The organism is Nitrosopumilus sp. b1 (assembly GCF_014078545.1).
GTDB lineage: Archaea > Thermoproteota > Nitrososphaeria > Nitrososphaerales > Nitrosopumilaceae > PXYB01.
In genome coordinates this window covers 1-57671 of sequence record NZ_MU078716.1, presented here as the reverse complement: position 1 = coordinate 57671, position 57671 = coordinate 1, and the positions used below count along the sequence as shown (strand labels likewise).

63 protein-coding genes (1 of these 63 running past the window's edge) are annotated in these 57671 nt (G+C 35.9%); 38 read left to right on the top strand and 25 right to left on the bottom strand.

From position 1 onward, the window contains the following. Both C6988_RS03895 and C6988_RS03890 read left to right on the top strand, forming a co-directional pair. Positions 1-482, top strand: the 3' portion of a protein-coding gene (locus C6988_RS03895) for a lipase family alpha/beta hydrolase (protein WP_182133752.1). It extends 262 nt beyond the left edge of the window; the window shows 482 of its 744 coding nt (coding positions 263-744); its start codon lies off the left edge, out of view; the stop codon is at positions 480-482. A 38-nt stretch (positions 483-520) separates the two neighbouring features. Next, complete coding sequence (locus C6988_RS03890) at positions 521-1009, top strand: RDD family protein (protein WP_182133751.1); 489 nt, start codon at positions 521-523, stop codon at positions 1007-1009. 1 nt (position 1010) lies between these two features. Here the strand turns inward: C6988_RS03890 and C6988_RS03885 are convergent, their stop codons facing one another. Next, positions 1011-1538 carry a 3D domain-containing protein gene (locus C6988_RS03885; RefSeq protein ID WP_182133750.1) on the bottom strand — a complete coding sequence of 176 codons (528 nt, stop codon included), beginning with the start codon at positions 1536-1538 and terminating at the stop codon, positions 1011-1013. 110 nt (positions 1539-1648) lie between these two features. Between C6988_RS03885 and C6988_RS03880 the strand changes: the two genes are divergently transcribed. From C6988_RS03880 to C6988_RS03870, 3 genes are read left to right on the top strand one after another with little or no spacing between them, the layout of a single operon-like run. Next, a complete protein-coding gene (locus C6988_RS03880) occupies positions 1649-3727 on the top strand; it encodes a glycosyltransferase family 2 protein (protein WP_182133749.1) in 2079 nt (692 codons plus the stop codon). After that, positions 3724-6387 (top strand): polysaccharide deacetylase family protein, encoded by a 2664-nt coding sequence (locus C6988_RS03875; RefSeq protein ID WP_182133748.1) that lies wholly within the window; start codon positions 3724-3726, stop codon positions 6385-6387. Before C6988_RS03880 ends, C6988_RS03875 begins: the two co-directional genes overlap by 4 nt. A 45-nt stretch (positions 6388-6432) precedes the next feature. Then, complete coding sequence (locus tag C6988_RS03870) at positions 6433-7353, top strand: TackOD1 domain-containing metal-binding protein (protein ID WP_182133747.1); 921 nt, start codon at positions 6433-6435, stop codon at positions 7351-7353. Positions 7354-7363: 10 nt separating this feature from the next. On the opposite strand, the gene C6988_RS03865 is transcribed toward C6988_RS03870, so the two are convergent. Then, a complete protein-coding gene (locus tag C6988_RS03865; protein WP_182133746.1) occupies positions 7364-7762 on the bottom strand; it encodes a response regulator in 399 nt (132 codons plus the stop codon). An 89-nt stretch (positions 7763-7851) separates the two neighbouring features. Between C6988_RS03865 and C6988_RS03860 the strand changes: the two genes are divergently transcribed. The 4 genes from C6988_RS03860 to C6988_RS03845 all read left to right on the top strand — a co-directional run bounded on the left by C6988_RS03860 (position 7852) and on the right by C6988_RS03845 (position 11329). Continuing rightward, positions 7852-8010: a hypothetical protein gene (locus C6988_RS03860; RefSeq protein WP_182133745.1), complete on the top strand. Its 159-nt coding sequence runs from the start codon at positions 7852-7854 to the stop codon at positions 8008-8010. A gap of 60 nt (positions 8011-8070) precedes the next feature. Continuing rightward, on the top strand, positions 8071-8991 hold the full coding sequence (locus tag C6988_RS03855; protein ID WP_182133744.1) for an EF-Tu/IF-2/RF-3 family GTPase: 921 nt from the start codon (positions 8071-8073) through the stop codon (positions 8989-8991). Between the two features lie 32 nt (positions 8992-9023). After that, positions 9024-9554 carry a nicotinamide-nucleotide adenylyltransferase gene (locus tag C6988_RS03850; protein WP_182133743.1) on the top strand — a complete coding sequence of 177 codons (531 nt, stop codon included), beginning with the start codon at positions 9024-9026 and terminating at the stop codon, positions 9552-9554. Positions 9555-9781: 227 nt separating this feature from the next. Continuing rightward, the gene (locus tag C6988_RS03845) at positions 9782-11329 is read left to right on the top strand and encodes a tetratricopeptide repeat protein (RefSeq protein ID WP_182133742.1); all 1548 of its coding nucleotides are present in this window, start codon (positions 9782-9784) and stop codon (positions 11327-11329) included. Between the two features lie 318 nt (positions 11330-11647). On the opposite strand, the gene C6988_RS03840 is transcribed toward C6988_RS03845, so the two are convergent. Together C6988_RS03840 and C6988_RS03835 are read right to left on the bottom strand one after the other, a co-directional pair. Beyond that, the gene (locus tag C6988_RS03840; protein WP_182133741.1) at positions 11648-12913 is read right to left on the bottom strand and encodes a redoxin domain-containing protein; all 1266 of its coding nucleotides are present in this window, start codon (positions 12911-12913) and stop codon (positions 11648-11650) included. 102 nt (positions 12914-13015) lie between these two features. Further along, positions 13016-13489: a winged helix-turn-helix transcriptional regulator gene (locus tag C6988_RS03835; protein WP_182133740.1), complete on the bottom strand. Its 474-nt coding sequence runs from the start codon at positions 13487-13489 to the stop codon at positions 13016-13018. 178 nt (positions 13490-13667) lie between these two features. Between C6988_RS03835 and C6988_RS03830 the strand changes: the two genes are divergently transcribed. The 6 genes from C6988_RS03830 to ilvC all read left to right on the top strand — a co-directional run bounded on the left by C6988_RS03830 (position 13668) and on the right by ilvC (position 20768). Further along, positions 13668-14414, top strand: coding sequence for a hypothetical protein (locus C6988_RS03830; RefSeq protein ID WP_182133739.1), 747 nt, complete (start codon positions 13668-13670; stop codon positions 14412-14414). Positions 14415-14430: 16 nt separating this feature from the next. After that, entirely contained in the window at positions 14431-15939 is a 1509-nt protein-coding gene (locus C6988_RS03825; protein ID WP_182133738.1) for a sialidase family protein, read from the top strand. Position 15940: 1 nt separating this feature from the next. After that, on the top strand, positions 15941-17359 hold the full coding sequence (locus tag C6988_RS03820) for a sialidase family protein (RefSeq protein WP_220463405.1): 1419 nt from the start codon (positions 15941-15943) through the stop codon (positions 17357-17359). Positions 17360-17573: 214 nt separating this feature from the next. After that, complete coding sequence (locus C6988_RS03815) at positions 17574-19397, top strand: cation:proton antiporter (protein ID WP_182133736.1); 1824 nt, start codon at positions 17574-17576, stop codon at positions 19395-19397. A gap of 84 nt (positions 19398-19481) precedes the next feature. Continuing rightward, positions 19482-19694: a hypothetical protein gene (locus tag C6988_RS03810; RefSeq protein WP_182133735.1), complete on the top strand. Its 213-nt coding sequence runs from the start codon at positions 19482-19484 to the stop codon at positions 19692-19694. Positions 19695-19754: 60 nt separating this feature from the next. Further along, positions 19755-20768: a ketol-acid reductoisomerase gene (gene ilvC, locus C6988_RS03805; RefSeq protein WP_255464216.1), complete on the top strand. Its 1014-nt coding sequence runs from the start codon at positions 19755-19757 to the stop codon at positions 20766-20768. A 4-nt stretch (positions 20769-20772) separates the two neighbouring features. On the opposite strand, the gene C6988_RS03800 is transcribed toward ilvC, so the two are convergent. Beyond that, positions 20773-21195 carry a cobalamin B12-binding domain-containing protein gene (locus C6988_RS03800; RefSeq protein ID WP_182133733.1) on the bottom strand — a complete coding sequence of 141 codons (423 nt, stop codon included), beginning with the start codon at positions 21193-21195 and terminating at the stop codon, positions 20773-20775. A gap of 78 nt (positions 21196-21273) precedes the next feature. Between C6988_RS03800 and C6988_RS03795 the strand changes: the two genes are divergently transcribed. The 5 genes from C6988_RS03795 to mce are packed head-to-tail and all read left to right on the top strand — an operon-like array spanning position 21274 to position 27127. Continuing rightward, positions 21274-23763, top strand: coding sequence for a M1 family metallopeptidase (locus C6988_RS03795; RefSeq protein WP_182133732.1), 2490 nt, complete (start codon positions 21274-21276; stop codon positions 23761-23763). A gap of 5 nt (positions 23764-23768) precedes the next feature. Beyond that, positions 23769-24176 (top strand): hypothetical protein, encoded by a 408-nt coding sequence (locus C6988_RS03790; RefSeq protein WP_182133731.1) that lies wholly within the window; start codon positions 23769-23771, stop codon positions 24174-24176. 42 nt (positions 24177-24218) lie between these two features. Then, positions 24219-25136 carry a methylmalonyl Co-A mutase-associated GTPase MeaB gene (gene meaB / locus C6988_RS03785; protein ID WP_182133730.1) on the top strand — a complete coding sequence of 306 codons (918 nt, stop codon included), beginning with the start codon at positions 24219-24221 and terminating at the stop codon, positions 25134-25136. Then, positions 25133-26731 carry an acyl-CoA mutase large subunit family protein gene (locus C6988_RS03780; RefSeq protein ID WP_182133729.1) on the top strand — a complete coding sequence of 533 codons (1599 nt, stop codon included), beginning with the start codon at positions 25133-25135 and terminating at the stop codon, positions 26729-26731. Before meaB ends, C6988_RS03780 begins: the two co-directional genes overlap by 4 nt. Continuing rightward, complete coding sequence (gene mce / locus C6988_RS03775; RefSeq protein WP_182133728.1) at positions 26732-27127, top strand: methylmalonyl-CoA epimerase; 396 nt, start codon at positions 26732-26734, stop codon at positions 27125-27127. It begins immediately after the preceding gene. Here the strand turns inward: mce and C6988_RS03770 are convergent, their stop codons facing one another. The 6 genes from C6988_RS03770 to C6988_RS03745 are packed head-to-tail and all read right to left on the bottom strand — an operon-like array spanning position 27128 to position 34558. Beyond that, a complete protein-coding gene (locus C6988_RS03770; protein WP_182133727.1) occupies positions 27128-27685 on the bottom strand; it encodes a CBS domain-containing protein in 558 nt (185 codons plus the stop codon). A 39-nt stretch (positions 27686-27724) separates the two neighbouring features. Continuing rightward, entirely contained in the window at positions 27725-30433 is a 2709-nt protein-coding gene (gene ppdK / locus C6988_RS03765; protein ID WP_182133726.1) for a pyruvate, phosphate dikinase, read from the bottom strand. Between the two features lie 33 nt (positions 30434-30466). Then, the gene (gene tpiA / locus C6988_RS03760) at positions 30467-31123 is read right to left on the bottom strand and encodes a triose-phosphate isomerase (RefSeq protein WP_182133725.1); all 657 of its coding nucleotides are present in this window, start codon (positions 31121-31123) and stop codon (positions 30467-30469) included. A gap of 42 nt (positions 31124-31165) precedes the next feature. After that, the gene (locus tag C6988_RS03755; protein ID WP_182133724.1) at positions 31166-31447 is read right to left on the bottom strand and encodes a SemiSWEET family sugar transporter; all 282 of its coding nucleotides are present in this window, start codon (positions 31445-31447) and stop codon (positions 31166-31168) included. Positions 31448-31456: 9 nt separating this feature from the next. Continuing rightward, positions 31457-34012, bottom strand: a complete 2556-nt coding sequence (locus C6988_RS03750) for a DNA-directed DNA polymerase I (RefSeq protein WP_182133723.1) — start codon at positions 34010-34012, stop codon at positions 31457-31459. A gap of 9 nt (positions 34013-34021) precedes the next feature. Next, positions 34022-34558 (bottom strand): deoxycytidylate deaminase, encoded by a 537-nt coding sequence (locus C6988_RS03745; RefSeq protein WP_182133722.1) that lies wholly within the window; start codon positions 34556-34558, stop codon positions 34022-34024. Positions 34559-34690: 132 nt separating this feature from the next. Between C6988_RS03745 and C6988_RS03740 the strand changes: the two genes are divergently transcribed. The 3 genes from C6988_RS03740 (at position 34691) to C6988_RS03730 (ending at position 38487) form a co-directional block, all read left to right on the top strand. After that, positions 34691-36133, top strand: a complete 1443-nt coding sequence (locus C6988_RS03740) for a hypothetical protein (protein WP_182133721.1) — start codon at positions 34691-34693, stop codon at positions 36131-36133. A gap of 95 nt (positions 36134-36228) precedes the next feature. Continuing rightward, the gene (locus C6988_RS03735; protein WP_182133720.1) at positions 36229-36867 is read left to right on the top strand and encodes a hypothetical protein; all 639 of its coding nucleotides are present in this window, start codon (positions 36229-36231) and stop codon (positions 36865-36867) included. Between the two features lie 111 nt (positions 36868-36978). Next, positions 36979-38487, top strand: coding sequence for a DEAD/DEAH box helicase (locus tag C6988_RS03730; RefSeq protein ID WP_182133719.1), 1509 nt, complete (start codon positions 36979-36981; stop codon positions 38485-38487). On the opposite strand, the gene C6988_RS03725 is transcribed toward C6988_RS03730, so the two are convergent. From C6988_RS03725 to C6988_RS03710, 4 genes are read right to left on the bottom strand one after another with little or no spacing between them, the layout of a single operon-like run. Continuing rightward, the gene (locus C6988_RS03725) at positions 38484-38759 is read right to left on the bottom strand and encodes a peptidylprolyl isomerase (RefSeq protein ID WP_182133718.1); all 276 of its coding nucleotides are present in this window, start codon (positions 38757-38759) and stop codon (positions 38484-38486) included. The genes C6988_RS03730 and C6988_RS03725 overlap by 4 nt on opposite strands. A 41-nt stretch (positions 38760-38800) precedes the next feature. Continuing rightward, positions 38801-39040: a hypothetical protein gene (locus C6988_RS03720; protein WP_182133717.1), complete on the bottom strand. Its 240-nt coding sequence runs from the start codon at positions 39038-39040 to the stop codon at positions 38801-38803. A 48-nt stretch (positions 39041-39088) separates the two neighbouring features. Further along, positions 39089-39487: a pyridoxamine 5'-phosphate oxidase family protein gene (locus tag C6988_RS03715; protein WP_182133716.1), complete on the bottom strand. Its 399-nt coding sequence runs from the start codon at positions 39485-39487 to the stop codon at positions 39089-39091. Then, positions 39484-39765, bottom strand: coding sequence for a hypothetical protein (locus tag C6988_RS03710; protein WP_182133715.1), 282 nt, complete (start codon positions 39763-39765; stop codon positions 39484-39486). Before C6988_RS03710 ends, C6988_RS03715 begins: the two co-directional genes overlap by 4 nt. A gap of 72 nt (positions 39766-39837) precedes the next feature. Between C6988_RS03710 and C6988_RS03705 the strand changes: the two genes are divergently transcribed. Genes C6988_RS03705 through C6988_RS03695 form a run of 3 tightly spaced genes read left to right on the top strand, consistent with a single transcriptional unit; the run spans position 39838 to position 42265 of the window. Further along, positions 39838-40239: a DUF2203 domain-containing protein gene (locus C6988_RS03705; protein ID WP_182133714.1), complete on the top strand. Its 402-nt coding sequence runs from the start codon at positions 39838-39840 to the stop codon at positions 40237-40239. Beyond that, a complete protein-coding gene (locus C6988_RS03700) occupies positions 40236-41129 on the top strand; it encodes a prenyltransferase (RefSeq protein ID WP_182133713.1) in 894 nt (297 codons plus the stop codon). The genes C6988_RS03705 and C6988_RS03700 overlap by 4 nt, the downstream gene beginning before the upstream one ends. 35 nt (positions 41130-41164) lie before the next feature. Continuing rightward, the gene (locus C6988_RS03695; RefSeq protein WP_182133712.1) at positions 41165-42265 is read left to right on the top strand and encodes an aldo/keto reductase; all 1101 of its coding nucleotides are present in this window, start codon (positions 41165-41167) and stop codon (positions 42263-42265) included. On the opposite strand, the gene C6988_RS03690 is transcribed toward C6988_RS03695, so the two are convergent. Continuing rightward, entirely contained in the window at positions 42266-42949 is a 684-nt protein-coding gene (locus C6988_RS03690; protein ID WP_182133711.1) for a hypothetical protein, read from the bottom strand. It abuts the gene before it with no gap. A gap of 124 nt (positions 42950-43073) precedes the next feature. Here C6988_RS03690 and C6988_RS03685 point away from each other — a divergent pair, with 124 nt between their 5' ends. Beyond that, positions 43074-43220 carry a YHS domain-containing protein gene (locus C6988_RS03685; protein WP_182133710.1) on the top strand — a complete coding sequence of 49 codons (147 nt, stop codon included), beginning with the start codon at positions 43074-43076 and terminating at the stop codon, positions 43218-43220. Here C6988_RS03685 and C6988_RS03680 read toward each other — a convergent pair. Continuing rightward, a complete protein-coding gene (locus C6988_RS03680; protein ID WP_182133709.1) occupies positions 43217-44158 on the bottom strand; it encodes an asparagine synthase C-terminal domain-containing protein in 942 nt (313 codons plus the stop codon). The genes C6988_RS03685 and C6988_RS03680 overlap by 4 nt on opposite strands. Before the next feature lie 120 nt (positions 44159-44278). Between C6988_RS03680 and C6988_RS03675 the strand changes: the two genes are divergently transcribed. Further along, positions 44279-44695: a transcriptional regulator gene (locus C6988_RS03675; RefSeq protein WP_182133708.1), complete on the top strand. Its 417-nt coding sequence runs from the start codon at positions 44279-44281 to the stop codon at positions 44693-44695. Here C6988_RS03675 and C6988_RS03670 read toward each other — a convergent pair. Continuing rightward, complete coding sequence (locus C6988_RS03670; protein ID WP_182133707.1) at positions 44692-44985, bottom strand: ribonuclease P subunit p25 family protein; 294 nt, start codon at positions 44983-44985, stop codon at positions 44692-44694. The two genes, C6988_RS03675 and C6988_RS03670, sit on opposite strands and share 4 nt — an antisense overlap. 79 nt (positions 44986-45064) lie before the next feature. Next, the gene (locus C6988_RS03665; protein ID WP_255464206.1) at positions 45065-45571 is read right to left on the bottom strand and encodes a DNA-directed RNA polymerase subunit K; all 507 of its coding nucleotides are present in this window, start codon (positions 45569-45571) and stop codon (positions 45065-45067) included. Between the two features lie 53 nt (positions 45572-45624). On the opposite strand from C6988_RS03665, the gene C6988_RS03660 reads away from it, so the two are divergent. After that, positions 45625-46011, top strand: coding sequence for a cyclophilin-like fold protein (locus tag C6988_RS03660; RefSeq protein ID WP_182133706.1), 387 nt, complete (start codon positions 45625-45627; stop codon positions 46009-46011). On the opposite strand, the gene C6988_RS03655 is transcribed toward C6988_RS03660, so the two are convergent. After that, positions 45993-46316 (bottom strand): MarR family transcriptional regulator, encoded by a 324-nt coding sequence (locus C6988_RS03655; protein ID WP_182133705.1) that lies wholly within the window; start codon positions 46314-46316, stop codon positions 45993-45995. The two genes, C6988_RS03660 and C6988_RS03655, sit on opposite strands and share 19 nt — an antisense overlap. Before the next feature lie 86 nt (positions 46317-46402). Between C6988_RS03655 and C6988_RS03650 the strand changes: the two genes are divergently transcribed. Beyond that, the gene (locus C6988_RS03650; RefSeq protein WP_182133704.1) at positions 46403-46615 is read left to right on the top strand and encodes a hypothetical protein; all 213 of its coding nucleotides are present in this window, start codon (positions 46403-46405) and stop codon (positions 46613-46615) included. Position 46616: 1 nt separating this feature from the next. On the opposite strand, the gene speY is transcribed toward C6988_RS03650, so the two are convergent. Continuing rightward, the gene (speY, locus tag C6988_RS03645) at positions 46617-47729 is read right to left on the bottom strand and encodes a homospermidine biosynthesis protein (RefSeq protein ID WP_182133703.1); all 1113 of its coding nucleotides are present in this window, start codon (positions 47727-47729) and stop codon (positions 46617-46619) included. Between the two features lie 177 nt (positions 47730-47906). Between speY and C6988_RS03640 the strand changes: the two genes are divergently transcribed. From C6988_RS03640 to speB, 5 genes are all read left to right on the top strand, one after another. Then, positions 47907-48461, top strand: coding sequence for a hypothetical protein (locus C6988_RS03640; protein ID WP_182133702.1), 555 nt, complete (start codon positions 47907-47909; stop codon positions 48459-48461). A gap of 32 nt (positions 48462-48493) precedes the next feature. After that, on the top strand, positions 48494-48844 hold the full coding sequence (locus C6988_RS03635) for a hypothetical protein (protein WP_182133701.1): 351 nt from the start codon (positions 48494-48496) through the stop codon (positions 48842-48844). Positions 48845-48914: 70 nt separating this feature from the next. Beyond that, entirely contained in the window at positions 48915-50765 is a 1851-nt protein-coding gene (locus C6988_RS03630) for a threonine--tRNA ligase (RefSeq protein WP_182133700.1), read from the top strand. A 59-nt stretch (positions 50766-50824) separates the two neighbouring features. Further along, positions 50825-51289, top strand: a complete 465-nt coding sequence (locus C6988_RS03625; RefSeq protein WP_182133699.1) for a response regulator — start codon at positions 50825-50827, stop codon at positions 51287-51289. Between the two features lie 49 nt (positions 51290-51338). Continuing rightward, positions 51339-52211, top strand: coding sequence for an agmatinase (gene speB / locus C6988_RS03620; RefSeq protein WP_182133698.1), 873 nt, complete (start codon positions 51339-51341; stop codon positions 52209-52211). A gap of 75 nt (positions 52212-52286) precedes the next feature. Here the strand turns inward: speB and C6988_RS03615 are convergent, their stop codons facing one another. Continuing rightward, entirely contained in the window at positions 52287-52478 is a 192-nt protein-coding gene (locus C6988_RS03615) for a cold-shock protein (protein WP_182133697.1), read from the bottom strand. Positions 52479-52598: 120 nt separating this feature from the next. Between C6988_RS03615 and pgsA the strand changes: the two genes are divergently transcribed. Then, a complete protein-coding gene (gene pgsA, locus C6988_RS03610; RefSeq protein ID WP_182133696.1) occupies positions 52599-53171 on the top strand; it encodes an archaetidylinositol phosphate synthase in 573 nt (190 codons plus the stop codon). Here pgsA and C6988_RS03605 read toward each other — a convergent pair. The 3 genes from C6988_RS03605 to C6988_RS03595 all read right to left on the bottom strand — a co-directional run bounded on the left by C6988_RS03605 (position 53168) and on the right by C6988_RS03595 (position 54879). Next, entirely contained in the window at positions 53168-53455 is a 288-nt protein-coding gene (locus C6988_RS03605; RefSeq protein ID WP_182133695.1) for a 30S ribosomal protein S26e, read from the bottom strand. The genes pgsA and C6988_RS03605 overlap by 4 nt on opposite strands. 65 nt (positions 53456-53520) lie before the next feature. Beyond that, entirely contained in the window at positions 53521-53790 is a 270-nt protein-coding gene (locus tag C6988_RS03600) for a hypothetical protein (protein ID WP_182133694.1), read from the bottom strand. A gap of 120 nt (positions 53791-53910) precedes the next feature. Further along, a complete protein-coding gene (locus C6988_RS03595) occupies positions 53911-54879 on the bottom strand; it encodes a hypothetical protein (protein WP_182133693.1) in 969 nt (322 codons plus the stop codon). A 211-nt stretch (positions 54880-55090) separates the two neighbouring features. On the opposite strand from C6988_RS03595, the gene C6988_RS03590 reads away from it, so the two are divergent. Both C6988_RS03590 and C6988_RS03585 read left to right on the top strand, forming a co-directional pair. After that, positions 55091-56470: a sensor histidine kinase gene (locus C6988_RS03590; protein ID WP_182133692.1), complete on the top strand. Its 1380-nt coding sequence runs from the start codon at positions 55091-55093 to the stop codon at positions 56468-56470. A gap of 191 nt (positions 56471-56661) precedes the next feature. Continuing rightward, positions 56662-57531 carry a PfkB family carbohydrate kinase gene (locus C6988_RS03585; RefSeq protein WP_182133691.1) on the top strand — a complete coding sequence of 290 codons (870 nt, stop codon included), beginning with the start codon at positions 56662-56664 and terminating at the stop codon, positions 57529-57531. Positions 57532-57671: the final 140 nt, after the last annotated feature.

The following is a 57671-nucleotide window of genomic DNA, read 5'->3' as shown; positions in this document are numbered from 1 at the left end:
CACATTTGAAAAAAACTGAATTACGTGCACTTCGTGTAGGACAAAAAATCGCTCAAAAAAACGGAAAGAATCTTAGTCGATTTATTGCTGATTTGAAGAAATTTTGTCCTCAAATTAAAATTCGATTGATTGGACACTCTCTAGGATCTCAAGTGATTCTAAGTACAATTGATTTTCTGTCCAAAAATTCTTCTAATAAAAATTTGATCGAGACTGCTCACTTTTTTGGGGCTTCAATAACATTTAACGATCTTAAAAAAAATAGGAAAAAAATCAATACGGTAATTAATAAAAAAATTGTAAATTATTTTGCCCCATCGGATGAAGTTTTACAGTATGCTCATGATACAAACTCTGTAAAGAATCCATTAGGATTATCTGGCTCTATGGGGGGGAAAATTCCAAAGTACGCTGAAAAAAAAGTCAAGCCAAGAAATCATAGATTTGCAAGTTATGCCTTAACAATTAGGAATTTTCCTTAACTTTGATGGATTATTAATTAGTTTATAGTTACGGTATCATGTCTGAAAATAAAATCACTCTTGCAAAATGGTCACATCGATTCTTAGCTTGGCTAATAGACATCATTCTAGTCTCTGTAGTTGTACATTTAATCTCATATGTAATTTTTGGAACCAGCATTCTGATGATTGGATTGGAAAATCCATCATTTAATTTTGATGCGCATTTTTTTTACTTTATTGGATTTGGTTTGTTAGAGGATATTGTCTATTTGTTTTATTGGGCAATACTTGAAAAAAGAAGCGGACAATCCATTGGCAAAATGGTTCTAAAAATTAAAACTACAGATCTTCATGGACAAAGTATTTCATTTCGGGATAGTATCGTTCAAAGCTTTGGCAAAACATTTCTGCTTCCAATTGATGTTATTGTAGGCTGGATTTTTACCAACAAAAATAGACAGCGACTTTTTAACAAAATTAGTGATACAATAGTCATTAAACAATTTTCAAGTGATGAGGCAGAAATTGATTATATGAAGGATTAACTCATGTTACACAAAGAACGTTATTCTCACTAGTTATTCGCTCAGTTTCAATTCTAGCTTTGTCACCTTCGCCAGTATAGACGTCAATGTGTTTTCCTTTGATGGATGGACCGATATCTGTGACTGTTAGGACTTGCTGATTCCATGGTTCAACCAAAGTTGGAATTTTTACCTTAGAGTCTTGTTCAAGTACAAGTGGGTCTGCAGCAATCATCTGTGGAACCAATTTTTTACCATGCATATCCAATGGGGAATCACTAATGTGAAATGCAGAGTCATACCATCCAAGATAATTTCCTGACTCCATCAATCCCCAACCTTCAATTTTTACTGTATCTGCAAACTCTTTTTTTACCACTATCATATTTCCATCGGCTTTGATTTCAATTACTTCTCCAGAAAAATCTGACTCAAATGGTGTATAGTATCCTGTAATGTACCATCCATCAGAACAATTATCTTCAATACTGAGAAGTATCAGAGCAGCTGCAGTGACACCTACAATTGGAATAATCCAAAGATTCTTCACTATTTTCCTAGTCGGCGCATGAATAAATCTGATCGATTGATGCTGAATTTACAAAACCGTTTAGATTTGATGAGCAAACTAGACACATATTAAGAAATTTCAAGAATTTTGTGGGCATAGGGCAGTACTCTAAAGTAGAGGTGTATAACAAAATTCAAGATCTAATAGAATCCTGCAACGGTGACGTAGGCAGACTTCAATTCATCCAGAAATGCTTGCGTGAAGGAAAGACCTTGTATCACTCTGATGAAAAATATCTTTTAGGAAAACTAGAGTCAACTGTAACACCGCTTAGTCCTACTGAAGTTGATGATCAAAAATTAATAAAAATTCTCACTCATCTAATTGAGTGGAATCTTGGTGACGTACAACGATTAGAATTCATTAAAAGTTCACTGAAAAAACATAAACCTCTGTACAAATCTGATGAAAAATATCTAAAAAGTAAACTTGAATCTCTTTCAGATAATAAAATTATAGCACCAGTTCTTTTCAAACCGGAACCACCAAAACAATTAGAGAAGAGTTTTGAAAAACCAGATGCTCCAATACAAAAATGCTCAAAATGTAAAGAGGAGATTAAATTTTCACAACCTACTAAAAGAGTCAATGACATGTGGTATCATGCAGAATGCAATGTTCAAATAATTCCTCCAAAACAGAACGTCTCTGCTAAACCTGATTCGCCCAAATCAACTACTCTGATTGAGACTGCATCGCCTGAGATTATGTCAAAAAAGCCTTCCAAGAGTAGGCCTGACCCATTATTGGTTGGCGTCGCGGGCATAATCTTTGCTTTGTTAATTTATACCGCTTATAGCATGTTTACTTATCTTAGTATTATCGCAATATCATTTGCAGCTGCACTAGTATTCTATCATTTACTCTCATCTAAAATATACAAAAAGGAAGAGCGAAACTATGGAACACACCGCATGTCTGTTTATTCTATAATGATTCTTGTATTGCCATTTGCTTTTGGTGCTATGATTGCATTTGATGGATATGTTAACTTCATGTCTATCATTCAGGCAGTTTTTGTATGGATGCTGACCTTATCATTTTGGCAGACAATGCTGTTTGTCCCACTAGCAATTAGAAGTGTACATCTTGAATCACAAATGAAAGATCCTGATGTCTTTCCTTTGATGAGTGTTCTTATTCCTGCTTACAATGAAGAGAAGGTTATCCAACTGACAATTGATTCATTACTTAATGCTGACTACCCTCATAAAGAAATAATTGTTATTGATGATGGCAGCACAGATAAAACGTTAGAGATTGCAAGACTTTACAAAGATAAGGTCAAAGTACTTCATAAAGAAAATGGTGGAAAAGCATCTGCATTAAACTATGGGTTGGTGTTCTCCAAGGGTGACATTGTCGTAGTGGTTGATGCAGATACCGTTATTGGACGACAAGCATTGAAAAACATTGCAAAAGGATTTAGAAATGAAAACGTTGCAGCCGTAGCTGGTAATATCAAAATCAGAAACAAGGTTAATTGGTTGACTTGGTGTCAGGCCTTGGATTATCTTACCGGAATCCAAATTATGAGAAGAGCACTTGATTATTTTGGTGCTATTACTATAGTACCTGGCGCATTAGGTGCATTTAGCAAAAAGAAATTAGAACAAGCAGGTGCATATCACAAAGATACTATCGTTGAAGACTTTGATGCCACAATGAAATTACTAAAATCTGGATTAATTGTTCAGGCAAGTAGCAACGCAGTTGCCTATACTCAGGCACCTCAAACTTTAAGGGATTTTTACAAACAACGAAAGCGTTGGTATCGAGGAAACCTTCAGGTGATGACTAGGCATGCTGATGCACTAACTAATCCTAGATTTGGCTCTCTCCAGAGATTTGCATACCCATTGATGATTATTCACATGCTAGTTATCCCTACAACTAGCATTATGGTATGGGGCTTTGCTGCATATCAGGCCTTAACTGGCCAATACGAGTTTGTAGCATACATGGTAGGCTTGTTTATCCTACTGCAGTATCTGTTAGGTGTATTGGCAGTGCGGATGGATGGGGATGAAAAAAAGATGGTTGCATTTTCGGCATTTCTCGTTATAGGATACAAGCAAATTATTGATGTATTGCAACTAAAGGCTGCCATTGAAGAACTATTAAGACGAAAAGCAACGTGGACTAGTGCAGCAAGGATCAGATCATGAGATTACTTCTATTACTTTTAATCTTCTCAATAGGAATAGCCATGCTGCCCGCATATGCGCAAAGCAACTCTGCAGTTATACAAATTAAAAATTTTGAGTTTGAAATGAGTGATCCTTATGGAATCACAGTTTTTGTCTATCAGGATACTGCTACAAACCTATACAGAACTATTCCGTTAACTGAAAACCCTCAGACAATTAGCAGTCTTCCTTCAAACCATGGATATATCTTCAAAGTTGTAAAAAATGGGATTGATTCTGCTACTACTCCTTTAATCAAATCATTTGATTCTCCAATCGAAATTTTAATCCCAAATGATGGTGGCATGAAGTTTAAAATAAAATACAAAGATGGCTCACCTATCTCTGGAGCTAAAGTAGTAGTAAAATCATTAGATAACACTGCATGGGTTACTGCAAATACCGATTCAAAGGGTGAAACCGGAAGATACTGGATTCAATCAACAACATCTGATAGCTTCTATTATGCTGAAGTTTTAATCAATGACAAAGTATCTTATGTTTATTCTCCAGTTAAAACACAATCCGGACTCCCACAGGATTTTAACATTGTAACTCCCTGGCCCAAATTAATAGACAAAGTTGATGTCAACATCATAAAAGATAATCGCAAAGTTGGAACTTATGATGGAATCTTTCTAGTTGAACTATATGACTCGAAAAAAACAAAGATTGCACAATCAAACGTGAATAAAGGCTCTGCACTTTTTACGCTACTACCTGTTGACCAATATGATTTCAAAGTATTTCATAAACAAAATCAATCTTCAACTTTTGAACTCTGGTCTGTTCATAGAGCGACATTGACTTCCAATGCTGTCATAAACATTGAACAATTATCACAATCTCCATCAGCAAAAAACTGCAAATGTGTTGCTTTTAGATTAGATGACGTTCAGGATTATTTTCTTAGTGCTTCTCAAAAGGCAGTAATCCAAACTTTTTCAACAAAATCAGCTCCACTTACAATAGGCGTAATTGGGGGGCTCATAGGATCTGACGGTGAATTAGTAAATGTGATAAAAAATAATCTTGAAAATTCACGCCTAGAAATTGCCAGTCATAGCTGGAATAATAGTCCAATCACGGTCTTTGATAATGAAAAACAGCAAAAAATTATCAAAGATACCAATCAGAAGATTTTTGATACCTTTGGAATTACTCCGTCTGTTTTTATTCCACCAGAAAATGTATTTGATAAAAATACGATTCCTCTTTTGAAATCAAACGGAATTACCCACCTTAGCTCTTCTTTTAATTATGATTCGCCACCATTTCAACTTTCAAATTCCACATTTTATCGATTTCCACAAGCAGCACAAACTGCTATTTTAGATTCGACATCGAATCTTTGGATCGTTGAAAATAGAACCAAAATCTTTAGCGATATAGAATCCAGCATGTTAAGCAACGGTTTTGCAGTTGTTATGATGCATCCTCCTGAATTTTCACAAAGGGAATTGGGTGTATACAAAAATGTCGTCAACCAAAATTCAATTAAAGAATTGGAATTACTAATTGATCAAGTACAAGCTGCAGGATATACAATCGTTCCTATAGGTCAGATTAATCTTGATGCAAAACCTATGTTACCAAAACCGATTTTAAATGAAAAAAACTCAACTGAGATTATCAGCTGCAATTGTGTGGCCATCCGAATTGATAATGTACAAGATTTTTGGCTCAACCAAGTGCAAAAAGAACTACTAAATACATTTGAGAATAAGAAAACTGATGTTACCGTAGGAATTTTAGGAAAATTTTTTGGCGATGACCCGATTACTGTTCAAGCAATCAATTCTACTCTAAATAATAAAAAAATAAATCTTGATGTTGCAAATAGCGGTTGGGAGTTTATAGATCATACAAAATTTGGCGTTGAAGAACAAACCTCTAGTATTAAAAAAACAAATGATAAGATCAATTCCATTTTAAAGAAAAAACCGTCCGTGTTCATTCCACCTTTGGGTTCTTTTAATGAAAACACTTTGTCTGCAGTTAACTCAAACAATCTAAAATTAGTAAGCTCAAACCTGCAACTAGACAATCTTTTGCATTCTGGTTCAAAGAATATTGTCCATGTCCCATCTACTTTGAGTGCATCAGATATTCTTAACGATGATCCATTTGTTTCTGGAACTATCAAGGAACAAGCCATTCATAAGATAAATTCTAATTTTGAAAAATATGGGTATTCTGTAATCAGTTTACAAGTTCCAGATTTTGCCCTTAAAGAGGATCAAATTAGTATAAATCAAATTGATGCCGATAAATTCTCCAAATTAAGTCAAGTTTTGGATGCTTTGAAGGAGAATGACGTCGATGTAGTTACGTTAAATTCGGTCTCAAGGGTATTGTGGGAGAAATCGTTGGATATTCCATCATGGGTTAAAAATAATGCCGAATGGTGGTCAGAAGGAACAATTGATGATAATGACTTTGTTGGGGGGATCGAATACATGATTAAAACAGGAATTATAAAAATTCCAAATACTGCTCCTTCCTCCGAGTCTAACTCTGTTATTCCCTCTTGGATTAAAAATAATGCCGGATGGTGGTCCGATGGATTAGTTAGTGATGGCGAATTTGTTTTAGGACTAGAATACCTAATCAAAACAGGGATTATTCGTGTATCATAATCTTAGACAAGATTTTTCTATCGCTTTGATGGCTTTGTAAAATTGATGACTGACTTAACGGATAGGGAAATTTTAGTTATTGATGATAGTCCGGCAGTAGGAATCTTTCTTAGAGAATTTTTACTAAAGCTTGGTTTTCAAAAAGTACATTGTTGTGAAAACGGAAAAATTGGACTTGAGGCATTCAATGAGTTGATTGATTCTGGTAAAGTTCCGATTGTGTTCTTAGATTATAATATGCCTGATATGAATGCCTTGTCTGTTCTTACTCAAATGCTAAATGTCCGACCAGATGTTAAAGTCATAATTGAAACTGCACGAGAAAGAAGTGAGGAATCAATCAAGGAAGTAATTGCACAGGGGGCATACCAGTATCTCTCAAAACCAATTAGATTAGAAAATGTTAAGGAAATAATGAAAACTTTAACTGCTGAAGAAAATTACAAAGATGTTTCACCTGATGATGATGTCATACAAAGAGTAGAATTTTTAATTACAACCTCCACTAGGACGAGCTTGACTAGAATCGCCCAATACATGGGTAAAACAAAAGAGGAAATGCTTCCAATTATCCAAAAACTAGAATCTGACAAGAAAATTATCAAATTAAAAGACATTAAAGAAATTGCATGCCCTGATTGTGGATTGGTAAAAATTTCTCAAATTTTTCATTGCCCATCATGCAAGGGCTCTAACTTTAAACAAGAAAAACTCATTGAACATTATGAGTGTTCTAATGTGTCTTCTGCAAACTCTTATGTTGATGATATATGTCCCAAATGTAGAAAAAAAATTAAGGTACTAGGCTCTGATTATAGAGTAATGGATAATTATTATCTCTGTAATGATTGTTCTGAAAAATTCCCGGAACTCTCCACTGACTTTCTCTGCCTTCGATGTAATAATAGATTTGAAATTGAAAGAGCAAAATGGGAAACTAGCCCTGCATATGGTAGATTTAGTTAATTTAGAAATATTATCTTTCTATTAGGTCTTTTTCAAAATGTTTTGTTTCTTCTATGTTTTTTATTTCTCTGAGTAGATCTTCAAGTGAGTCTAGATCATATGGCTTGTGTAAAATTGCATAAGGGGAAAGATCTTCTAGTTTCTTTGCTGTCTCTACACTTACATCTGCAGTCGCAATGACTATCTTGGCATTTTTCTTCAGTTTGCGTATCTCATGAATTCCAAAAAATCCATCAAAATGCGGCATCATGATATCAAGAACAACCACGTCTGGTTTTAATTTCTGATATAGTTGCGCAGCCTCTTTTCCATTATGGCCTACTCCGACTACGTTGAATCCTTTAATGGTAAGATATTCACTGAAAATTTCAGTCGTATCTATGTCATCATCTATTAAAATAACATCCATTCTTCAATTTTTCATTATATACAGATAATGTGGTGTTTGTAAACCAATTACACACAGGTTTTATTATAAAATTTTATAGTAATTTATTCATGCCCATTCAGAAAAACTGCCCTAGCTGTACTAGAGTCACAACTTTACAAACAAGAGATTTGGTTGTAGTACCTGATCAGCGTTGTCAGCATTGTGGATTTCGCATGCCAAATGAAGCTGCACGACCACAACTAAAGAGTAGCGACTTTGGCGCATGACCTCATTTTTCTTTGTATAATTCATCATGTTTTAATTATCAATAGTTACTGCAGACAAATATGGTAAAATCCATTAATTTTGCTGTACTTGGTGAGCAGACCATTGCTTCAGACTTTGGAAAGAAAGGCACTGCTACTGATCTGACACTTTATGATAAAAAAGAATCTGATGTAATTAGAACTTGGGTTGCCCCAAATGGGTTTCCAGACAAAATTCAACCCTTATTTCAGGCAATTAATCTGGCTGAATATCCTATTGTGTATTTGGGTTCTCTTGACAAATTTGCAGGTGAACAAATGGTTGCACTGGATGTCTTGCAGAAAAAAGAGGGAATTTTAAGTCATACATACGAGGTAGATGAAAGCAGACTCAACACCATGATTAAAGGAACTGTCTTGGAGCAATATAGAAAAGTAGAGTCCCAAAAGATTAAAGAAGAAATTTTAAAATTTCAACCCTTACAAACAGACGGTAAGACAAAAATCGTAATTGATCATTGCTTTGATGTTAAAGGCGTTGGAACAGTAATTCTAGGAAAGGTAACTTCTGGTAAAATAAAACAATATGATAATCTCAAACTCCTCCCTGCAGGATTGGATATAATGGTAAAGTCAATTCAAATGCATGATGAACCTGTTGAAGAAGCTACTTCTCCTGCTCGCGTTGGCTTGTCCATTAAAGGTGCAAAACCTGAGGAAATTTCTCGAGGTGATATTTTATGTGAGGATGATTCTATGCCGGTAAAATCCGAAATAGAGCTTGATTTTAAAAAAAATCCATTCTATAAAGGAGATGTTACAGAGAATCAAATGTGTATGGTAAATATTGGTCTTCAGATAAAGGCTGCAAAATTTAGCTCTGTCAATCCACTGAAGCTTTCCTTTGAAAAGCCTGCGGTATGTGATAAATCAGATACATGTGTGATTCTAAAACCAGAATCTACCAGTATCCGAATACTAGGTAGCGGAAAAATAATCTAAGATTTAATTAATTCATGACCTTTGATTTTCATATGCGCGGTTTAATGATGGGTAGGTTTCAACCATTTCATCTTGGACACTTGGAGCTTGCAAAGATTATTCTTCGTGAGTGTGACGAGCTCATAATTTGTATTACTAGCCTTCAGTTTAACTACATGGAAAAGGATCCTTTTACCGCTGGCGAAAGAATTCAAATGATTCATGAATCTCTTAAAGAAGAAAACCTTGATCTCTCCAAGTGCTACATCTTAGCTATCGAAAATCAATTCAATATTGCAACATGGGCATCATACTTACGTTCTTCACTTCCAAAATTTGATAGAGTTTACAGTGGCAATGATTATGTTCGAATGCTACTATCTGATTCTGGGTTGGAAGTAATTAAACCAAATTTCTTGGATAGAGAAAAATACAATGCAACATTGATTAGAAAATTAATCGCCGAGAATTCGGATTGGAAAAAACTAGTACCAAAGGCAGTAGCAGATAATATTATCAAATTCAATGGAATGCAAAGAATCCAAACTATTTTGACTTCAGATACAAAACCTACTGAATACTGATGAAAAAGTTACGGGCATGCCCAATTTGCCCAAATTGTGGCTCTAAAAAATTTCAAAGAGTCCAAAAAGAAGATCAAGTTCAGGTAAAGTGCGTCAAATGTAGCACGATACTATCAATATAGGATGTTTGTACAGATTAGACATCCTAATACCTATGGAACTTTTTTTACAAAAAACTCTTACAATGAAGAATTTTACTGAAAATTCAACCGCACTGAGGTGGTACGATGGCCCAAGTCGAGCAATCTGATTCATTTACTCAGGGATGCATACATTACAAAAATGAAGAATATGAGCAAGCCCTGTCTGCATTTGATTCAGTACTGTCTGAAGATTCTAAACATATAGATTCACTGTGTATGAAAAGCATGACTCTGTCTAAAATTGGAAAATTTGAGGATGCATTAGCATGCTGTGATGAAGCATTATCTGTAGAACCAAATGATAATGTGTTGATAAATAACAAAGGATATTTTGAATCAATCCTTGGTAATAATCAAAAAGCTATCGAAGTTTTTGAACAAATTCTAAAACGAGAGCCTGAAAATATTTCCGTTCTGTACAATAAGGCATTATGTTTTTCAAGAATGGAAAAATACGAAGAATCTATACGCATCTATAATAAAATCTTAGAAATTGATCCTGAACATACTGATTCATTATTTAACAAAGGAAACGATCTTCATAAACTTGGCAAATTCAAAGAAGCATCTCTTTGCTATGAACAAGTTTTAAAAATAAATCCTAGTCATAATGGGGCAAAAAATAATCATGTCTTATCAAACTCAAAAATTTCTGATGATTACCCTGGAAATTATGTTCCTGAAGTAAATGATGAATTATTTGAAAAACTAAATAATTGGTTGGATTCTGGACGGCCTGAAACAAAAGATTTTGCCCTGGATACTCTTCTCATTGAACAGATTCCTGAAAAAAAGGAAGATGCTGTTCTTGTTTTAACCAAAGCAAAAGAAATGATTGTAAAAAATTTTCCTAAAATAGAATCAACTGATCCGCATGATGTGATTGCATTAGATCTTGCAAAAGCAATGTCAAAACAAAAAATTTCTGAGAATAAACAATCACAAAATAAAGATAAGACAAAAGTTCAAAACAAATCAAAAACTAAAAAATCTTATAAATCATTTTTGATTTTGGGTCTGATGATATCTGCAGTAGGATTCATTGGAGTATATGATGCATATCCAGAACTTTTGTTCTCCTTTGATACTTCACAGCTTACAAACATGTTTGAGTCTGGTTTGTCTTTTGTATCTGAGCCCCAATCAGAGGAACAAGAAAATCTTCCAATCCAAAATATTGTGACTGTTGCTTCATCATATCCTCAAGTCGAGTCTGATATAGTTCAACTCATTAATGAAAAAAGACTGAATATTGGACGTGGCGCATTTTTGGCTCATCCGGAATTGAGTACATTGGCACTAAAACACAGTCAAGATATGGCATCGCGTAATAGAGTTGATCAAGCATTATCTACTGATGGATTACCAGTTACTCGTGAATATGCAGATAAACTTCCTGTATGCGTGGATAATGCTGCAAAATATTCTGATACAAAGGCACCTGGAAGCTCATTGAATATTTACAGTGGGAGTATTCCTCTTGATGCATTAACTGCAGAAACTATAGTTTCTGAATGGATTCAAAAGGATGTGAAAGAAACCTTGCTTCGAGGTACTACTTACTCTAATGTTGGTACTGGAGTTTCATTTTCATCTGATGGTACATTGTATGTAAGTCAGATTTATTGTTGATTGAAAGATTCATTATTTCAGTTTCCTCTGTGGGTAATTTTGATTATCCAAGTATGATGCAGAAATCCTTTGAGGATTTTTTTAATTTTAGATGTGTGGGAAACTACTGGTATGAATAAGCTAAATGACTCCTAGTTTCCCACTTTCGGTTCACTTTGGTCGGCTAGTATGATTAACGTGGATTATAATAAAACAAAATTGGTACATTCGAAATTTGTACTAGAATTTGTGCTAGTCAATTTATTGTACGAACTATTCATTATAAAATCATGATATGGCCGACCTTAATTCACAATAAAAATTATGAATATATTATAATTACATATCAGAAATGTTCAATGTCAAAGTTTCACCAAACATTGATGAAAGGAAAACTAGTGAACCGCTTAAAAGTAAAATTCCAACTATGATTAGTAACGCACCACTAATTTTTTCAATCATGTTCATCCATTTACGTAATCTACGGATTATTTTTACAAATTTTTCTATCGCAACGGCTGATATGATAAATGGTATGGCAAGTCCAAGAGAATAAACTCCTAGTAATGCTGCACCCATGGTTGCAGATGAGCTGACTGCAGCTATTGTTAGTATGCCTGCAAGTATGGGACCTATGCATGGAGTCCACCCTGCACCAAATGTGATTCCCACTACTAGGGGGCCTGCATTTCTGACTGTTTGTTTTGATGAATCAAATTTTAATTGCCTACTTAGTATGGGAATTTTTAAAATTCCTAGTATGTGTAATCCAAATATGATTACTATGATGCCCCCTATTCGGGCAATCCATTCAGAGGCATCGGTGAAAAACGAGCCAACAAAAGCAGTTGATGCACCTATTGCAACAAAAATGACCGAAAATCCCAAGACAAAGAGTAATCCTCTCTTTAATGCATTGTAACGATAATGGACTTGATTCTGTCCCTGTGCATTTACATTTTCCATTTCTTTTACGCTGGTTCCAGTAAGAAATGATGCATATGCAGGTATCAATGGTAATACACATGGTGAGAGAAAACTTAACAGTCCTGCAGAAAATGCTAATGCAAAACCTATTGCCGCTATTTGATCTTCTTCGATTAAATCATTTTTGATATTTCCCAATGCTATGTTGACCTTGTGTTTTGTATCCTCTGACATTGGTTCGAATGCTCCTCTCCACTCGTATACAACTTCACCTTGTCTATCAAAGAGAACAGTATGGGGAAGACCAACTGCTTTGAAGGTTCTACTGAATCTATCATCAGGATCCCTCAGTATCGTGTATGTGACTCCGAGTCTATCTGCAAATGCAGATACTTTATCATCAAAACCTTTGAGATCAGTACTTGTACCAATTACTACCAGTCCTTGTTCTTCAAACTCTTTGTGCAGAGCCTCAAGTGCAGGCATTTCTTTCAAACAGTCCTTGCACCATGTTGCCCAACCGTTTAGCATTACTGCTTTTCCTTGATATTTCTCCAAATTGACAAGCTCTCCATCCATCGTAGTTGCCTCATATGTTACGGCATGAACAAAATTAGTTGAAGGAATAACCATTAACAAAACCAATATTGGCAAAAGCATGAATGTCTGTTTTTTCAATTTATCACCAAATCTTGATTGTAATAATATACATCAAGTTTCTATGAAGAAATTAATTATAACGCATGTGGTACATTTCTTGAATGTTCTATTGTCAAATCTTCATATACAATACTTCTGAGTGATTTTTAATATGCTGTTCTTGTCTATGACTTTAAACGTCTTTTTTCTGCCTTGTAATGCCGATTCAACCAATCCAATGTCTGTCAATTCTGCAAGTGCTACTGAACATGTTGGAGGTGATTTTTTTATAGCTTCTGAAATCATTGGCAATGATAAATAATCTGTATTCATTAAACAAAGTAGTATGTTTTTCAAAGTTGGTTTTCTAAATGCAATAATCGTATTTACTTCATAATTTTTTACATCAATTGAAAAGTATCTGGTCTGCCTTGATTCCCTCTTGATGTTTATTACCTTTCTTTTTTCTAATTGTTTGACATAGTGCATTAATGTTCCACTAGGAATTTCCGTTTTTCGTAATAATTCATTGAATCTTATTCCTGGATTTTGATTTATTTCTGTAGCAATCTTTTCTAATTTGTTTGGACTGTTATTTTCGTAACTTATTCTCACCAAAAAACTATGATACAGTATATTTAATTGCCTATGGTACATTTGTCATTTGTACTAGTCAGAAACACACACAATTTTTCTAAAATACTTTGATGTTTTGTTGTTGTTCTATAGTTTATCTGACAAATGTACCATTTTGTATAATAACTCAAATCAATTTATCTTGCACAAGGAAAAAATGTCTGGCACAAAACAGAAAGTAATACTATATGGAACAGTTGTCGCAATGACTTTGGCACTTGCAGTTTCACTAGGTACTGGAGCATTTGCACCTGTATACGCAGCTGCAGAAAATGAATCCATGGACCATGAAGGACATGAAATGCACGCTGAAAAGGAATGGCGCAAACCTGCCAAACAGAGTGTCAATGATGTAATGATTGAAGTCAAGTTTAGAACTTCATCTGGAAGTGAAACAATCGATACATTTACCTCATTTACTCAAACTGGAGGATATGCTAGAGGAGTTGGTGTAGATGATAGAAGAGCAGGTTCACCTGCAACGTTTACACTTACTGGACTAGTTGGTCCAGAAAAGCACAACTTGTACGAGATGGCTGATTATTTCTATAAACATCCATCAAATCTGGGAATAATTGATCCTAGATTTTCCAGCAACGGTATTACTGTCAATCTAAACTTGCATGGTGTACCTATTCGCTCGTTTGATTATGTAAACTGTGATATCACAGATTATCATATTGAAACGCTTGATGATGGAATATACACCTACCAAGAAGATCAGGGAATGGGAATTGCAATTGTTGATGTGTTCTCTTTTGAATGCAATGGATATGAACCAAAAAACAACTACCATAACACCGTAAAGAATATGGAGAAGAATGGAAAGACTGGTTATTCATCACTTGACTACAAAAAAGAACAACGAGCATATTTGCAAAGCGAGTCATATCCCAAAAATTAATTTTTTTTGATGGCTTATGAAAAATAAAATCCTTTTAATATCTGCAATAGTAGTTGCCGCAGCTGTAGCAGGCGGCTTGGTGTTTGCACTACAATCAAATGATTCTGGAACCCTAGATGTAAATACTAAAAAAATAACAAAACAAAATTACCAAATTCAAGTTTCTGATACAAAAACGATTCCAAACGGCTTGGATCCTTCATTTGCTTTTGATGAAAAAAGCAATAATCTGTATGTAAGCTATTATGATGAAAATGAGGAAGGCAGCGCAGATGTTTTTATGGTCAAGTCTAGTGATAATGGAAAATCGTTTTCTGACCCAGTAAGGGTCAATGATATTGATGGTGATGCATCAGCCGGAGGCTACACAAACCCAATCCAGTTTGGACCCAATGGGGAAGTATACATTACATGGCAGCAAATTGAAGAACACCCGCAATTTTATGGCATATATAATATGCGTCTTGCAAAGTCTACTGATGGCGGTCAGAGCTTTAGCCATGCAGTTGATCCTGCAAAAGAATTAGAACTAAGTGAAAAGCTATACCCTGAACTTACTGTAAGCAAAGACGGTACAATTATGATGCCATACATAAATAACGAATATGCCATTGTAGATGGAGAGACTGGAAAAGAGATTACGTACAAGTTAGACGATGTTGATTATGTTACCCAGATGCCAGTATTGCGTTCAAACGACGGTGGAAAAACATTTGAGCAATTTATCTTAGATGAGACTGCATGCCAGTGTTGTGATATTGCATCAACCGTAGGGCCTGACGGCGAAGTATATTTTGTCTGGAGAACCAGTGACAGATACTACATTGATGAAAGCAATCCAGAAGACAAACACATCAAATATCTCTATAAATTAAAAAGCCAAGAAGAGTGGTATGAAGGGTTAGATGATGCAGGAAAAAAAGCGTTTGATGAGGGTCTTATTGGTGCTCCAATCAAATATTCCACTGCAAGGGACATTGTAATATCTCATACTCTGGATGGCGGAAAGGGTGAGAAGTGGAGTGAGCCCGTACGAGTACAAGAGAAAAAATGGATGTTTAATGGTTGTATATCAATTGGACCTGGATTGACTTTTGACAACCAAGGAAGATTACACCTGTCATACTTTACTGGAACTGGTGAGGATGGCAAGATGGGATACTATTATGTTTATTCTGACGACAAGGGAGAAACATTTAGTGATCCAATCCCAATATTTTCAGCAGACTATATTGCACCAATTCACAATGGTGCTGCATTGACCGTTGATGATGATGGAATTGCATGGATTGCATTTATGATGTATAATGACTATGCAATCACTGATAATGTTTGGGAGACCGAACACGAAATGGAACTTAATGTTTTTGCACTAGATCGAAATGGAAACATCTTGGATGAATCTAAATTTCCAACTGATACCCGTACCTTCCCTAGCATAAAATCTACTAAACAGGGCACGATTGTAGGTTATTCAGATTCTGTCGGGGCAAATCTAGTTTCATTATCTCTAAAGACGATCTAATATGAAAAAAAATATTATTATTATTTCGATTATCACCGTAATCGCTGGTTCTTTATTATTGATTCAATTAAATAATTCTGAAACAACTGATGATTCTGTAGCGACAGCAAGTATTAAAAACAAAATTGAACAACAAATCAATCAGGCAATATATTATACAATCCCTGATGCAACCACTCCTTCTGTTGTAATTGATGATACTTCTGGCCGAATATACGCTGCGTATTTTAAATCAGAAAATGAAGGCGGTAATCTGTATGTCGTATCTTCTGATGATGGTGGAAAAACATTCTCAGAACCTGTGCGTGTAAATCACGCAAAAGACAGCGTGATTGTTAGTGCCCAATGGAGTGCGCCTGGAATGGGTGTTGGGAAAAACGGTGAAGTCCATCTTGTATGGTATGATGCAGATTATTCAGATCCAGACAAATTTCCATGGGGCAAAATCACATTACAATATGCCAGATCATTAGATGGGGCAAATACATTTGAACCAGCAAGAAACCCGTCACCTGATGATCCAGAGGGTGAACAATCGTATCCGTTCATTGCTATTTCAGAAGACAACAGTGTTCACATTTCATATCTTAATTTAGATTATTCAAAAGAGAAGGATAATTCAGGAACGCCGACAGTATTAAGAGTTGTAAGTTCAATGGACGGTGGACAGACTTTTGAGAAAAGTGTCATAACGGATCATTCTGCATGTCAATGCTGTGCCACAGTGATTACAATGGGACCTGACAATGAAGTATACGCATCTTCACGTTCAACATTTCTTAACACTGTTCAATCCCTGTCTGATGATATGAGGACAGATTATCACGGTACATATAATGATAAAATTATAATTCGTGACATTACGGTGTCGCATTCTGTGGACAATGGCATGGCGCAGGTATTCACAGAACCTGTAAAAGTTGGAAAAGATGACTGGTTTATGAACGGTTGTCCTGATGCAGGTCCCGGTATGGCATTTGATGATAAAGAACGATTGCATATTGCGTGGTTTACTGGAAGTGATGATGCAATAAACGGACAGGGATTTTACTATGCATATTCTGATGATGGTGGAAATTCATATGGTACTCCTATTCCTATCAAGCTACTTTCTGAAAAATGGATTCCACCCACGACGCAATACTTGGTAACTGATAACGATAACAATGCCTGGATTGTATTTGTAAATTCTGAAGGATTAAAGAAGAGTCCTACATATGATGAAGATTATACGTACATTGGCGATGGTAGTATACATTTGGCCATTGTAGGTAGTGATGGGAACTTGATTAGAAATGAAGCATTGGTGCAAGGTGATATCACAAAACACTATCCGTTCACTTCAAGCTCTGGTGATAAAATAGCGATTTCGTGGATGGAAGGTGAGAATGTAAAAATCACCATAATTAATACTGCATAGGATGTTCCTATAATCCACGATAAACTAACGATTTAGTTCAACCTCTCTTTGCATTAAATTGCGATTTTCATGTTTTATGAAAAACCATAATCAAATACTAAATGGAATTAATGAATGCAATTACATCTGTTTTTTTATATTGATTCATTTGTAGATTCTTTAAATCAAATAAATTGTAGCCATGATTTAATTATACTATTTTCAAACTAGTATGGTGGTATCTGCCGGAGTAACTGAATTCCTAAGCTTACTTACAGTCTTGTTTGGAGGAGGAATGCTTTGTGCGTGGTTGATGCACAAGATAAAATTTCCAACAATTATCGGATTCATTTTGATAGGAATTATTGCAGGCCCGTTTGGTCTTGGGGTGGTAACTGATACAGAATTAATCAACTTGTTGGCAGAATTTGGAATTATTATTTTGCTTTTTGTTGTTGGCTTGGAATTTAGCATTCAGAAATTAAGAGATGTCGGATTAAATGGAATTATCATTGGAACTGTACAGCTAGCAATAGTATTTGCTGCAGGATACATCCTTGGAATGGCATTTGAATGGACCCATCTCGAAGCATTATTTTTGGGAAGCATTCTTGCAATTACAAGTACAGCCATCTCTCTTAGATTCCTTCGAGATCTTAATCTTGTCAACACCAAAGAATGGAATACCGTTGTAACTATACTAATAATTGAGGACCTAGCTGCTGTTTTACTTCTTACTCTATTGGGTAATGCTTCAAAGGGGTCTAGCTTTGCATTAACTGATTTTGGTTTGATAATTATTCAAAGTGTCGTCTTTTTTGTCCTGACCTTTGCAATTGGAATCAAAGTAATTCCAAGACTCTTAGAGCATGTAAGCAAAATCAAGATGGAGGAAGCACAGTTTGTGACTGCTTTGGCGCTTGCATTTGGGTTATCCGTTTTAGCACATTTCCTAGGTCTTAGCAGTGCTGTCGGTGCATTCTTGATGGGAATGATAATTGCATCATCAAAGTTTTCAGAATCAGTAACTCACAAGATTTTACCGTTAAAGGATTTTTTCATCATAATCTTTTTCGTATCGATAGGAATGCTTGTCGACATTACACTCATTCCAAATGCAATTTGGATTGCAATTCCAGTAGTTGCCGTTGCTATTGTTGGAAAATTTGTTGGAAACATGTTTGCTGCATCTCTATCTGGAAACAAATTCCTTAGCGCATCAACCATAGGCGTAATGATGATTCCGATAGGTGAATTTTCATTCATTATAGCTAAACTGGGGGTAGACAGTGGAAGCATCAATGAATCAATATACCCTGTTACAATAGTTGTCGCACTAGTCACAATGCTTGCAATGCCACTTTTATTGCGAGCACTACCAACAGTTGCAGATCAAAGGTCAATCATTCCGGTAAAATTACTTGATAGTATTTTCCTTGCAGGAAGATTCATCAGAGCTGGCTCAGCACTTGGTGAGACAAGTAAGCCTTCAAAAATTAAAAACATTAGCAATATCAAAAAACATGGTCCGAACTTTCTAGTCCATTTCATAATAATAGTAACTATTCTGGTTGTTATGGATTATTTTTCATCCGATATTATTTCTCTGCTGGAGAATCCTGATGTTCCCTTCTTTATGGATCCATCAATCTTTCTTGGAATTTTAACCGCAGTGATTTTAATTTACCCGGTATTTTCACTTGTTGGAAAAACTGAAAATATTATCACAAGCATATCTGATGCGATTACAGTTAATTTCGCACCTGATGGAAAACAGCTAGTTACCAAGCCCGTTCATAGAGTGATTCGAAATATCTTGTTTATGGGGTTGATCCTCGCATTAGTTGCAGTATTCATTACTTTTGTTGATTTAGAATCAGAAAACGACAAGGTCATAATTTCAACAATTGGGCTTGTTGCAATAATTCCTCTTATGCTGGATACTTTTATTGCAATGCGAGGACTCACTAGAACCCATCTGTTTGATAATTGGATATCCTCACAAGATAATGATGATACTGAGTTTCAAACCCCTGAAGATACTGATACAAAAAATTAATCTTTCACATGGATCCAAATCTTAAATCAAATATCAACAAATGTAGACAATTTCTGCTTTAATCATTTTTAATGACAAATTGAAATGAATCAGAGCATTTTTGAAAAAAAACTTCCATTATTAGTGTCTATAATTGGGGTGCTAACAATTTTGTATGGCGTAGTGAATCCAGCAGTCTTTTCAAACAAGTGGATTAGCAGTCAATATTTCATAGTTATGGGTGGTTTGGTTACTACAATTGGTGTAATTTTTACTATGATTGATTCTACCCAGAAAAGTTATGCTCCTAGCACTTGATGCTGATTTAGAATCATCACATTTTTTGTAATCTAATACGCTTTAGTTAATATTTGCAAGATTTTGAGGCTAATTATGGCAAAAACATGGAAAGATGCTGACATTAGTTTAGATCCAATAAAAAATCAAACTATTGCAGTGATTGGCTATGGAATTCAAGGCGATGCTCAAGCAAACAACATGAAGGACTCTGGACTAAAGGTCATCGTAGGGCTCAAGGAAGGAGGAAAAAGCTGGAGCAAAGCTGAATCTGATGGTCATAAGGTAATGTCCGTTTCTGATGCATGCAAACAAGCAGATATCATTCATGTATTACTTCCAGATATGATTCAGGCCCAAGTGTACAAAGATGAAATCGGACCTAATCTCTCAGAAGGAAAGGCTTTGTCATTTTCTCATGCAGCAGCTATTCATTGGAGATGGATTGATGCACCAAAAAATGTTGATATCATAATGGTTGCACCAAAAGGACCTGGCTCAAAAGTTCGTGAAACTTATCTGGAGAACTTTGGAACTCCCTCAATTGTTGCAGTACACCAAGATCATACAGGAAAAGCTTGGGATAGAACACTAGGAATTGCAAAAGCAATTGGTAGTGCAAGAGCAGGATTAATCCAAACTACATTCAAAGAAGAAGTTGAAACTGATTGGTTTGGTGAACAAGCAGATCTTTGTGGTGGTGCAGCGTCAATGATACAAAATGCATTTGAGACATTAGTTGAAGCAGGTTATCAACCTGAGATTGCATACTTTGAGGTACTGCATGAACTAAAACTAATTGTTGATATGATTCAACGTTATGGTATCAATGGAATGTGGAGACGAGTTAGTGAAACTGCAAGATATGGTGGACTAACACGTGGACCAATGGTCATGAATGCTTCAAACAAAGAGGAAATGAAAAAAGTACTAAAGATGATCCAAGACGGAACATTTAACGAAGAATGGATTAGCGAATACAAGAAAAACGGCAAAAATGCTTTTGACAGATACATGAAAGAAACCGATGCTCATCAGATTGAAAAAGTTGGCAAACAGATGCGAAAAATGATGTGGCCTGATTCCACAGAATAATTTTTTATATTTTTCTTAATTTTGAAACGCCCTTTGTAATGTAATCGATAATTGTTGGCAGTGGTGTACCTGGACCGAACACTCCGTCAATTCCTCCTTTTTCTAGTCCTTTCTTGTCCTCTTCTGGTATTACGCCTCCTCCTAAAACTAGAACGTCTTTGATTCCCTTCTTTTTTAACTCCTTTACAACTCTGGGAAATAGGGTGTTATGTGCTCCATTGAGTAGGCTTAACGCAATGGCATCAACATCTTCGTCTTCTGCAATTTGTGCTATTCTTGATGGTGTGGCAAATAATCCTGAATAGATTACCTCCATTCCAGCATCCCTAAAAGCACGGCATAAAACTAGGGCTCCTCTATCATGACCATCTAGTCCTAGCTTTGCTACTAGAATTTTGACTCTTCTTGATGCCATTTTTTGTTTCATAATTATCAATATTTTTTCTATTTTAAAGCCTTTTTTCAATTCCTAAATGTACATAAAGCCTATTTGAGAATGCCATGCGTGAGCGTTTCTCCATTAAATTACAGTCTTGAATTTACTCCTGATCTGAAAAAATTTACCTTTGAAGGAAGGGAGAATATATCAATTCAGTGCACGAGACCTACAAATTCGATTACACTACATGCTGCAGAGCTCAAAATCAAAAAATGCCATGTAGAATTCAAAGGGGAAATCATTCTAGCAACTCCTAAAATTAATTCAAAAACAGAGGAGCTGACAATAAAACTAGCAAAAAAGATTAGTGGTCATGCAAATCTCTTCATTGATTTTACAGGCATTTTAAATGATAGACTGCTTGGATTTTACCGGAGTAAATACGAAATCAACGGAAAGACAAAGTATCTTGCTACAACACAGTTTGAGGCAGCAGATGCTCGCAGAGCTTTTCCATGCTGGGATGAGCCACAATCAAAGGCAACCTTTGAAATCTCTCTTGTTGTAGCAAAAAATTTCACGGCAATCTCAAACATGCCAGTCAAATCAAAACAACAAATTGGAGACAAAATTCGTTATGTATTTTCACAAACTCCAACAATGTCAACATATTTGGTTTATCTTGGAGTTGGCGAGTTTGAATACCTTAAGGGAAAAATTGGAAAAACTGAAGTTCGTGTTATCACTACAAAAGGAAAACGCTCCCAAGGAAAGTTTTCCTTAGAACTTGGAAAAAAATTATTAAAATCATACGAAAATTATTTTGGAATAAAATACCCTTTACCTAAACTTGACCTAATCGCAATTCCTGACTTTGCAGCAGGTGCTATGGAAAATTGGGGCGCAATTACATTTAGGGAGACAATTTTACTTTATGATCCAAAGGTATCATCTACAAAAACAAAGCAGTTCATTGCAGAGGTAATATCTCATGAGATTGCCCATCAATGGTTTGGCAACCTTGTCACCATGAAATGGTGGAACGATTTGTGGCTAAATGAGAGCTTTGCTACGTATATGGCCACAAAATTTGTGGATAAATTTTATCCTGAATGGGAACTTTGGGACCAGTTTGTCGAAGATGCGATGAACGTTGCAATGGGGCTTGATTCACTAAAATCATCTCACCCAATTGATGTAAAGGTAAACTCCCCATCTGAGATTCGAGAGATATTTGATGCAATATCCTATGATAAAGGAGGATGTGTCTTGCGTATGCTAGAAAACTTTGTCGGTGAGAAAAATTTTAGAAACGGTTTGAAACATTATTTGACAAAACACAAGTACAAAAACGCAACTGGATATGACCTTTGGGATGCAATCGGAAAAATTTCAAAACTTCCTGTACGGGCAATGATGGATTCATGGATAAAACAAATTGGATTTCCTGTAGTTGAAGTTAACCAAAAAGATTCATTGTTGATTTTATCACAAAAGAGATTTCTTTTAAACGCAAAAGGTACACACAAAGGACTTTGGCATGTTCCAATCACTATTCATTCTGATAAAAAAGATGTAAAGAAATTACTCACAAAGAAAAGTGATAAGATTAAAATCAATTCCCAAAATGGTGTTGTGATCAATTCTGGACGACATGGATTCTACCGAGTAAAATATGATGAAGGAGTGCTAATTGATCTAAAAATGCTTGTTGATAACAAATCAATTTCTCATATTGATAGATGGGCTATCCAAAATGATCTATTTGCATTGTGTGTTTCAGGTGATGAATCTCTCCAGAACTATCTTGACTTTACTGATGCATATCATGATGAAGAAAATTATCTTTCATCCGTAAATGTTGCAAATAATCTATATTCGTTATACGATAGAACAATTGGCGAATCTTTTAATCCTATTATCAAGGAATATGCAAGAAATTACTTTGAGAAAATATTTAATCGATTAGGGTGGGATCCTAAACCAAAAGAAAATCATACTGATGCATTGTTGCGAAGCTTTGCAATACATGCACTAGGTAAATTAGGCAATGATGAGGTAATCGAAGAATCTAAAATCAGATTCCAGAAATTCCTCAAAAATCCCTCCTCGTTACGTCCTGATTTGAGGGATACTGTGTACTCTTTAGTTGCTTTGGTAGGTGACTCAAAGATGCATCAAAAACTAACCCTTCTTTATAATAAAGCCAGTACTCAGGAAGAAAAACTTCGATTCCTTGGGGCAATGTGTAGCTTTAATGATGAAAAATTACTCTTAAAATCACTGGCATTCTCTCAAACCCCAGCAGTTCGTTCACAAAACATGCAGCTTCCAATAATTCGTGTGGCAAACAATCAGGCAGGCAAAAAAATTCTGTGGCCCTGGCTAAAAAAGAATTGGAGATCATTGAGCAAAAAAGTTGGACATGGCAATCCTTTGTTTAATAGAATTGTTGCAAGTATTTCACTGGTAGCGGATGAATCAATGGAAAAAGAAATTCGCAGGTTTTTCAAACAAAATCCTACTCCAGGTACTGAGAGAACCTTAGAGCAAACACTTGAAAGAATTCAAATTCATTCTAAATTCTTAAAACAGCTAAGATCTGAGTTCAACTAGAGTTTATGCCAAAAAAGATTTTTCCTTTATTGTCAGTTTTAGCTTTATCTTCTCTTGCAATTTTATTTTTAATCACTGCAGAATCACCTGATGACCAAAGACTGAGAGAATCATTTTCTATTGACGCTACGTATTATCCTGAGGAACAATACGCCGAGATAGTCTTTGCAGATAAAACACAAAAAACATCATCTGTTATAATGGAGATATTGGGAATGGAAGAGTCATACCAAAAAACTTTTGATAATTATCAGTTTGTCGAGCATGTCTTATTTTCCGAACCTCCAAAATATGGGTGGTCCATTCATCCAATTGTTTTGAAAATTAATCATCCCGATTTTGGGACAATTGAACTAAAGACAGAGATTCATTCTGTAGGTGAATCTGCACCTCCGGTCATCTTTAGTACTTAAAGAACATACAAGAATTTATTGTGGGAAAATTAACTTCATACATTGACACTGCTTACTGACCTCAAAAAAGGCAAACGTGGCGCAATAGCAAAGGCAATATCAATTATAGAAAATGATCAAAAAGAAGCACGAAAACTTATCAAGCAAATATTTTCAAAAACAGGAAGCTCATCAATAATTGGAATTACAGGACCTGCAGGAGCAGGAAAGAGTTCTTTAATCAATGTGACTTCAGTAGAGCTTCGTAAATTAGGAACAAAACCTGCAGTTCTCGCTGTGGATCCTACTAGTCATGTAACTGGTGGTGCAATTTTAGGTGATAGAGTAAGAATGACTGAATCAACTGATTCTGGCACCTATATCCGAAGCATTGCATCTAGGGGAGCAACTGGAGCAATATCTCATTCAGTCAGAAATAGTATACGTGTCTTAGAATATGCTGGCTTTAACCCAATAATTATAGAAAGTGTGGGTGCTGGCCAAACTGAGATTGAAATTTCCAATATTGCTGATATTACAGTTGTAGTCTTTAATCCTCACACTGGAGATAGCATTCAAACCATAAAGGCAGGATTAACTGAGATTGGAGATGTTTATCTTGTTAACAAAAGCGATTTGGATGGTGCATCTCAGCTATACGATGCAGTGCGCGATTATATTGGAGCATCAGAAAAAAACCCTATCATCTTAAAGACATCTACAAAAAAGAACAGGGGAATATCTGAATTTGCAAAGAAACTCAAAGAATTAATGGCTTTAAAAAAGAAAACAAAAAAGAAGCAAGAACTAAGTCAATTAGAATCTGAGCTAAAAGATATTGTTTTAAATAACATTAACGAAAAAATTACTACATTGTTGAATTCTGATAAAACCTATGCAAAATATCTTAAAAAATTACAAGCACGTGAGATTAATCCCTTTGAAGCAGGAGACAAAATTACAAAAGCATTGTTAAAATGATTAAAATGGCAAAATCAAAAACTCCTGAAAAGCAATTTGTAACTGATTCTAACATCCCAATAAAACGTGTCTTTCACAAGTCTGCAAAGAAAACAAAGAAAGAAGAACCAGGCACCTATCCATTTACTCGTGGCATACATGCAGGAATGTATCGTGATAGATTCTGGACTATGCGTCAGTACTCTGGATTTGGCGATGCAAAGTTAACAAATGAACGCTTCAAGTTCATGTTAGAAAAAGGACAGACGGGCCTTAGTATGGCATTTGATTTGCCAACTCAAATTGGGCATGATCCTGATTCTCCTCAAGCAGAAGGTGAAGTTGGAAAAGTTGGAGTCTCTATTGCTTCTCTAAAAGATATGATGACTGCTTTTGATGGCATTCCTTTAGGTAAGGTTAGCTCTTCTATGACAATTAATTCAACTGCATCTACATTGCTTGCATATTATATTGCAGTGGGGGAATCTCAGGGTTCATCAAGCGAACAACTACGTGGTACAACCCAAAATGATATTCTCAAAGAGTACATTGCAAGAAATACCTACATCTACCCACCACAACCTTCCATGAGAATTATTGGTGACATGATTGGTTATTGTGCTAAAAAAGTCCCACAGTGGTATCCTGTGTCTATTTCCGGTTACCATATGAGGGAAGCAGGCTCTACTGCAACACAGGAAGTTGCATTTACCTTGGCAAACGCAATTGCATATATTCAGACATGTTTGGATCAAGGATTAAAGATTGATGATTTTGCACCTCGTTTATCATTCTTCTTCTGTTGTACAATAGAATTTTTTGAAGAGATTGCCAAGTTTCGTGTTGCAAGAAAAGTTTATGCAAAAATTCTAAAAGAAAAATTCCACGCAAAGGATCCAAAATCATTACAATTAAAATTCCATACTCAAACAAGTGGAGAGTCATTAACTGCCCAGCAACCAGATAACAACATTGTTCGTGTTGCAATTCAATCAATGGCTGCAGTACTTGGCGGAACACAATCGTTACATACAAACTCTAGAGACGAAGCACTTGCATTGCCAACCCAAGAATCTGCAAAAATTGCACTTAGAACCCAACAAATTGTAGCATATGAGAGTGGGATCACAAAAACAGTTGACCCAATGGCCGGCTCACATTATCTTGAGTATCTATGTGATGAGATAGAAGACGGTGTTTGGGCTTATCTTAAAAAAATTGAAAAGATGGGTGGCTCTATCAAAGCAATTGAAAAGGGATTCTTCCAATCTGAAATTAGACAAAATGCATACCGCCTCAAAAAAGAAGCTGATGAGGAACAGAGAATCCTTGTGGGTGTCAACAAATTCATTGAAGCCAACGAAAAACCACCAGAACTATTGCGTATTGATGATAAAGTGGAGATACAGCAAAATAAAGATCTCAAAAAACTTCGCTCATCTAGAAATGCCAAAAAAGTTGAGGATGCGTTATCAAAGCTAAAGTCAGTCGCAGATACTGATGAGAATCTAATGCCTTACATTCTTGATGCTGCAAAGGCCTATGCTACTACTGGTGAGATCAGTAACACATTCCGTGAAGTGTTTGGAGAGTATAGGCCAAAGGAGGTATTCTAGATGAAGATTGATCATATCGCCATTGCAGTAAATGATGTTGAATCTGCTGCAAAACAGTATCAGGAAGCCCTCGGAGTAGATGAAGTTGAGTTTGAGACAGTAGAGACTGAGGGAGTTAAGGTTGCAATCATACACCTTGAGAATGGAAGAATAGAGCTTATGGAGCCGACAAATGAAACTAGTCCGATTAAGAAATTTCTAGAAAAGAAAGGTCAAGGCTTGCATCACATGGCACTTGAGACTGATAATATTGAGGGTGAGGTAACAAGAATGGAAGGATGCGGAATACAATTCCTAGGTAAAATTAGACCTGGTTCTGCTGGAACAAAAGTTACTTTTATTCACCCAAAGTCACTCAGCGGAGTATTAGCAGAGCTCTGCTCTCATCCAAAATAATTATTCCATCATTTTAAGAGTGTCAGATGCAGTAATTATTCCAACAATCTTTGATTTCTTTGATACCAATATGCATTTTGAATATCTTATCAAAGGCACCAAAACATTTGCAGGTGTATTGTAATCCACAATTGGAGGAACTGTATCCATTGTGTTTAGGATCTTTGCGTGCTTTAGTTCTGATTCTCCAACATCTGCTAAATGCTTCATGATTCCATCTTCTGATACAACTCCTAAAGGATCGTTTCCTTCAAAGACCGGAATCTGACTGATAGAAAACTTGTGCATCTTTTTTATTGCATCATGTAAGGTATTGTTTGGTTTGATTTTTACAATATCCTTGCTACAAAAGTCTCCTGCAATATGTGATGATGATTTCCCTTCTAGTGTTGCAAGGTTATCAAAGATTTTCTTTGCTGTCTCATAGCTTGGCTGACTTCTCCCTGATTCTATCTGATTTATCATAGAAGTGCTTACTCCTGTCATGCTAGCAAGTTTTTTTTGTGTAATGCCTAATTTTGTTCTCATCTGTTTAATGGAATCAATTCTTGGCAGCATGATATGAAAACTGCTTAATCTGTTTTAAATTGTATTGGATTATCGTCTTTTGGCTTTCTTCTTTGCCTTTTTGACTTGCTTTTTAGCAGGTTTTTTCTTTGAACTTTTGTTTTCTAGTACTGCCTGAGCTGCTGCTACAATGGCAATAGGGATTCTATGCGGTGATGCGCTAACATAGCTTAGATTTGATTTGTGGCAGAATTTGATTGAGCGTGGGTCTCCTCCGTGTTCTCCACAAATTCCAACCTCCATGTTAGACTTTACATCTCGTCCTTGTGTTAGTCCAATCTTCATTAGGCTTCCAACACCGTTGACATCAATTGACTGGAATGGACTTGTTTCTAGTAATTCCTTATTGAGATATTCTGGCAAGAACTTTCCTTCTGCGTCCTCTCTACTAAAGCTAAATGTTGCCTGAGTAAGATCATTTGTTCCGAAACTAAAGAATTCTGCAGTCTCGGCTAATTCGCTAGCAGTTAAACATGCTCTTACTACTTCTAGCATAGTTCCGAAATTAATTTTGAATTTTATCTTGTGTTTTTCCTGCATCTCTGATTTAATTTTATTATAAATTCTCTTTATCTGATTTAATTCGGCAATACTGCTTACTTGAGGAATCATTATCTGAGGTCTTGCATCAACTTTTTGTTTTGTCAACTCTGCTGATGCCTCAAACACTGCTCGTATCTGCATTTCATAAATTTCTGGATAAGTAATTCCTACTCTTACTCCTCTATGTCCCATCATTGGGTTAATCTCTGCAAGTTCACGTGCTCTTTCAAGAATTGTCTTTGTTCTCCTAAGCTCATCCGATGCATTTTGCTCTTCTAGCTTTCTTACTTTGTTTGCTAGCTCTTCTGGATTTGGCAAAAACTCGTGTAATGGTGGATCAAGTAATCGAATTGTTACTGGATAACCTTCCATTGCTTTTAGGATTTCAATGAAATCACTTTTTTGTAATTGACCTAATTTTTCTAAAACTTGTTTTCGTTTTTCTATGGTGTCTGCCATAATCATGTCTACAAAGAGGCCTATTCTGTCACGTCCATTGAACATTCTTTCTGTTCTACATAGTCCAATTCCTTGAGCACCATACTCTCTAGCTAATTTTGCTGCTTCTGGTGTGTCAGCATTTGCTCGAATACCAAGCTTCTTTGTACTCTGGGCCCAGCTTAGAATTGTTTTAAAATCATCGGTAATTTTTGGCTCTATTGTAGGTACGTTTCCAGAATATACATTTCCTGTACTGCCATCAATTGTAATTGCATCACCTTCAATGATGGCCTTATCACCTGCCATGCATCTTTTTCCATCATAATCTATCTTTAATTCCGCACAGCCAACTATGCATGGTTTTCCCATGCCTCTAGCAACAACTGCAGCATGTGATGTCTTTCCTCCTCTACTGGTTAGAATTCCAACAGATGAGAAAAATGCAGGTACATCTTCTGGCTTTGTTTCCTCTCTGATTAGGATGACTTTGGCTCCATTGTCGCCCATTGCAACTGCTCTTTTTACATCAAATACTGCTATTCCACTTGCTGCCCCTGGGGATGCTGCAATTCCTTTTGTAATTTGAGTATGACCTTTAACGCTGTTTTGATCAATTGTTCTGTGTAATAGCTGTTCTAACTGCTCTGCTTGTAATCGTAATAATGCTCGCTCTTTGTTGATTAGTTTTTCTTTTACCATTGCAACTGAAGTTTTTACCATTCCAGCTGCATTCATCTTTGCAGAACGAGTTTGTAGTAAAAAGAATTTACCTTGCTCAATTGTGAATTCAATATCTTGAGGCTCTTTGTAGTGTTTTTCTAATTTCTGGCATGTGTCATACAATTGTTTGTATGACTTTGGCATCTCTTGCTGCATTGCATCCACTGGTTTTGGAGTTCTGATTCCTGCAACTACGTCTTCACCTTGTGCGTTGACTAGGTACTCTCCAAAGATTTGTCTTGAACCATCACCGGGGTTTCTAGTAAATACAACTCCTGTGGCACTATCATTACCCATGTTGCCAAATGCCATTGATACAACATTTACTGCAGTTCCATCTGCAATATCTTTTGTAATGTTATATTTTTCACGATAAACAATAGCACGTTCTCCCATCCAACTGTTAAACACTGCTTTGATTGCTAGGGTTAATTGCTCAAAAGGATCAGTCGGGAATGGTTTTCCAGTTTGTTTCTCACAGATTTTTTTATATTCTGCAACAACTGCTTTTAGTGATTTTTCATTTAATGCGCTATCTGATTGAACCGCTTGATTCTTTTTTGCATCCTCTAACACTTGGTCAAACAATTTGTCATTGACTCCAAATACTACTTTGCCAAATAATTGAACAAATCTGCGATATGAATCCCAGGCAAATCTTGGATTGTTGCTTTTTTGTGCTAATCCATTTACTGTGATATCATTAATTCCTAAATTCAAAATTGTATCCATCATACCTGGCATGGATATTGCAGCACCAGAGCGAACTGACACCAGCAGCGGATTGTCCTTTGAATTCCACTTTTTTCCAGTCTTTTTTTCCATCTTTGCAATGTTCTTTTTTACTTGCGAGATGACCTCGTTAGGTAATTTTTTGTCATTTTGATAGTATTTCTTGCAGACTTCGGTTGTAATTACAAAGCCTGGAGGAACTGGTAGTTTTAGTCGTGTCATTTCACAAAGTCCTGCTCCTTTTCCTCCCAAAAGTTTGCGGTCTTTACCGTTTCCTTCATCAAAAGAGTATACTGCTTTCATTTTTCCTAGGAATCCACTGAATTTTAGGGGGTTTTAAAGCATTGCCCTTGCAAAGTCATCTATTATTTTATTCCAGTTTTTTGCCTTGATGATTCCACTTGCCACCAAAATTCCCTTAGATCCAAGCTCAATTGCTTTGGAGACATCTTTTCCAGAAACAATTCCGGCACCGCATAAAAGTTTCGTATTGTTTTTTGCAGAGTGTACTGCTTTTGCTGCTTGGGTGATAAGCTCTGGCTTTTCTGTTGATACTGCCTTTCCTGAACCAATTAATTCAGGAGGCTCTATTGCAATGTAATCCGGATTTAATTTTGAATATTTTTTTACTTCTGCAACATTCTTTACACAAACTATAGAAATTAATTTTAATTCTTTCAATCGTTTGACAAGCTCTGCTATATCTTTACCAGGAATTCTATGCTCACTGTGATTAATAATTGATCCATTGACTTTGGATTTTTTTATCAATTCTGGAATTACAAAACCTGTAGTACTTCCAATTTTTGTATTATCAACATGTTGTGCAAGAATTGTAATCTTACTGCTGGCAATTTTTCCTAAGAGATGTTGAGGTGGAGCGATTGCCATTTTTATTTTATGTTTTTTGGCAATTTTTTCACAAATCCTGACAAACTTTACAATATTTTCTCCTGCAATCTCTTCATAATTTTTGCAATTTATTACAAACAATCTTTATCCTGAAACCCCAATCGAATTCTTGTATTTAATATTTCACAATGATTTTTTTCTATCATATCTTCTCTTTAATCCAAATATGATTATCATTAGAATTATAGCTGCAATATTTGTGCCAATGATGTATGGATCTAAAATTTCAATTCCGTAAATTAACCATAATAGTGCCCCTATTGCGATTAGTATCATTAGATATGGCGATACATCTTTGAGGCTTTTAGTTCTGTACCCTCGAATTATCTGCTCTACCCATCCAGATAAAATCAAAACCCCTGCGGCAATCACAATAATTGTTAGTGAAAAATCATCTAGGAACACATTTTGTCACTAATTCCAGAAAAATTGATCAAGGCCAGTCTGCTTTGGCTTGCCTAGGATTGTATCAAAGTCTAGTCCCATTGATGAAGTAATTTGGTCCAGAGTACTCTCTAAAAACTCCATGTATTTTTTTGAATCCACTTCATCTTGTCTTGCCAATTCTACCGGTTTTACTCCTGGCTTGTTGAGTATTTTAACATAGGATATGATGTCTCCTTTCTTAATCTCTCTAATTGATTCCAGTAATTTTGCTGCACGAATGTGCTGAGGAACTGTCTTTACATATTCTGATGGTGCTTTGCTAATCATTACATTAAATGCCAATTCGTTTAGTGGAATCTCTTTTGCTTCTACCTTTTTTCCATATTCAGCAATTTTGCTACTAATTTGTGATTTTGCTTTGTTAAACTCTTCGATACTTTTTACTTTGGATAGTATCTCTAGTAGTTCATAGAATAAAGTCCTGATAAATGGCGGTGTGTGTGATTTTTTCCCAGTTAATCCCTTGACGTCTACTTTTCCAGACTTTGTCACTCCAAGATAATTCTTCTTTCTACTGCTTAGCACGACATATCTGTATTCCTTGTCAACTTCGAGCTCTACTCCGTGTTCTTTTTTTGCTCTTTCTATAACTTTTTGAATTTGCTCTCGAGTTGGATTTTTTATAAACAATGAATCAGTATCGCCATAGAGAACTTTGATTCCTGTCTCTTCACATCGCTTGATTGTTTGCAGAATGATATATCTTCCAATTGCAGTAGTTGCCTCTGCTGCTGGAAGAAAATATAATGGAAATATCTCAGCACCCATTACGCCATAGCTTGCATTTAGGATTACTTTGAGTGCTTGACTGACAACTGTGTACTGTTGTCTTTGATCTTCAGTTAGGTTTTCCTGTTTTGATAAACTCTTGTAGTAATTTACTCTGAGGTCTCTTAGGGAGCCAATGACTAGGGCAGTCATCCCATTCTTTTTTGTACAGGCCCAATGATTTGTATCTGGTATTGTATTTTTTTTGCACTCCTCATGGGGGCATCTTACCGTTTCATATGATATGTTGCGCACCTTGATTATGCTTGGATACAGACTAGCAAAGTCCATCACAGTTACATCAAAGTGAATTCCTTCAATTGGTTCAACAACTAGGCCTCCTCGATATTTTTTATCCTTGATTACGGCATCATTTACCACTCCGGAAGACCGTCTTTCTAGCTCTTCTCGTTTTGGAATTAATGCTCCTCTTTGCCTGTGCTCGTAGTATAGTAGACTGCGAATCCATTGTGATACGCCCATTCTTGCAATATCATCAATTGGCATTCTACCAATACGTGAAATTACGACTAGCAACTTCATGAGGATGTCATTGTTAAAGCTAGTCAACCTGTAGGTGAGTCTTGCATCATTAAAGCAATAGTTTGCCAACTGATACATGGTAAGCTTGTCCAAATCAACTCCATAATCGATCTTTTCTTCACCGAGTAGTGCCTTTGAGACGCTATTTAGTGAAAAATCAGTGTACTTGTTGCTAAATGCATAAATCTGAAATGAACGATTTGAGAGAGTTCTGTATAGGTCAATATGCACTCCGTGCTTTAGAGTGGCAGAGTCTCGCATCATGTATAGTGGATTATCGGAATTTTTGATTCCTAGTCTTTCTGCCCTGTTGTAAAGATACGGCATATCAAAGTCATCTCCGTTATACGTTACAACAAAAGGAAACTCTTGAATCAGTTTGAATGCTGCTTCTATCATCTCTCTTTCATCATCAAAAAATCTTATCTTGACATCGACATCTAGATCATTTTTTCCTTCTTCTATGTTTGGATCTCTTAAAACAAAAATTTGTTTGAGCTCATCTGTTCCGTTAAATCCAATTGCTGTGACTTTTTTTTCTGCAATCTTTGGATCAGGAATGCGTCCAATCTCAACTTCTACTTCTATATCAAAGCTTAGTCTCTTCATTATTGGTATTGGCTGGTTTAGCAAGTTTGCCCATTCGGTAATGTACTCTTCAAATTGTTTTGTATCTACCATGCTGTCATTTTGTAACTTGTCCCAGAGCAGGCTCTTTAGTGCGAGCTTGACATCATCTGGAATCTCAACATCATGTGGTTGAATCTTACCATCAACTATCTCGTAAAACTTTCCAATGATTAGACTTCTATCATACAGATAATTCTCATAGTACTTGATGTCTGACTCCCAAGTCTCAATCAGATTTCTAATGCTTTTGTCACTTTGAGTTCCACCGATTGCCAATGGGTCTGCTGTTGTGATTTTTGATAAGGTGACCTCTTCATCTCGCAGTAAATCTAACCTCTTTACTGGTTCAATTTTTAGCACATCATCTCTTTCTTGTAAAAAATCAAGCTCTTCTGGATTTAGCTTTGAGAAGCAGTATGGCTTGTGGCCTATCTCGTCTGACCATAGGATAATTTTTTGTGATGTTGGCTCGTAAAATTTCAGCACTGCTGATTTTTTTTGATTGTCATATGATGCTGAAATCAATAATGAAGGTGGAAGGTTTCTAATCTCATTTTGGACTTCGGTGGTTTGACTTTGCAATCACTCACCTCATTTTGTGACCACTTTGACATCATATCCCTCAAACAACTTTTGTGCCCAATATTGGATCTTTTCTTTGTTAATCTCAACTATTTCAACACCTGCTTCCTTGAGAAGGTCATAATCAGTTTCAGGATACGAATCAAGACAAACAAATTTTTTAATTCCAATAGTGATTGCCATCTTTGTGCATTCTAAGCACGGAACAAATGTAGTGTATAGTATCGCCCCCTCAATTCCTGCCTCTATTCCTAAAATGGCACAATGCATTATTGCATTTGCCTCTGCATGATTGCACAGACATCTATCTAATGAAGCGCCAGATTCTAATTTTCCCTGCATTCTTAGCTCACATCGCTTGCATCCTCCTTCAAAACAATTTTTGATTCCTGGAGGTGTTCCATTGTATCCTGTCGCTAACTGGCGATTATTTCTAACGATTACAGCACCTACATGCCTCGTCATACAATTTGATCTCAATTTTGCAAGTTCTGCCTGGAGCATAAAATATTCATCCCAGTTTGGCCTTTCGAACTTTTCACTCACAGTAAAATTCTATTTTGCTACCATATATGGATATTCAGGCATCAAAAAATCATTTCTTATAGTATATTTGAAAAATTGTTTGTTCGATCTGTTTTAACATAGAAACTTGTATGAAAAAATTTCATTTATTTTGTGGCTAAAGGACTAAACATAAAATCAATACTCTTACTGGGAAGCCTTTCAGTTTTGGGAATTTTTAGTACCCTGACTGATGATGCATTTGCAGCAGTTCCACAGTTTGATACCTTTGTTGCAGCTGATCCTGATAATGGTGATCTTGTCTACTCTGTAGGCGACACACTGACCATTAATTTTGATATTGCAACAAATGCAACTGGAGGTGGAACAATGACAACTGCAGAAATTAATGCAAACTTTACCTTTGCTAGTCCGGATATTAGCGGTGGAGGTACAACATACACAGGACTATGGAGTGCAGATAGCACTTCACTAACAATAACTATTACTGGTTTAGGAAACGTTCCTGTAATATCTAGTACAACCGTACAAGGTGCAGGTACTACAACTATCGCTGATGCTGATGGAGGAAACACTGATCTAATCAATGTTGGTGCAGATACAGCTACTCTGTCTGGTAACTTTGGAGTCGATATCTTAGGTGGTGGTGACTGCTCAAAGGACTGTACTCATCCCACATTAGGTGTAGACTATGATGGAAAGCGATGGGTAGAAGATGGCTTTGTCTATAATGGACGAGCCACTGATGTTGAATACTTCTTCACCCCGTATCCACTACTCAAAGTAAATGTGGGAGAAGAAAATGTTGCAACCTTTAAGATCTATGAAAACCAAGGACCATGGAACATCAAACATTTTGAATTTGGTTTTGGTCTTGGAAAAGGAGAATACATGATTAGCAGCAATGCCAAAATAATCTGGGACAAGGATTGGGAAGGAAAAGAAACTCTAACCGTTTATGATCCAGAAAATGTTTTGCAAAACGTTAGACTAGACACTGATGTTGGACAATGCAATGAAGCATTAACTGATGATAATTGTCTAATCGTAACAATATATCATACGTTTAGAGCACCCCTTGATTTCAACATTGTAGGAACTCAAGTTTGGGATGAACGCAAAAACTCTTGGCAAAACTTTTACAACCACGGTATTGAAATCGAAGGCAAGTCGTTGAATCCATTGAAGAAAGTACAGGCCATGGATAATCAAGGTTACCTACACACTTTGACAATCTATGATAAAACACATGTCATAGATGAGATGGGTAACACATGGCATCTGAAAGATGGCTTTTGGATTAAAGACTATGAGCCTGCAAAAAAGATCATCGATGACATATCCTCACATGGATATGATAGAAATCATGCATTCTTTTCAATCTACAAATCTGGTCAGGCCATGATTGCAGAAGATACATTAGATCAAATTCTGTTGGGTCAAACCCTTCAGAAAGACAATCCTGGATTTGAGACCATACAATACAACATCGTTGATAGATCAAACGACATCGAACTACAGAAAAGAATCATAGAAGAATCATTAAAGGCTGAAAAAGTATCTGAACAAAAATTCAGTAAGAAAAACCACCCTTAATCTTTTATTTTTTTCACCAAAGTTCCAATCTGGCCATAAAATAATAGAAAATTTCCTCATTCCTTATTTGATGCAAGTGTTTATCCCTACTGGGCATGAGGGGCATTGGATTGGCAATAATGGTAATTACTGGACTAGTGGTCTGTACTATTCCGTATCTTGATAATGCTTTTGCATCTTCATTAGAATGGGATTCTGGAAATTTACTAGGAATCCTTCCCTCTGAATCTCCTTCTGAAATCCACTTTAGTGTTAGTGATCATTCTTCGTCCTCATTACTTCTTCAATGGGATTCTGAATTATTGGGTGTTGAATCATACCAAATACTTCGAAAAACATTGGATACTGATTACCAAGAAATTGCATTAATTGATAATAAGAAAAACAAATACGTTGACAGTGGTTTATCTCCTGGATTTTATGGATACAAAATTTCACCAATTATGAAACATGAAAAGTCAGATCCTATCACTTCGCATGGAATTGATAGAAAGAGTAACCTATTTCCAATATACAAAAAAGGTCAAGAGATTGTTGCTCAACACATAGTAAAGCAAATTTGCTATCTTTGTTTGGACAAATCATTTTCTGAGATAAACCAAACAAAATCTTTTGCATACCCAGAAAAAATTGACCGATTGCAAGACTCTCTTGTCCAAAATTACCTAAAATTTGAGGCCAGCAAAGCACAAAATTTGATTTCACAATTATTTGAGATTAAAATAAACCACTAAATTCTTCCAATAAACGGTTGATTTACAATATATCTGAATATTTGACTAACACATATCAAAGAACTACACGAAACCTAAAAACGATAAGTAAAATCAGTAATTTTGATGAGTATGGTCACCTTAGAGTATATTGACAAAAAATACATTACAAAAAACTCTATTGAAAAAAGAGATTATCAGGTAAATCTAGCTGCTCAGGCAATAAATGAAAATTGCATTATTGTTTTGCCTACGGGCTTGGGAAAAACTACCGTTGCACTACAAATTATCGCTGAATTTTTATCAAAAGGAACTGGAGGCGTTTTATTTTTGGCGCCAACTAGGGTTCTAGTGAACCAACACTATGAATTTCTAAAACAAAATCTCACAATTGATGATGTCTCTATAGTTACTGGTGAGGATCCAATTTCTAAACGTCAAAAAAACTGGAATAATAGCGTGGTTTGTGCTACTCCGGAGATTGCAAAAAACGATTTGGATAGAGACATTGTCTCTCCTTCACAATTTAGCCTCGTTATCTTTGATGAGGCACATCGCACAATAGGTGATTATGCATATTCTGGCATTGCAGAAAGAATCATTCACACTAATGCTAGAATTGTAGGAATGACTGCTACTTTGCCTAGTGAAAAAGAAAAGGCAACTCAGATAATGAAGACACTAAGAATTCAAAGTGTCGCGCAACGAAGTGAAGACAGTCCTGATGTTGCCCCTTATGTACAGCAAACTAACACAGAATGGATTAATGTTGATTTGCCGCCTCAAATGAAAGCAATCCAAACTCTCTTGAATCTGGCCCTTGATCAAAGATATCAAGAACTAATGAAAAATGGAATAAACATCTCTGATCAAAAATCACTCTCTGCATTACTTCGAATTCGTCAATTTGTGTTAAATCAAAACAGAAGATCAGCAAAGCCACTCTTTACTGCAATTCGAATCACATATGCCCTTAATATTTTTGAAGCTCATGGTGTGACTTCGTTTTTACGATTCTGTGAAAGAACACAAAAAAAGAAAGGAGTCGGTGTCAAGGAACTCTTTGAGGTTGATCCCAATTTTACACGTGCAATACATCTAGCAAAAGCAGCACAAAAAGATGGAATAGAGCACAGCAAAATGATAAAACTAAAAGAGATAATTCAAAATTCTCCTGGTAAAGTGCTAGTCTTTACAAGTTACAGGGATTCTGTTGATGTGATTTACACAAAACTAACTGAGATGGGAATTGAGTGTGGCTTTCTTATTGGAAAGGCAGGTGAAACCGGTCTAAAACAAAAAAAACAGATTGAGACCGTGCAAAAATTCCGTGACGGTCTCTACAAAGTTTTGATTGCTACTCGTGTAGGGGAAGAAGGATTGGATATATCTGAAGTAAATCTTGTTGTGTTTTATGATAATGTTCCTAGCTCAATTCGTTATGTTCAGCGAAGAGGAAGAACTGGCAGACGTGATACAGGTAAGCTAATCGTACTAATTGCAAAGGACACTATTGATGAGACCTACTACTGGATTGGCAAGAGAAAGATCAATGCCGCAAAGAACATGGGTGATAAGATGACACGAGCACTAGAAAAGGAAAAAAGTGGACTCAAAAATAATTTAGATGATTTTCTCTAACCCATTCGCTTTATGATGTGATATCCAAATTCACTTTTCACTGGTTCTGACACCTGACCAATCTCGAGTTTGAATGCTGCCTCTTCAAATGGTTTTACCATCATTCCTTTGGTAAAGTATCCTAGATTTCCATCTCTTTTGGCACTGCCTGTATCTGTTGATAACTCCTTTGCAAGTTTTCCAAACTTTTCGCCTTTTTTTATTCTCTCAAGAATTGCTAGAGCTTCGCTTTGCTTACCTACCAAAATATGGGAGCATTTTATCTTGTTCATGTAATTGCATCCTTTCTAAATTCTATTTACAGTTTATGGGATTATAATCCTGCATCTTCACACGCTTCGGTTCTTTCTTTGGCCCATTCGTAGTTATCTACAGACCAGAACAATCCGCTAGAAGAGTGCTCTGCAATTTGCTCACAGTTCATTGCCTTCATTTCCATCATCTCTTTTTCAGCAATTGGAGTCAGAACTGATTCTTTGTAGACAACAATGTAAATTGATAATACTATACACAATGCCAAAAACACTCCGCCGATAATAAAACCTGTATGCATGTATCTTCTTCTTAAAACTGAAATAATTATACTTTTGAATCTTACTAATTATTTCAGGCCCCATGAAGTCTTTGTGAGGGGGACGATCTTTAGTATGGGGGCTTCATTTTCTTTCCACGGATCATTTCGTACCCATGCAAATTTTTTAAAAAACTGCTGATACATTTCTAAAAATTCTTTCCCACTCTCTAAAATTTTGACATTGCCCTGACAGCACACTGCCTTGTGTTTTCCTGGAGAATAAGTATCCACCACTAATCCTGCCTTAGGATTTTTTGAAATATTTCTATACGTTACAGTCTCATAGTCTGTTGCCACAAAGAAGGCATTATCATAAGAGATGTATGAAACAGGCTTTACATGAGGCATGTTATTCTTTACAGTAGCTAGCCTTGCTTCCTCCATTGATTCTAGATATTTTTTTTCACTAGGTGTGAATTTTATCATGTAAATATCTGACCACGTATGTCTGGAATTTTTTTGTAAATAATATCTCTTATCTTCATTTGATCTTCCGGCGTTGGCATTCCTTTTTGCGATGCCAAAAGTGCACCTGCCATACCAAAGGCCATACCCATAATCATTCCATACACAAACTCGTTTGGATTTTGTGACTTTAGCACTTCCTGATTCTGTTTGATTTCCTCGATATGCTGTGGTATTGTAGATATTGCTCCGTTGATAGTTTGCTCAATCAACATCTCTAATTGTTCGTCTTGGCTCATGCATCTAAGAAATTCACACTTTTAATAAACTTGGAGCTAGATTTTTAATTAAGAATATTCAGATTTGAGAATATGTTTTCATACTTTACAGTTACCACGGCAAATCAAATTTTGCCCGAAGTCATTAAAAAATACAAATTTGTTCTTTCATGCAAAGCCGAAGTAATGAAAGTAGAGCAGCAACTCCAGATGAGTGTCTCAACTACAAACTCCTTTGAGGAATATGTTACTCTAAAACAAAATCTAAATGAAAAGATTACAAAATTTTATCAAAGTATTGATGATCTGGAAAAAACAGGCGTTGTCATCAAAAGCATTGAGGAAGGACTTTTGGATTTTCCAGCAAAAAGATTTGATGATGAGATTTGGTTGTGCTGGAAAGATGGTGAAACTGAGATAAAGTTTTGGCATGAAAAAGATGTTGGCTTTATGGGTAGAAAGCCACTTGAAGTAAGCGATGAATCTCTAGTATGACAATATCCACTTGGCTACGTGTCATTAGAATAAAATTTCTATTTGCATCAGTGATTTCTGTATTTGTTGGATTATCAGTCCAGTGGTGGTTATACCATGACATCAATGTTTTTCATGCAGGATTAACATTTGCAGGAGTATTGGCACTTCATGCAAGTGTTGATCTGTTAAATGACTATTGGGATTTTAAGCGAGGTATTGATTCATCAACAAAACGAACAAAGATGAGTGGTGGGACTGGCGTGCTACCAGAGGGATTACTCAAACCATCTCATGTGTATGGTGCAGGAATAATCTTTCTTGTGTCTGGCTCTTTGATTGGAGCATACTTTGTGTTAACCAGTGGAATCACAATAGCAGTCTTGCTAGGCTTTGCAATACTTTCTATCTATTTTTACTCTGGAAAAATCGTCGATTCGGGATTGGGGGAAATTTTTGTAGCAATAAAAGGGGCAATGATTGTTTTGGGAACATACTTTATTCAATCAAATGAGATATCACTTTCAATTGTACTTGCAGGTATAGTAATTGGGGCCTTGTCATCTCTTGTATTGTTTATCACATCATTTCCAGATCATGATGCAGACAAGTCTAAAGGCAGAAAAACACTGGTGATTCTATTAGGTAAAAAAAAGGCAGTGAACATATTTTGGATATTTCCCGTTGTGGCCTATACTGCGATTACACTTGGCGTTTTTTTGAATTTCTTTCCAATGATTTCACTGATTTCTTTGGGAACAATTCCAATTGCAATAAAATCTGGAATATCACTCAAAGAAAATTTTGATAAAATTGATGAGCTTATTCCTGCAATGAGTAAGGCCTTGATATTTAGCAGAGTTACTGGGGCGTTATTTGCAGTGAGTTTTTTCTTGGGTTTGATGTATTAGCTTACAAATAAATTCATCAAATTGTTTAGAGTAACATGATCTCAGGTTTTGCTACTGCCAATGGTACTAGTAACTTTTCAAAGAATCATCCACAAGTAAATCCTCAAAATTTCAAAAAATTCAATGATTTGACACTATCTAATGTAGGAATTGGGACCTATTTGGGTGAAGCAAATGATGCAACAGACACTCTAGTGAAAAATGCTGTAAAGTCATCTATTGTATCTGGCGTAAATGTAATAGATACTGCAATTAACTATAGGGCCCAAAAGGCTGAGCGCTCAGTTGGTAGAGCAATCGCTGAATTAGTAGAGTCGGGGCAAATTTCTCGTGATGAAATCTTTGTTAGTACAAAAAATGGGTATGTCACAAACGATGCTGATGTTAAACAAGACTTTTGGGAATATGTCAAGACAGAATATACACAAAAAGGTGTAGTCTCATCAGGGGACATCTCATCAGGATATCATTGCATGAGCGTTCCATATCTTGAGGATCAGCTAAATCGCAGCCTAAAGAATTTGAATCTGGAATGCATTGATTTGTTATATCTTCATAATGCCGTTGAAGGTCAACAGGATCTATCAAAAGAGCAATTTCAAAAAAATCTCAAATCTGTTTTTGAGTTGTATGAGAAAAAACGCAAAAAAGGTTTGATCAAATTTTATGGTCTAGCAACTTGGGAGTGCTTTAGAGTTACACATGATAACCCACAGTATCTGTCACTTGAAGATACAGTTGGAATGGCAAAACAAGTTGGAGGAGAAAACCACGGATTTAGATTCATTCAATTGCCGTATAACATGTATTATGACCAAGCATTCATGCAAAAAAATCAGCAAGTAAATTCTGTAAACATGTCCATTCTGGATGCTTCAATCAAGTGTGGGATAGGTGTCTTTACAAGTGTTCCATTTATGCAGGGACGACTCTTGGCAGATGGTGTCATGCCAAGCTTTGATGATTTATCTGCACCATTGCGTGCATTACAGTTTATTCGCTCAACCCCTGGTGTTATCGCTCCACTAGTTGGTCAAAAATCAGATGCACATGTAAAAGAAAACTTGGAAATCTTGAAAATTCCACCAATACAAGAGACTGACTTTGGCAGTCTTGTCAAAAAGTTAACCTCTTGATTATTCCTTTATCTTTCCGCCCAAATCTACAACGACATCTGATATGTTTGAAATAGTTCTTTCCATAAAGAGAATACTTCCTTCTGGAACTAGTCCTTCAACTAGAAGATATTCTCCAGTTGATGGTTTGTCTTGTTCTGCATATACAATTGCAAGTATTGCTAGCTCGCCAACATCTATCTTTCCATCGTTATCAAAATTCACTAGCCAGTAAATGAATGCCGAAGTTCTTTCCGGCTTTTCTGTATCCACATATGGATTTACATCAATTAGGCCGCTTGCTTTTGCATCTGCAACTGCAGTCTGCATTGAATTGTAGCTGCCCTCATTTAGAGAACCTGCATTGATATCATCATAGGTAATAGTGTGACTGTCAATTTTGATGAGTTTGTAATTTATCTTAAAGTAATCTTGTTTGACATCAACTGAGCCGCCACTAGCAGCTGTCAATGGAGTTCCAGTGACTAGAATTTTATCATTTGTTACATCTGCTCTTGCTGAAATCTTTCCTACAATTTGTAGACCGTGTCTTGATTCATCTAATGCTTCTTCCAAAACTTCCTTAGTTGCATCACTGGAGGAAAACCCTGATGCCATGATTGTCGCTGCCAAAGTTACTGCAATTACCATAAAGCTAACTAGTGCAATATTGTACCAAAATCCTATAGCTCTATGAGAAGTCATTGTATGAGAAAATTTCTCATCTGATTACTATTTTCACTAGTGTGTCTAATATGATCAGATTAATTTTTGAAATTGTAAACTGATTATGCCATGATATAAATACCAATTATCAAAGCTTTAGATTGTGCCAGTAGATCCTGTCTGCGGAATTGAATTAGATGAGGAGCTTGCCGTAATTCATGAGCATGATGGAAAGAAATACTATTTTTGCTGCAATGGCTGCAGAAAAATTTTCATAAAGAAACCAAAAAAGTGGAAAAAGAAAAACTAGACTGGAAAGGCACCACACATTCTGCAGAATTTTGAATCGTGTATTGTAAATTTACAATAGGGACACTTTGTATTCTGTTCGGAATTTCTATCCATTTTGTAGTATTTTCTATAAATTTTATAGTAATGCAGTGATTCTTTGCTCCTAATTATCACATCGTCTGTTTCTTGAATCGATTTTTTCTCCTCTTCAAAATTGTCATCTGTGATAATTGATTCAAAAAGATTCGTCAGCCCAGATGTTCCAGAGCCATCTTGCATGGCCGCCTTGTCTCTCCAAATTATCTGTCTTGGGATTTTGTCTTCAAATGCCTTTCTTAAAATAAATTTTCCAAATTTTTTGCCTTCATTTGTACCAATTTTTGATGAGACAGGAAGTGATTTGGCAAATTCGATAATTTTTTTATCAAGAAACGGTGTTTCAATAGTTATTCCTAATGCCTTTCCTATATCGATACTTGGAAAATGCATGATATCCCAAATCCTCTCCAAATCTTTTGCAACGTCTTCTTCTGGTTTGTTTTTTAGAAAATTATATCCTGCAAAAAGCTCATCTGCTCCATCTCCTGTGATTATCTGGGTTTGGTTTATCTTTTTGAGCTCTTGCAAAACAAGATAGATTACAACTGAATTTCTAATCTCAATGTCATTGAACATTTTTAAAATTTTAATCGTCTCTTCAATTGCTTCTAGTAGTTCATTTGTCTCTGCAGTTTTGATTTTAAGATCTACACCAAAAGTCTTTGCAGCTAATTGGCAGTATGTAAGGTCTGATGCGATAAAGTCCTTGGCAATAATTGTAATTCCTTTGATTTTTCTATTCTCTAATAGTGATGCAAGTATGGTACTGTCTATTCCTCCTGAGAGTGCTAGAAAATTTGATTTACAGTTATTCACTGACTCTTTGAGTAAGTTTTGAAGAGTTGAGATCTCTTTCATTGCATTATTATTTTATGACGAATTATAATAGGTTGGCCTAATCCTTGTTGCCTTGAATTTTTCTCATTTGTTGTATCTGGTATTGATAACTTTAAATTCACAAAGTTGCCATTTGCAAATATGCTGTTACCTGCAGAGATTGAATCCAAAACATTAATCCCAGCACTTCGAGCAATTTTGGCAAAAAAACTTGCAGAGGATCATAACATTAGAGAGGATGAGATTTCAAAGATGCTAGGTGTTACACAAGCAGCAATCAGTAATTACATTCGTGGAACCCGTGGAGATCCAAAACTAATTGAAAAATTACTTTCTGAGGAACAAGTCTCAAAGATGATTGGGGATCTTAGTGAGAACCTTGCATCCGATATGGCATACACTCCATCTAGTCTTTCACAATTCATAGGATTATGTAATTACATCAAATCTAGTTTGTTGATTTGTGATATTCATCATAAATTAGAAACTAACATCGATGAAAAAGTCTGTAAAGAATGTGAAAACATGTTACTAAAGGGCCCGGGCTCTGTTTACTAGGATTTCTTTACAACAATAATTTCTATAGTTGATAGCATTCTACCGATTCCTGCTGGATTGGCACTATCTACAATAATTTTTTCTACCTTTGAATTTCCTCTCAATAGTTTCTCTGTTATGATATTTGCAATGGCAACTGCATTAGGTATTGAATTTCCCCTTGCTCTCAAAATGACTTTGCCGTGTTTACCAAGTCTTTCTAGTACATCGATGGCATTTCTCATTACTGGGTCATCATGTACATTATACACATACTGATTAACTCCTTGCTGATCGCTAGTGGTTTCCATACTGTTTAGTTTATCCATTAACATTTAGACAATCTGTGAGATTTGTTAATTCTTTTAAATTTTCGGGATGATTCATCCATTATTGAAAGTAATCAATGGGGATGTTTTGAAAATCTCCATTGGGTAATACACGTCGTATAATAATTGGAATGACTTTTTTATCTAATTCTTCCATCGCTATATCTAAAGAGGTTCTTGCAGTCTCTGGAATTGCAATAAATGGTGGAGCTCCTAATGATAATTGTAAAGCTCTTGCTCCCATGATTCGTGCTTTCTCAAATCTTGTTAGTGTTGGTGGTCCAATTGAAATTTTATTTTTCTCAACTGGTATTTCTTGAGCTTCATGAGCTTGATCACGTTCAATAATTTCTCTACTTTCAATCTCTTTGATTCTTTTTTCTAATGCTGATTGTTCAACTTCTGTTAATTCATTTGATTCGATTAATTTTCTATATGTGTCTAAGGCCTTTGTCAGTCCAGTGTCGATTTCGCCTTCTGCAACCTCTACAGACTCTTCTGTCTCCTCGACTTGAGGCTCTTCCATCTCGATTTCTTCTACTACAACCTCTTGATCATTATCTGACAAGTAATGCAGTTTCCTAAAAGCGGTTATATATTCCAAGCATTCAAAACTACGAAATGTCTTCAGGATCTGTCTCAAAAACCATACTGATCCTAGAAATCAAGGGAAAATCTAAACTGACATTTGAATTAAAACGACATCTGTCCCCTAGAACAGTTGGCTCTATTCTGAGGAGCCTTCCCCTATCTGGAAACGCACATCAACTTGGAACTAGTATTTTGTATCTGGAGACTCCAATTGACTCTGGAATCGAGCGAGCTAGAAAAGAATTCAAAAAAGGAGATGTTGCATTCTTTCCAACCGCAGGCAGTGTTTGCTTTTTTACAAAGGATGCAGAGCCAGGAAAAACAATGACACCTGTCGGAAAAATTCTATCTAGCATTGAAATTTTAAATGATGTAAAACCTGGAGATGTGTTTTCTATTTATGCTGAAACTGGTTGATAAACGACGTGACCGCTATGTCCGCCAACTTTTTTCACAGTTCCGTTCTTTAATGATTGTCTAAGATATGCATTGGCTGCAGATACCTTGACACCTGTTTGTCTTGCAAGTTCTTGAACAGTGATTACTTTGGCACCTTTGAGAAATTTACTTGCCTGTTGATCAGTTAATGTAACAACAATCTCTGCTTTTGGTGAACCTCCTTCTACTTTGTCTCCTTTCTTTCCTTTCTTTCCTGATTTCTTTGAATCAGAAGATTGAGCTTTGTCTTTTTGTGCAGGAGATTTATTCTTAGTTCCACCCATGCGAATTTTTTGTAATATTCCTCTTATAAACGAACTAGAGAAATTTTCATTGCAAGTATAAATATCATCTATGTCAAATAGAAATCATGGGAGTAGTCTCTAAAGGCGCAAAATGTAATGTTGAAGGATGCTCTAATGACGGTGCAAGATCTCTTAACACCGGCAAAGTTGAGAATGCCGGATTACGAGTTACTTCAACTGGAAAAAAATCAGTTCTGTGTAAGGACCACTACAAAGAATGGAAGAAAGAAACAAAGGACGATAGGGAACTGGAAAGAGCGCGTTATGATAAATTCTAGTCTACTTTAATTTTGGTTTCTTTAAATCGCTAGTTAATGCATCATAGTATCTGTCTGGTTTTATGAAGTAATCTTCTTTTAGTTTTTGATAGTAAGTGTTTAGTTTCTTATACAGTCTCTTTGGCTTTCTTGGTTTTTGGTTGCTAAGAGCGTAAAGTGCTAAAATTGGAAACGCAATTGTAGAATCTGCATACACTGTAACAACATCGTTGTGTGCATCTTGAACTTTTCCCCAACTCTTTCCTTCCTGAAGAGTTGCACCTGATAGACCCCCTGTATCCGGTCTTGCATCTGTAATCTGAATGATATAATCCTGACCTCCATCGTCTCTTCTTAAAATTTGATCAAGTAGTGGGCCTGTTTGTTGTGCAGTATTCTTTGGAACTCCTCCTCCAAGCTCTACAATTCCTGATTTTTTTGAATTGTATAATATTGCACCTTGCTCAATAATCTCTCTTACAAAGTCCAAGTTGTATGGTTTGTCACGTAATCTGTGAACTGCAAGATTCATGGCCAATGAAGAGTCCTTTAGTGTAGAGATGTAAACTGGTACATCATAATCATATGCTGCAGTGACAAAGCTTTTTTCCGGAAATTTTGCCTTTTCTTTACTAATTTTACCCATGAGATTACAAAATTCTGCTGTTGTAAACGGTTTGTCTGATAATTTATCCTTGAACATCTTTTGAACAACTTGGTCCTCAGCTTCTAGTGTTTCATAGAATTTGATGTACACATCACGAATTCTGACTATTTCTTTTTCGTATAGTACCATATCGTCAACTTCAAAATGACCTTGTTTTACTGGAAACCCCCACGCAAAATGATCTTCATGATACACATTTGCACCAGTAGTGATTATCCAATCAACAAATCCTCTCTCAATTAGAGTTTTGAATATTCCTCCAAAACCTACAGGTGTCATTGCGCCTGCAACTGTGAGACAAATTGTTGCATTTTCTTTTATCATTTTTGCATATAGTTTTGCAGCCTCACCAAGCTGTCTACCGTTGTATCCTGTACTGGCAAAGACATCTACTAGATCCTCTATTGTCATTTTAGGATCGAGTTTGACATGAGGTATGTCTTTTCCTTTGAAATGGTGGTGATTCATTTCAAATATTGGAAATTCTTTTTGGTAATATTGGTTTCCATTTCTTTGCTGTTTTTGATACTGAATTTATTTTAAAATTTCGAATTCAATGACAACACTATTAAAAGTACGCACAAGATCTTTTGCATGCCTCATATACTGGTGTCATTATTCAAGGATAGGAAATTTTGAATTTAGATGGCTGACAAAATTAACAAATATCTGATAATTGGTGGCGGAGTCGCTGCAGCTGTAATAATTGGTATCGTCTTTGGACTTTATTCCTTTGATGCCTCAAAGCCAGCTGAAACTCCATTAGAGGATATGCCACAAATCATTTCAAACTATGAATCTGATGATGTACTCAAAACAAATTCTGAATATCGAATAAACGAGCAGTGTGAAATATTGTATGCAATGACTGCAAGTGTTTATCCTAATGATGAGCCACTGCAACCGCTAAGTCTATTGGAATTAGTTGATAAATATCCTGAAAACTTTGTTAAATGGAGCAATGAGTTCCAAAATGAAAATACTACACAGGCATTCTTAGAAGCTGGACTTTCACCAGAATTTTTAAGCTCCTTTACTGATGTGGTAATGATAGAGTATTCTATTAATCCGGAATTAAAGCCGACAGCACTCTTGGCATTTTTGCCTGACCCTTCAACTGGAGATCGATTAATGGAACTTTATGAGGACTATGAATGTGAAGCATACTATAATGAAAGACAAAACATTCTAGAACCATAAACACAATAACTAACCTTACTACGATTAATCCAATGAAAATAGTTGATTCAACTATAACTAATCGTGTATCGGGTGGTCCAAAAAACTCTACGATAATTTTCTCAAATGGAACACTAGTCCAGGATGAAATAACAATCAAATCAATTTCCCTATTGCAGTATATTGAAAAAAATGATGAAAAACTAGGACCATACTCTTTGCTGACATCTCTGGTGGAGACCGATATTGGCTCAGTTGAGCTATTGTATGATGAGGGGTACAGAGGAGATACTGCATTGACTGATGCTGAAAATTTCTTAAAACAGAATTTGGGACTGTCAGGTTTGATTCTAAGATCTATCATAGCACTGAGGGATGAGACCAAAACAGATATCGAAAGTTAAGCACTTTTTACAAGAAAATCTTACATTCAAAGCCAAAGGTTTAATTCAATAATTCTAACTTTTCACTTTGTTGAGGATTTTACAATTACATTGTGACAGCATCGAGTATGTCCCTACAAAAAAAGAAATCAAATCTGCGGAGGAGATAGATCCCAAACCAGAAAAGATTGATGAGGTAGTTGTAGCATTTGTTGCAGTCGAGGAAGGGGATGACTCATCTGTTGGCCAAAAGGCAATTTCGGAAATCAAAGAATCAATGAATAAAGTAGGATGCAAACGCTTGCTCTTGTACCCATATGCGCACTTGAGCTCAACTCTTGCTGCACCAAGCACTGCATTATCTATCCTCAAAGAAATGGAGTCATCTGCATCCGATATTGAAGTGTCTCGTGCACCTTTTGGTTGGACAAAATCTTACAAAGTTCAAGTCAAGGGACATCCATTGGCTGAAAACTCCAAAGTTATCACAAAAGGATCTTCTGAGGAAAAAACTTCTGATGCACTAAAGTCAGAATCAAAGATCAAATCTTACTGGTATATCTTAACTCCAGATGGAAACATGAGTGAGATGTCTGATTTTAATTTCTCAAAGTATCCTAATTTAGAAGTCCTATCAAAATACGAAGCTGCAAAAAAGAGAAGTGTTGATGAACCACCTCCACATGTTTTGCTGATGAAAAAACTTGCAATTGCAGACTATGAGCCAGCATCTGATTCTGGAAACATGAGATTTTTCCCAAATGGACGATTGATAAAATCATTAATTGAAAGGTACGTAACTGATAGGGTTCGTGATTATGGTGGCTATGAAGTAGAGACACCCATCATGTATGATTCACACCATCCAAGCATGGAGAGTTACTTTAATCGATTTCCTGCAAGGCAGTACAATATCAATTCCGAAGGAAAGAAACTCTTTTTACGATTTGCAGCATGCTTTGGTCAATTTTTAATGGCAAATGATTTCCAGCTATCCTACAAAAACTTGCCATACCGACTATACGAATTGACTCGGTATAGTTTTCGACGTGAGCAGTCCGGTGAGCTAGTTGGTCTGAGAAGATTGCGCGCATTTACAATGCCTGATTGCCATGCATTTTGCAAAGACATGCCACAGGCAATTGAGGAGCTAAAGGTACGATTTGATCTTTCAAAAAGTGTCATCAAGGAGTTGGGAATCGATGAAAGCGATTACGAGATGGCAATTAGATTTACTGAGGACTTTTACAATGAAAACAAATCCCTAATCCAGCAAATGGTCCAAAAACACGGCAAGCCAGTCTTAGTAGAAATGTGGAAAGAAAAATTCTTTTATTTTGTTTTAAAATGGGAATTTAACTACATTGATAATTTAGGAAAGGCATCTGCGTTATCGACTGACCAAATTGATGTAGAGAATGGAGATCGTTATGGAATCAAATTCATTGATGAGCATAATGCTTCCCAGCATCCAATAATTTTACACAACTCCCCTAGCGGAGCCATTGAACGTGTAATCTATGCAATATTAGAAAAAGCTGCAATGGACTCTAAGAAAGGCAAAAAGCCAGAGCTGCCACTGTGGCTTGCCCCAACACAGGTGCGAATCATTCCACTCAAAGAAGAATTTCTAGATTTTAGCCAAAAACTCTCCCAAAAAATATCCGATAAAGAGATTCGTGTTGATATTGATGATAGAAATGAAAGCATTGGCAAAAGAATTCGAGAGGCCGAAAAAGAATGGATTCGATACATCATTGTTATTGGAGAAAAAGAGGTCGCATCATCTAATCTGAGTATCCGAGACAGGATGACTGGCCAAACCACTGATGTATCCTTTGATGACTTTGTAAATAAAATCAAAGAAGACACCAAAGGAAAACCATTTTCAAAGCTAAACGTTCCATTATACTTGTCAAAACGACCACAAATCATGGTCTAAGCTAGTGCGTTCATATCAAACAAACTAAGGCAGAAAATCCATTTTTACTCTGTAAAATCATGAGTATGAATATTCTGGTTGCAGAAGATAGCGATTCCTTTGCATTATTGTATAAAAAATCACTAGAGGCAAGAGGCCACAAAGTGACTGTTACAAAAAACGGATTAGAGTGTTTTTACAAATACTCTGATGATTTCAAACACAACGAAGGAAAAAATGGCAAGTCTCCATACGACTTGGTTATACTGGATCATCAGATGCCAAGAATGAAAGGACTAGAAGTTGCAAAACAAATTTTGGATCTTAATCCATCCCAAAGAATTCTTGTTGTTACTGAATATGTCAAGGCAATAATGAAAGGCGTTCGTGAACTAGGATCCAAGATAGAATTACTTGGAAAACCCTTTCCATCACTTGCCATGGTTCGCCAGGTGGAAGGACTCGCCACGTACAGGTGGCGACAAAAGATGTCAACTAGTCTAAAAGACTGGGATGGCGAAACAGGACTGTCTGATTTTTACTAATGAATCGATTTATTATACAGTAATTTTTCTAATCAAGCTAAGATTTGAGATGAGCTACCTTGAATTATACATGAATAGAAATCCACTGATTACTAGTGCTGGAGGAGATGATCCTAAGGCCATTCTGTATGGGATTCCATTTGATTCAACTCATTCATACAAGCCTGGCACCAGATTTGGCCCAGATGCGATTAGAGATTCATTTAACAACATTGAAATTTTTCATCCAGAGTTGCAAGTCGATCTAGAGGAAGTAGAGGTGGAAGATCTTGGCAACACAAAACATACTGTAGTTGCAACTGAGATGCTTGACATGGTTGGAAAGATTACAACTGAATTACTAGAAAGAAAAAAACAACTCTTCATACTTGGGGGTGAGCATCTAATCACTCTAGGAACATACATGAGCTTCCCAAAGGAAACAGGTTATGTGGTCTTTGATGCACATTATGATTTGCGTGATGAATATGCCGACATAAAGTTGAGTCATGCAGCCTATCTTAGAAGAATAGTTGAGAAGAGAGGGGCAGACAACATCATCCACGTTGGGGCACGCTCCTTTGTCAAAGAAGAGTTACAATTTCTAAAAGAGAATAACATCAAAACAATCACTGATAGAGACATCCGAGATGGCAAGGGTCCAAAATTACTCAAAGATGCAATATCTACATTTGATTCCATTTACACTAGCTTTGATTTGGATGTAGTCGACCCTGGATTTGCACCTGGCGTTGGTAACCCCGAAGCTGCAGGAATCACATCTAGGGAATTGTTTGATTTGATATGCTCATTTGAGAACAAAAAAGTTTCTGGAGTTGATATCGTTGAACTAAATCCAAACTATGATAACGGCTCCACTGCATCACTTGCTGCAAAGATTGTATCTACAATGCTGGCATTGAACATAGCACAAGCTAAATAGATTAATAAAAATAAAAAATTTCTTAAAAAATTATTGTTTTCAGAAACACAAAGGCATCTTCAACTAATTTTTTAATTATTCGACTTTCTTTACGTTGATAGCGTTTGGTCCTTTTGGTCCTTCCCCTACTTCAAACTCAACTTTATCTCCGTCTTTTAGAAAACCATCAACTTTAGATTTGTGTACGAACAAATCGTCGCCGGATTCTCTTTCGATAAAGCCAAAGCCCTTAGTACGGTTAAACCATTTTACAGTGCCTTGTTCCATATACTGCTATTTCCTTCTGAGGGACGTATATTAACATAACAATTGACTTTGATTGCGTAACAACTACTATGCCTGTTGAGTCCTTGAATTTTTTATATTACTCATTTATGGGAGAATCAAATGCTAAATAATTTCCGGGAATCACTAAAACCTCATCTAGAAAGGATCGGAAAGGTCTTTGCTTCTACTGGTTTGTCACCAAACTTTTGGACAAGCGTTGGTTTGGGATTTGCGTTTCTTTCTGCATTTGTGTATGGTTGGAATTTTGAATATGCGTTTATTCTTGGAGGTGTACTGATACTTGTTTCTGGATTCTTTGATGTTGTCGATGGTCAAGTTGCGCGAGTATCAAAGCAGACATCAAAGAAAGGGGGCTTTCTTGATTCAGTCTTTGATAAGATTGCCGAAGTAGCAATCTTTCTAGGAATTTTGATTGGAGGATACGCCGAACCATATCTTGTTTTGTTGGCTATCACACTTTCACTGCTTGTTAGCTATGCTCGCTCTAGAGCAGAATCATTAGGTGTTAAATTACAGGGAATTGGAATTGGTGAGCGTGCAGAAAGATTACTAGTCATTGCAATTATTGGTATGATTGGATTCATGGAGTATGCTGTAATCATTGTGATAATTATTGCAGGAATAACTTTGATTCAAAGAATAATCTTTACTGCTAAAAACATCTCAGACTAACGCAGTCTGCCACGTTGGCGTCTTGAAGCCTCTGATCTAATCTTTAGTATTCCAAAGTGAATTGCACATGAAATACAGTACCACTTTAGAACTTTGGGCGATGCAATGTATGCTCCTTGTGCACGCAACTCCTTTGCCAAAGCATGCTCTACCAAGTTTAATCTTGATGTAACCTTCTTTGCCTTGTCTTTTGGAACAGTAGAGCCGCAGTTTGTACATTGAACAACTCCAGAAGAGCCCTTTCCTCCCTTCTTTCGTCCTCTACTGGCTCGTTTTAGTGGCATGATTTACTCAGGTCTCTCCTCCATATAATCTTGCGTCTGAGAAGAAAAACTTCTCAAAAACAAACCTACTTGATCCCGATATCTTGTTCATCATCCATATCTCCTACGTATGTAGTTCCTTTGACTTTGAATTTTTTCCCTGATCTATTACAAATCCCCTTTAATAACCCCTGACGATGTTTTGTTATCTTTAAAATTGTAATTAGGGGATATGTTGGATTTTCCTTGTTGTCTGTGATATTTTTTTTAATTTCCCATTGTTTCAAAATTAAGGCATCTGTTTTTCTTTTACATCCATGACATGTGATCTCAACTTTACGATATTTTTTATTCAAAGATTACTATGCCTTACTTGGTATCCTAATATTTGACAAAAATTCTAATTGACTGACTTTTATTATAATAAAGATGTTAGAATTTTTTTGTTTTTAATATTCTCTTAATAATAACATAAGTTATTTTTTTAATCGTAATCTATTGAATAAGTCGTGGTAATTAGTGGATATGCTTTCTGCATATCCTTTTCCTTCTGCAATAACTTCATGTTGTACTAAAGCTTTTTTTGAAAATTCTTTTGAAAACGGAAGAACATGTTTATCTACATATGTGTCAAAATAATCTTTGTGTACTATATCTATTGATAGGTATTTTTCACGTTGTAACCATCCTTCATTTTCATCACTTTGATGTCTTATCACTCTTACCCATGGTAATAAAATTGATTTATTTCCTGCTTCTGAAGATGTTATTCCTATCATTGGTGCATCAACAACACCCACAGCAAGTGTTGCTATGAAATCAAAATATTCAGCTGTTTTTGGAGGTTTATTGATTTTTCTAAAATAATATAATGATTTTAGAAGTGGTAAAATTAAATTATTAAATGATTCATCACCAGAACATTCTAAATGATTTTTTCCACGATTACATTTTGTAAATACACTACAAGTTGCAAGAGGTTTTTTCATGAATGGATGTTCATATAATGAAAGGCCGTCCGAAATATCAATATGCCATGGAGCATAAGAGTCATTTGATTTTACGCGTAGTTCATATTTTGATAATCCTGCATAGAATGGAAATTCGTTTCCAATTTTATGATTCTTCGATACAAAAAACACGTAAGGCGTTTCAGATTTTTTACATTCAATCAACATGGAAAGTATTGGTCTGATTCTTTTTTGAATTCCTTCTTCTTCATTGTACAATCTTTTTGATGCTATGATGTCTATTGATCTTCGCTTTTGTAAATCATCATCAATAAATGTCCATTCTTCTTCTATGAGATCAAATTTTTTACTCAGTTTATTTACAATGATAGTTTGAAGTGGATAACCAGCTTGTTCTATTGCTTTAATTACTTCGGATTCATCCAATCCTTTGCCTAACATATTAGTGGGCGGATTTTCTGGAACAGCTTCCATAATTTTCTTATTTTGTAGAATGATATGAGTTTATTCTCATATATCTATCTAAATTGTTTAAAATTGAAAATTTTGTAAATATTTTGATTTCAGAGTAGTTTTTGAGAAGTAAAATTGACTACAAGATCTTGCTTTTAAAATTTGGGGTACTACCATGTGTGTCCATTTCGAACATAGTATCTGTCATTACAGGAATTTGTTTTCTATTCTTATGGCACGAAGGTATCTTGGCCGTCAGAGAACTGATTCTGGAATAGGCGATAACAAAGATGATGAAATTGATCCCCTAGATACTACTACCAGAAGATTCGTCCTCCAGCCAAATGAGTCTAGTGGGACATACAGAGAGGACCCCCAAGATGAGTTTGAGGAAACAATAGAAGGCTTGGAGGAAACCCCTGAATTTGTAGAGGCCACAACTGAAGATCTTGTAAAACGTGTGGAGAAACTAAAAAATTTAAAATTTGATGAGAATTCTGATAAAGATTCAAAAACACTTGAAGAAGTTGAAGCAAAAAAAGAACATGAGTCTAATCCCAAATCTATTCATGGTGATTCTGCAGTTGAACAAATTGGAAATGAGGTTACAGATTTAATCAGCAATAACAATAGGCAGAGACTAAAGGTCATGCAATTACAAATAGATGCTGAAAAGAAAAACTCTGAAAGACTAAGTCGAGCTATCCAAGATAAAGTAAAAAGCATTGATGAGATAGAGATGACATTAACATCTGATCTGTCTTCTAAAATTACAAATATCATTGACGAATCAACCAAACGCAAACTGAAAATCATGCAGCTGCAGCTAGACTCTGAGCGAAAACTTTCTGAAGAGTTAAATGCAAAAATTCAAGAAAACATGGAAACACTCTCTTACTATGATGAAGAACTTCGTGCTCACAAAAAACAATTAGAAATTGAGGTAAAGGAAAAAACTATCAAGTTACTTCAGGCTGAAAGATTATCTGCAATTGGTGAGCTTGCAGCTAGAGTAGCCCATGATTTGAGAAATCCTTTATCAGTAATTAAGGGTGCAGTAGAGCTAATTAAAGTAAAGCACACAGATGCTGCAAATGAATTCATTGTGCGCCAAAGTGCATTAATTGAAAGAGCCATTTCTCGAATGTCACATCAAATTGAAGATGTATTGGATTTTGTAAAGCCAATACCACTGAGCACCAAACCAAACTCTATTCTAAAGACAATCAAATATGCACTAGAGAAAACTAAACTCTCACCTCAGGTAAAAATGAATCTCCCTAAGGAGGATATAATCATGACATTTGATGCTAATAAAATGGATGTAGTGTTTGATAACATATTGACTAATGCAAAGCAGGCTACTGACAATCAAGGTGAAATTACAATAAAGTTTTCTGAAGGTGATAAATTCTACATCATTGATGTTATTGATTCAGGTCCAGGAATTCCTGAAGATATTTTGCCAAAAATCTTTGAACCCCTAGTAACTACAAAACAAACCGGAACTGGATTGGGTTTGGCAAGTTGCCTTAGCATTGTAAAATTGCATGGTGGAACAATAGATGCCAAGAATAATCCTACAACTTTTACAATAAAGCTACCAAAATAATTAAAAATTTTTATCTCTTTTTACAAGTTTTAATTCTAGCAAGATCTTAGATGTATAGTGCGCGGACTCTGCCATACCTGCCTCACATCCAATCAGGAGTTGGTAATACACAAGGGCAAAATTATGTGTAAATCCTGCTATGATGGAATTAATGCAAAAAACTAAATCATGACTCTGTAAAATTCCATTAAATGAAGTTAGCACTCTTTTCACATTGTACCATAGATAGTATCGTTATTGATGGCAATTCTCATGAACAGATTGGCGGTGCTGCATGTTATGGTGGATTAACTGCACGAAACTTCAAGTTTGATGTGGAACTGTTTACAAAATTTGGTAAGGACTTTCCTTATCGTTATCTATCTGAGAATCAAATAAAGTTTGAAAACGCATCATCTGATAAGCCCACCACTAGATTTCGCCTAGAGATTACCGGTGCAGAGCGACAGATGTTTCTTGAAAACAAGTGCGATGATTTAGAGTACACCTCATGTGATGCAGATGGCTTTCTTGTCAGTCCCTTGTGTGGTGAAATATCTAGTGAATTATTTGAAAAGATAAAACAGGATGCGAATTTTTTATTCTTAGATCCTCAAGGTTTTTTGCGAAGAACTGATTCCCAGAATAAAGTATTCCTTGAGAAGACATCATTGAACCTACAAGGCGTAGATGCAATAAAGCTAAATCCTGAGGAGCTGGCTGCAATAGAGCCGGGTGATTTTGAAGTTACACTAAAGGCAATTCAAAAACAAGGCCCAAAGCATGTTCTGTATACAAACAAAACTGAGATATCATTACTCTATGAAGACAGATTATACTCGCTATCCTTGCCTAACAAAGAAGTGTATGACACCACTGGAATTGGCGATATCTTCTCAGCTACATTTGCATGTACTCTACTAAAAGAGAAGGACTTTCTATGGGCGTTTTGTTTTGCTGGCGGCTCTGCTCAGGCAGCCCTTGATACAAAAGAGATTGGCTTACTCAAGGTACCAGAACGCGGAGCTATTGAAACAAACGCATCTTATTTTTATAACACGATAAAATTTAGGCAGATTTAGTAAATCCAAAAACTTATGGCATTCCTTGATTAATCGTTTTGAATTATCCAAATGAAGTTTATCGTGTATGAATTTTTCTTATCTTACTCGTTTGTAGATTTCCTCAAACTCAATTGCAAGAGAGTAGGCAATGTTTAAAA

Excerpts from the sequence above, each read along its gene's own strand:
- C6988_RS03660 (WP_182133706.1), top strand. The coding sequence starts at position 45,625 with ATGTCTTCAGGATCTGTCTCAAAAACCATACTGATCCTAGAAATCAAG.
- C6988_RS03695 (WP_182133712.1), top strand. The coding sequence starts at position 41,165 with ATGATCTCAGGTTTTGCTACTGCCAATGGTACTAGTAACTTTTCAAAG.
- C6988_RS03705 (WP_182133714.1), top strand. The coding sequence starts at position 39,838 with ATGTTTTCATACTTTACAGTTACCACGGCAAATCAAATTTTGCCCGAA.
- C6988_RS03800 (WP_182133733.1), bottom strand. The coding sequence starts at position 21,195 with ATGAAACAAAAAATGGCATCAAGAAGAGTCAAAATTCTAGTAGCAAAG.
- speY (WP_182133703.1), bottom strand. The coding sequence starts at position 47,729 with ATGAATCACCACCATTTCAAAGGAAAAGACATACCTCATGTCAAACTC.
- C6988_RS03595 (WP_182133693.1), bottom strand. The coding sequence starts at position 54,879 with ATGGAAGCTGTTCCAGAAAATCCGCCCACTAATATGTTAGGCAAAGGA.
- C6988_RS03725 (WP_182133718.1), bottom strand. The coding sequence starts at position 38,759 with ATGAACAAGATAAAATGCTCCCATATTTTGGTAGGTAAGCAAAGCGAA.
- C6988_RS03585 (WP_182133691.1), top strand. The coding sequence starts at position 56,662 with ATGAAGTTAGCACTCTTTTCACATTGTACCATAGATAGTATCGTTATT.
- C6988_RS03715 (WP_182133716.1), bottom strand. The coding sequence starts at position 39,487 with ATGATAAAATTCACACCTAGTGAAAAAAAATATCTAGAATCAATGGAG.
- C6988_RS03625 (WP_182133699.1), top strand. The coding sequence starts at position 50,825 with ATGAGTATGAATATTCTGGTTGCAGAAGATAGCGATTCCTTTGCATTA.
- C6988_RS03865 (WP_182133746.1), bottom strand. The coding sequence starts at position 7,762 with ATGGATGTTATTTTAATAGATGATGACATAGATACGACTGAAATTTTC.
- C6988_RS03890 (WP_182133751.1), top strand. The coding sequence starts at position 521 with ATGTCTGAAAATAAAATCACTCTTGCAAAATGGTCACATCGATTCTTA.
- C6988_RS03845 (WP_182133742.1), top strand. The coding sequence starts at position 9,782 with ATGGCCCAAGTCGAGCAATCTGATTCATTTACTCAGGGATGCATACAT.
- pgsA (WP_182133696.1), top strand. The coding sequence starts at position 52,599 with ATGCTAAATAATTTCCGGGAATCACTAAAACCTCATCTAGAAAGGATC.
- C6988_RS03650 (WP_182133704.1), top strand. The coding sequence starts at position 46,403 with ATGGGAGTAGTCTCTAAAGGCGCAAAATGTAATGTTGAAGGATGCTCT.
- C6988_RS03735 (WP_182133720.1), top strand. The coding sequence starts at position 36,229 with ATGAGGGGCATTGGATTGGCAATAATGGTAATTACTGGACTAGTGGTC.
- C6988_RS03670 (WP_182133707.1), bottom strand. The coding sequence starts at position 44,985 with ATGGAAACCACTAGCGATCAGCAAGGAGTTAATCAGTATGTGTATAAT.
- C6988_RS03635 (WP_182133701.1), top strand. The coding sequence starts at position 48,494 with ATGAAAATAGTTGATTCAACTATAACTAATCGTGTATCGGGTGGTCCA.
- C6988_RS03830 (WP_182133739.1), top strand. The coding sequence starts at position 13,668 with ATGTCTGGCACAAAACAGAAAGTAATACTATATGGAACAGTTGTCGCA.
- C6988_RS03870 (WP_182133747.1), top strand. The coding sequence starts at position 6,433 with ATGACTGACTTAACGGATAGGGAAATTTTAGTTATTGATGATAGTCCG.
- C6988_RS03730 (WP_182133719.1), top strand. The coding sequence starts at position 36,979 with ATGGTCACCTTAGAGTATATTGACAAAAAATACATTACAAAAAACTCT.
- C6988_RS03875 (WP_182133748.1), top strand. The coding sequence starts at position 3,724 with ATGAGATTACTTCTATTACTTTTAATCTTCTCAATAGGAATAGCCATG.
- C6988_RS03810 (WP_182133735.1), top strand. The coding sequence starts at position 19,482 with ATGAATCAGAGCATTTTTGAAAAAAAACTTCCATTATTAGTGTCTATA.
- speB (WP_182133698.1), top strand. The coding sequence starts at position 51,339 with ATGAGCTACCTTGAATTATACATGAATAGAAATCCACTGATTACTAGT.
- C6988_RS03780 (WP_182133729.1), top strand. The coding sequence starts at position 25,133 with ATGATTAAAATGGCAAAATCAAAAACTCCTGAAAAGCAATTTGTAACT.
- C6988_RS03820 (WP_220463405.1), top strand. The coding sequence starts at position 15,941 with ATGAAAAAAAATATTATTATTATTTCGATTATCACCGTAATCGCTGGT.
- C6988_RS03825 (WP_182133738.1), top strand. The coding sequence starts at position 14,431 with ATGAAAAATAAAATCCTTTTAATATCTGCAATAGTAGTTGCCGCAGCT.
- C6988_RS03720 (WP_182133717.1), bottom strand. The coding sequence starts at position 39,040 with ATGCATACAGGTTTTATTATCGGCGGAGTGTTTTTGGCATTGTGTATA.
- C6988_RS03790 (WP_182133731.1), top strand. The coding sequence starts at position 23,769 with ATGCCAAAAAAGATTTTTCCTTTATTGTCAGTTTTAGCTTTATCTTCT.
- C6988_RS03590 (WP_182133692.1), top strand. The coding sequence starts at position 55,091 with ATGGCACGAAGGTATCTTGGCCGTCAGAGAACTGATTCTGGAATAGGC.
- C6988_RS03700 (WP_182133713.1), top strand. The coding sequence starts at position 40,236 with ATGACAATATCCACTTGGCTACGTGTCATTAGAATAAAATTTCTATTT.
- C6988_RS03655 (WP_182133705.1), bottom strand. The coding sequence starts at position 46,316 with ATGGGTGGAACTAAGAATAAATCTCCTGCACAAAAAGACAAAGCTCAA.
- mce (WP_182133728.1), top strand. The coding sequence starts at position 26,732 with ATGAAGATTGATCATATCGCCATTGCAGTAAATGATGTTGAATCTGCT.
- C6988_RS03690 (WP_182133711.1), bottom strand. The coding sequence starts at position 42,949 with ATGACTTCTCATAGAGCTATAGGATTTTGGTACAATATTGCACTAGTT.
- C6988_RS03615 (WP_182133697.1), bottom strand. The coding sequence starts at position 52,478 with ATGGAACAAGGCACTGTAAAATGGTTTAACCGTACTAAGGGCTTTGGC.
- ppdK (WP_182133726.1), bottom strand. The coding sequence starts at position 30,433 with ATGAAAGCAGTATACTCTTTTGATGAAGGAAACGGTAAAGACCGCAAA.
- C6988_RS03860 (WP_182133745.1), top strand. The coding sequence starts at position 7,852 with ATGCCCATTCAGAAAAACTGCCCTAGCTGTACTAGAGTCACAACTTTA.
- C6988_RS03675 (WP_182133708.1), top strand. The coding sequence starts at position 44,279 with ATGCTGTTACCTGCAGAGATTGAATCCAAAACATTAATCCCAGCACTT.
- C6988_RS03710 (WP_182133715.1), bottom strand. The coding sequence starts at position 39,765 with ATGAGCCAAGACGAACAATTAGAGATGTTGATTGAGCAAACTATCAAC.
- C6988_RS03855 (WP_182133744.1), top strand. The coding sequence starts at position 8,071 with ATGGTAAAATCCATTAATTTTGCTGTACTTGGTGAGCAGACCATTGCT.
- C6988_RS03605 (WP_182133695.1), bottom strand. The coding sequence starts at position 53,455 with ATGCCACTAAAACGAGCCAGTAGAGGACGAAAGAAGGGAGGAAAGGGC.
- C6988_RS03850 (WP_182133743.1), top strand. The coding sequence starts at position 9,024 with ATGCGCGGTTTAATGATGGGTAGGTTTCAACCATTTCATCTTGGACAC.
- C6988_RS03770 (WP_182133727.1), bottom strand. The coding sequence starts at position 27,685 with ATGCTGCCAAGAATTGATTCCATTAAACAGATGAGAACAAAATTAGGC.
- C6988_RS03640 (WP_182133702.1), top strand. The coding sequence starts at position 47,907 with ATGGCTGACAAAATTAACAAATATCTGATAATTGGTGGCGGAGTCGCT.
- C6988_RS03680 (WP_182133709.1), bottom strand. The coding sequence starts at position 44,158 with ATGAAAGAGATCTCAACTCTTCAAAACTTACTCAAAGAGTCAGTGAAT.